The 57,265-nt window shown below is 71.5% G+C and carries 48 protein-coding genes, 3 tRNA genes and 2 pseudogenes (2 of these 53 only partly in view); 18 read left to right on the top strand and 35 right to left on the bottom strand.

Annotated features, from left to right (window positions below; genetic code table 11):
• Positions 1-542, bottom strand: partial view of a histidine phosphatase family protein gene (locus OG534_RS23410; RefSeq protein WP_326590422.1) — the 5' portion only. The gene continues 55 nt to the left of window position 1, outside the view; only the first 542 of its 597 coding nucleotides appear in the window; its start codon is at positions 540-542; the stop codon falls past the left edge of the window.
• Positions 543-700: 158 nt separating this feature from the next.
• Here OG534_RS23410 and OG534_RS23405 point away from each other — a divergent pair, with 158 nt between their 5' ends.
• Genes OG534_RS23405 through OG534_RS23395 form a run of 3 tightly spaced genes read left to right on the top strand, consistent with a single transcriptional unit; the run spans position 701 to position 4,790 of the window.
• Complete coding sequence (locus OG534_RS23405; RefSeq protein ID WP_326590421.1) at positions 701-1,882, top strand: hypothetical protein; 1,182 nt, start codon at positions 701-703, stop codon at positions 1,880-1,882.
• On the top strand, positions 1,870-3,453 hold the full coding sequence (locus tag OG534_RS23400) for a hypothetical protein (RefSeq protein ID WP_326590420.1): 1,584 nt from the start codon (positions 1,870-1,872) through the stop codon (positions 3,451-3,453). The genes OG534_RS23405 and OG534_RS23400 overlap by 13 nt, the downstream gene beginning before the upstream one ends.
• The gene (locus OG534_RS23395) at positions 3,450-4,790 is read left to right on the top strand and encodes an AAA domain-containing protein (RefSeq protein ID WP_326590419.1); all 1,341 of its coding nucleotides are present in this window, start codon (positions 3,450-3,452) and stop codon (positions 4,788-4,790) included. Before OG534_RS23400 ends, OG534_RS23395 begins: the two co-directional genes overlap by 4 nt.
• A gap of 217 nt (positions 4,791-5,007) precedes the next feature.
• Here the strand turns inward: OG534_RS23395 and OG534_RS23390 are convergent, their stop codons facing one another.
• Positions 5,008-5,484, bottom strand: a complete 477-nt coding sequence (locus tag OG534_RS23390) for a MarR family winged helix-turn-helix transcriptional regulator (protein ID WP_326590418.1) — start codon at positions 5,482-5,484, stop codon at positions 5,008-5,010.
• Positions 5,485-5,597: 113 nt separating this feature from the next.
• Between OG534_RS23390 and OG534_RS23385 the strand changes: the two genes are divergently transcribed.
• The 4 genes and pseudogenes from OG534_RS23385 to OG534_RS23370 all read left to right on the top strand — a co-directional run bounded on the left by OG534_RS23385 (position 5,598) and on the right by OG534_RS23370 (position 7,596).
• Positions 5,598-6,167: an NADPH-dependent FMN reductase gene (locus OG534_RS23385; protein WP_326590417.1), complete on the top strand. Its 570-nt coding sequence runs from the start codon at positions 5,598-5,600 to the stop codon at positions 6,165-6,167.
• A 195-nt stretch (positions 6,168-6,362) separates the two neighbouring features.
• A complete protein-coding gene (locus OG534_RS23380) occupies positions 6,363-6,704 on the top strand; it encodes a hypothetical protein (protein ID WP_326590415.1) in 342 nt (113 codons plus the stop codon).
• Between the two features lie 200 nt (positions 6,705-6,904).
• A pseudogene (locus tag OG534_RS23375) lies at positions 6,905-7,532 on the top strand (bifunctional DNA primase/polymerase).
• Positions 7,523-7,596 (top strand) — tRNA-Lys (locus OG534_RS23370). The pseudogene OG534_RS23375 and the gene OG534_RS23370 overlap by 10 nt, the downstream one beginning before the upstream one ends.
• Before the next feature lie 81 nt (positions 7,597-7,677).
• On the opposite strand, the gene OG534_RS23365 is transcribed toward OG534_RS23370, so the two are convergent.
• Positions 7,678-8,913, bottom strand: a complete 1,236-nt coding sequence (locus OG534_RS23365) for a M6 family metalloprotease domain-containing protein (RefSeq protein WP_326590414.1) — start codon at positions 8,911-8,913, stop codon at positions 7,678-7,680.
• A gap of 474 nt (positions 8,914-9,387) precedes the next feature.
• Between OG534_RS23365 and OG534_RS23360 the strand changes: the two genes are divergently transcribed.
• Positions 9,388-11,262 carry a putative bifunctional diguanylate cyclase/phosphodiesterase gene (locus tag OG534_RS23360; protein ID WP_442807240.1) on the top strand — a complete coding sequence of 625 codons (1,875 nt, stop codon included), beginning with the start codon at positions 9,388-9,390 and terminating at the stop codon, positions 11,260-11,262.
• Positions 11,263-11,330: 68 nt separating this feature from the next.
• On the opposite strand, the gene OG534_RS23355 is transcribed toward OG534_RS23360, so the two are convergent.
• From OG534_RS23355 to OG534_RS23340, 4 genes are all read right to left on the bottom strand, one after another.
• Positions 11,331-12,641 (bottom strand): hypothetical protein, encoded by a 1,311-nt coding sequence (locus tag OG534_RS23355; RefSeq protein ID WP_326590412.1) that lies wholly within the window; start codon positions 12,639-12,641, stop codon positions 11,331-11,333.
• A gap of 101 nt (positions 12,642-12,742) precedes the next feature.
• Entirely contained in the window at positions 12,743-13,948 is a 1,206-nt protein-coding gene (locus OG534_RS23350; RefSeq protein ID WP_326590411.1) for a peptidase S1 and S6, read from the bottom strand.
• A gap of 42 nt (positions 13,949-13,990) precedes the next feature.
• Positions 13,991-14,266: a hypothetical protein gene (locus OG534_RS23345; RefSeq protein ID WP_326590410.1), complete on the bottom strand. Its 276-nt coding sequence runs from the start codon at positions 14,264-14,266 to the stop codon at positions 13,991-13,993.
• Positions 14,267-14,271: 5 nt separating this feature from the next.
• Complete coding sequence (locus OG534_RS23340; RefSeq protein WP_326590409.1) at positions 14,272-14,457, bottom strand: hypothetical protein; 186 nt, start codon at positions 14,455-14,457, stop codon at positions 14,272-14,274.
• A 266-nt stretch (positions 14,458-14,723) separates the two neighbouring features.
• Here OG534_RS23340 and OG534_RS23335 point away from each other — a divergent pair, with 266 nt between their 5' ends.
• On the top strand, positions 14,724-15,710 hold the full coding sequence (locus OG534_RS23335) for a helix-turn-helix transcriptional regulator (protein ID WP_326590408.1): 987 nt from the start codon (positions 14,724-14,726) through the stop codon (positions 15,708-15,710).
• Between the two features lie 15 nt (positions 15,711-15,725).
• Here OG534_RS23335 and OG534_RS23330 read toward each other — a convergent pair whose 3' ends face one another.
• From OG534_RS23330 to OG534_RS23315, 4 genes are all read right to left on the bottom strand, one after another.
• On the bottom strand, positions 15,726-15,914 hold the full coding sequence (locus OG534_RS23330; RefSeq protein ID WP_326590406.1) for a DUF397 domain-containing protein: 189 nt from the start codon (positions 15,912-15,914) through the stop codon (positions 15,726-15,728).
• Positions 15,874-16,722, bottom strand: a complete 849-nt coding sequence (locus OG534_RS23325) for a helix-turn-helix domain-containing protein (protein ID WP_326590405.1) — start codon at positions 16,720-16,722, stop codon at positions 15,874-15,876. Before OG534_RS23325 ends, OG534_RS23330 begins: the two co-directional genes overlap by 41 nt.
• A 166-nt stretch (positions 16,723-16,888) precedes the next feature.
• Entirely contained in the window at positions 16,889-18,583 is a 1,695-nt protein-coding gene (locus OG534_RS23320) for a glycosyl hydrolase family 18 protein (protein ID WP_326590403.1), read from the bottom strand.
• 254 nt (positions 18,584-18,837) lie between these two features.
• Positions 18,838-19,950 (bottom strand): LLM class flavin-dependent oxidoreductase, encoded by a 1,113-nt coding sequence (locus tag OG534_RS23315; protein WP_326590401.1) that lies wholly within the window; start codon positions 19,948-19,950, stop codon positions 18,838-18,840.
• Between the two features lie 229 nt (positions 19,951-20,179).
• Here OG534_RS23315 and OG534_RS23310 point away from each other — a divergent pair, with 229 nt between their 5' ends.
• Positions 20,180-20,938: an IclR family transcriptional regulator gene (locus OG534_RS23310; protein ID WP_030718073.1), complete on the top strand. Its 759-nt coding sequence runs from the start codon at positions 20,180-20,182 to the stop codon at positions 20,936-20,938.
• Positions 20,939-21,041: 103 nt separating this feature from the next.
• On the opposite strand, the gene OG534_RS23305 is transcribed toward OG534_RS23310, so the two are convergent.
• The 5 genes and pseudogenes from OG534_RS23305 to OG534_RS23285 form a co-directional block, all read right to left on the bottom strand.
• Positions 21,042-21,115: transfer RNA gene (locus tag OG534_RS23305), tRNA-Lys, on the bottom strand.
• A 254-nt stretch (positions 21,116-21,369) separates the two neighbouring features.
• Complete coding sequence (locus tag OG534_RS23300; protein ID WP_326590398.1) at positions 21,370-23,043, bottom strand: AMP-binding protein; 1,674 nt, start codon at positions 23,041-23,043, stop codon at positions 21,370-21,372.
• 26 nt (positions 23,044-23,069) lie between these two features.
• The gene (locus OG534_RS23295; protein ID WP_326593777.1) at positions 23,070-23,663 is read right to left on the bottom strand and encodes a lytic polysaccharide monooxygenase auxiliary activity family 9 protein; all 594 of its coding nucleotides are present in this window, start codon (positions 23,661-23,663) and stop codon (positions 23,070-23,072) included.
• A 313-nt stretch (positions 23,664-23,976) separates the two neighbouring features.
• A pseudogene (locus OG534_RS38715) lies at positions 23,977-25,020 on the bottom strand (SPFH domain-containing protein); the annotation flags it as partial.
• Positions 25,021-27,179: 2,159 nt separating this feature from the next.
• Positions 27,180-28,610: a peptidoglycan-binding protein gene (locus tag OG534_RS23285; protein ID WP_326593776.1), complete on the bottom strand. Its 1,431-nt coding sequence runs from the start codon at positions 28,608-28,610 to the stop codon at positions 27,180-27,182.
• Between the two features lie 215 nt (positions 28,611-28,825).
• Between OG534_RS23285 and OG534_RS23280 the strand changes: the two genes are divergently transcribed.
• A tRNA-Lys gene (locus OG534_RS23280) sits at positions 28,826-28,899 on the top strand.
• Positions 28,900-29,013: 114 nt separating this feature from the next.
• On the opposite strand, the gene OG534_RS23275 is transcribed toward OG534_RS23280, so the two are convergent.
• From OG534_RS23275 to OG534_RS23215, 13 genes are all read right to left on the bottom strand, one after another.
• A complete protein-coding gene (locus OG534_RS23275; protein WP_326590395.1) occupies positions 29,014-29,673 on the bottom strand; it encodes a class F sortase in 660 nt (219 codons plus the stop codon).
• Entirely contained in the window at positions 29,666-30,268 is a 603-nt protein-coding gene (locus OG534_RS23270; RefSeq protein ID WP_326590393.1) for a hypothetical protein, read from the bottom strand. Before OG534_RS23270 ends, OG534_RS23275 begins: the two co-directional genes overlap by 8 nt.
• A 116-nt stretch (positions 30,269-30,384) precedes the next feature.
• Entirely contained in the window at positions 30,385-31,164 is a 780-nt protein-coding gene (locus OG534_RS23265; RefSeq protein WP_326590392.1) for an HAD-IIA family hydrolase, read from the bottom strand.
• Between the two features lie 193 nt (positions 31,165-31,357).
• Complete coding sequence (locus OG534_RS23260; RefSeq protein ID WP_326590390.1) at positions 31,358-32,890, bottom strand: alkaline phosphatase family protein; 1,533 nt, start codon at positions 32,888-32,890, stop codon at positions 31,358-31,360.
• A gap of 187 nt (positions 32,891-33,077) precedes the next feature.
• Positions 33,078-34,172, bottom strand: coding sequence for a 2-aminoethylphosphonate ABC transporter substrate-binding protein (locus OG534_RS23255; RefSeq protein ID WP_326590388.1), 1,095 nt, complete (start codon positions 34,170-34,172; stop codon positions 33,078-33,080).
• A 96-nt stretch (positions 34,173-34,268) separates the two neighbouring features.
• The gene (locus OG534_RS23250) at positions 34,269-35,066 is read right to left on the bottom strand and encodes an ABC transporter permease (RefSeq protein WP_326590387.1); all 798 of its coding nucleotides are present in this window, start codon (positions 35,064-35,066) and stop codon (positions 34,269-34,271) included.
• Positions 35,053-36,030, bottom strand: coding sequence for a 2-aminoethylphosphonate ABC transporter permease subunit (locus OG534_RS23245; RefSeq protein ID WP_442807135.1), 978 nt, complete (start codon positions 36,028-36,030; stop codon positions 35,053-35,055). Before OG534_RS23245 ends, OG534_RS23250 begins: the two co-directional genes overlap by 14 nt.
• On the bottom strand, positions 36,023-37,078 hold the full coding sequence (locus OG534_RS23240; RefSeq protein ID WP_326590385.1) for an ABC transporter ATP-binding protein: 1,056 nt from the start codon (positions 37,076-37,078) through the stop codon (positions 36,023-36,025). The genes OG534_RS23245 and OG534_RS23240 overlap by 8 nt, the downstream gene beginning before the upstream one ends.
• Positions 37,075-37,899 (bottom strand): phosphonatase-like hydrolase, encoded by an 825-nt coding sequence (locus OG534_RS23235; protein WP_326590383.1) that lies wholly within the window; start codon positions 37,897-37,899, stop codon positions 37,075-37,077. Before OG534_RS23235 ends, OG534_RS23240 begins: the two co-directional genes overlap by 4 nt.
• A 5-nt stretch (positions 37,900-37,904) precedes the next feature.
• Positions 37,905-39,032: a TIGR03364 family FAD-dependent oxidoreductase gene (locus OG534_RS23230; protein WP_326590381.1), complete on the bottom strand. Its 1,128-nt coding sequence runs from the start codon at positions 39,030-39,032 to the stop codon at positions 37,905-37,907.
• A 156-nt stretch (positions 39,033-39,188) separates the two neighbouring features.
• Positions 39,189-39,953 carry a GntR family transcriptional regulator gene (locus OG534_RS23225; protein ID WP_326590379.1) on the bottom strand — a complete coding sequence of 255 codons (765 nt, stop codon included), beginning with the start codon at positions 39,951-39,953 and terminating at the stop codon, positions 39,189-39,191.
• A 161-nt stretch (positions 39,954-40,114) separates the two neighbouring features.
• The gene (locus tag OG534_RS23220; RefSeq protein WP_326590377.1) at positions 40,115-40,864 is read right to left on the bottom strand and encodes a hypothetical protein; all 750 of its coding nucleotides are present in this window, start codon (positions 40,862-40,864) and stop codon (positions 40,115-40,117) included.
• Positions 40,865-41,347: 483 nt separating this feature from the next.
• Entirely contained in the window at positions 41,348-42,529 is a 1,182-nt protein-coding gene (locus OG534_RS23215; RefSeq protein WP_326590376.1) for an ROK family transcriptional regulator, read from the bottom strand.
• A 55-nt stretch (positions 42,530-42,584) separates the two neighbouring features.
• On the opposite strand from OG534_RS23215, the gene OG534_RS23210 reads away from it, so the two are divergent.
• On the top strand, positions 42,585-43,724 hold the full coding sequence (locus OG534_RS23210; RefSeq protein WP_326590375.1) for a Gfo/Idh/MocA family oxidoreductase: 1,140 nt from the start codon (positions 42,585-42,587) through the stop codon (positions 43,722-43,724).
• A gap of 183 nt (positions 43,725-43,907) precedes the next feature.
• On the opposite strand, the gene OG534_RS23205 is transcribed toward OG534_RS23210, so the two are convergent.
• The 4 genes from OG534_RS23205 to OG534_RS23190 form a co-directional block, all read right to left on the bottom strand.
• The gene (locus tag OG534_RS23205; RefSeq protein WP_326590373.1) at positions 43,908-44,765 is read right to left on the bottom strand and encodes a fumarylacetoacetate hydrolase family protein; all 858 of its coding nucleotides are present in this window, start codon (positions 44,763-44,765) and stop codon (positions 43,908-43,910) included.
• Between the two features lie 122 nt (positions 44,766-44,887).
• Positions 44,888-45,730, bottom strand: a complete 843-nt coding sequence (locus OG534_RS23200) for a hypothetical protein (RefSeq protein WP_326590372.1) — start codon at positions 45,728-45,730, stop codon at positions 44,888-44,890.
• Positions 45,731-45,855: 125 nt separating this feature from the next.
• Positions 45,856-46,179, bottom strand: coding sequence for a DUF6412 domain-containing protein (locus OG534_RS23195; protein ID WP_326590371.1), 324 nt, complete (start codon positions 46,177-46,179; stop codon positions 45,856-45,858).
• A gap of 147 nt (positions 46,180-46,326) precedes the next feature.
• Positions 46,327-47,136, bottom strand: coding sequence for a class E sortase (locus OG534_RS23190; RefSeq protein WP_326590370.1), 810 nt, complete (start codon positions 47,134-47,136; stop codon positions 46,327-46,329).
• Between the two features lie 56 nt (positions 47,137-47,192).
• Here OG534_RS23190 and OG534_RS23185 point away from each other — a divergent pair, with 56 nt between their 5' ends.
• The 6 genes from OG534_RS23185 to OG534_RS23160 all read left to right on the top strand — a co-directional run bounded on the left by OG534_RS23185 (position 47,193) and on the right by OG534_RS23160 (position 56,167).
• Positions 47,193-48,197 (top strand): tetratricopeptide repeat protein, encoded by a 1,005-nt coding sequence (locus tag OG534_RS23185; RefSeq protein WP_326590368.1) that lies wholly within the window; start codon positions 47,193-47,195, stop codon positions 48,195-48,197.
• Positions 48,198-48,297: 100 nt separating this feature from the next.
• Positions 48,298-49,830: an ATP-binding protein gene (locus OG534_RS23180; RefSeq protein WP_326590367.1), complete on the top strand. Its 1,533-nt coding sequence runs from the start codon at positions 48,298-48,300 to the stop codon at positions 49,828-49,830.
• Positions 49,823-50,803: a PD-(D/E)XK motif protein gene (locus OG534_RS23175; RefSeq protein WP_326590365.1), complete on the top strand. Its 981-nt coding sequence runs from the start codon at positions 49,823-49,825 to the stop codon at positions 50,801-50,803. The genes OG534_RS23180 and OG534_RS23175 overlap by 8 nt, the downstream gene beginning before the upstream one ends.
• Before the next feature lie 17 nt (positions 50,804-50,820).
• Complete coding sequence (locus tag OG534_RS23170; RefSeq protein ID WP_442807238.1) at positions 50,821-53,778, top strand: Z1 domain-containing protein; 2,958 nt, start codon at positions 50,821-50,823, stop codon at positions 53,776-53,778.
• A gap of 68 nt (positions 53,779-53,846) precedes the next feature.
• On the top strand, positions 53,847-54,833 hold the full coding sequence (locus tag OG534_RS23165; RefSeq protein WP_326590362.1) for a DNA cytosine methyltransferase: 987 nt from the start codon (positions 53,847-53,849) through the stop codon (positions 54,831-54,833).
• A gap of 56 nt (positions 54,834-54,889) precedes the next feature.
• Positions 54,890-56,167 carry a DNA cytosine methyltransferase gene (locus OG534_RS23160; protein WP_326590361.1) on the top strand — a complete coding sequence of 426 codons (1,278 nt, stop codon included), beginning with the start codon at positions 54,890-54,892 and terminating at the stop codon, positions 56,165-56,167.
• A 22-nt stretch (positions 56,168-56,189) separates the two neighbouring features.
• On the opposite strand, the gene OG534_RS23155 is transcribed toward OG534_RS23160, so the two are convergent.
• Positions 56,190-57,107: a DUF6339 family protein gene (locus OG534_RS23155; protein ID WP_326590360.1), complete on the bottom strand. Its 918-nt coding sequence runs from the start codon at positions 57,105-57,107 to the stop codon at positions 56,190-56,192.
• A gap of 29 nt (positions 57,108-57,136) precedes the next feature.
• Positions 57,137-57,265, bottom strand: partial view of a hypothetical protein gene (locus OG534_RS23150; RefSeq protein ID WP_326590359.1) — the 3' portion only. It continues 855 nt past the right edge of the window; 129 of the gene's 984 nt are visible here — the last part of the coding sequence; its start codon lies off the right edge, out of view; it ends in the stop codon at positions 57,137-57,139.

The following is a 57,265-nucleotide window of genomic DNA, read 5'->3' as shown; positions in this document are numbered from 1 at the left end:
GCCCAGCCGAGGACCGAGAGGGAGGTGGGTTCCAGGCGGATGCGGGCACCGAAGGAGGCCTCGAAGCCGAGCCAGCGGGCGGCCAGGGTGCGCAGGATGTGGCCGTGGGCGAAGACCAGGACGTCGCGCTCCGCCGAGCGGGCCCACGCCACCACCTCGTCCGCCCGCGCAGCGATGTCGGCGACGGACTCGCCGCCCGGAACGCCGTCGCGCCAGATCAGCCAGCCGGGCCGGACCGCCTGGATCTCGGCCGGGGTCATGCCCTCGTAGTCGCCGTAGTCCCACTCCAGCAGCGCGTCCCACGGCTCCGCCTGCGCCCCGAACCCCGCCAGGTCGCAGCTCTCGCTCGCGCGGACCAGCGGGCTGGTGCGCACCTCCACGCCGGGCAGGCCCTTCCACGGGTCGCGGGCCAGCCGCTCGCCGAGGAGCTTCGCGCCCCGCTTGCCCTCCTCCAGCATGGGCACGTCCGTGCGTCCCGTGTGCTTGCCGAGCTGGGACCACGCGGTCTGGCCGTGGCGGGCCAGGAGGATGCGGGGGGCCATGGGGATTCTCCGGTTTCGTACGAGGTTGCGCGTTTATCCGGTCATTCCGTCGTCCGTCCATCATCCAACACGTGAACATCCGGTGATCCCCTCCGGCCCTACAGCCGGTTTCCGCGCCAAGCCCACGATTGTCAGTGGCGGATGGGACACTTCCGCGGGTGAGCTCCTACCCGCCCAGCAGCCCTGCGCAGCCGACCACCCTGCGGCAGCGGCTCGCCGGCCTGCGCGGCCCCGCCGTGCCGCCCCGTCCGCTCGACGCCCGGGCGCTGGCGGCCCTCGCCGCCAATCCCGGCTGCGGCAGACGCGCCCTGCTCGACGGCGCCGGCGTGGACAAGACCGTCCTCGCCGCGGCACTCGGCTCCCCCGCTGCCTTCGGGCAGTCGCAGTTCGCGATAGTCCGCGGGAACTCCTTCGAGGCCAAGGTCAAGGGCGACGGCGGAGCCGAGCTGCTGCGGCTGGTCCACGGCCACCTCGACCCCGCCGCCGAGCCCCCGGGGGCCGGCGCCCGCGTCCCCGACCTCACCGCCGCCGGCCCCGAGGGCCGCGCCGCCCGCACCGCGCTCGCCCTGCGCGAGGCCACCGCCGCCGGGCGGGAGACCGGGGCCTGGACCCTGCTGGACCACCCGATGCTGGCCCTGGAGGTGGCGGGCTCCCCGGCCTACCTGGAGCCGGACGCCGTCGTCGTGCATCCCGACGGCCGCTGGACCGTCGTGGAGATCAAGTCGTTCCCGATGATCGACGGGGCGGCCGACGCCGCGAAGGTGGGCGCCGCCGCCCGCCAGGCCGCCGTCTACGTCCTGGCCCTGGAGAAGACCGCCGAGAAGCTGGACGGCGCCGAGGTCGGGCACACCGTGCTGCTGGTCTGCCCCAAGGACTTCTCCAACCTGCCCACCGCCGCCCGCGTAGACGTCCGCCGCGAGCGCGCCGTGACCCGGCGCCAGCTGGACCGGCTGACCCGGGTCGAGGAGCTGGCCGCCGCCCTGCCCGAGGGGCTCAGCTTCGACCCGGCGCGGACCGCCGAGGAACTGGCCGAGGCCGTGTCCGCGGTGGACGCGGCCTACGCCCCCGAGTGCCTGGCCGCCTGCGAGCTGGCCTTCCACTGCCGGGACCGGGCCCGCGCAGCCGACGAGGTGACCGCGCTGGGCCGGTCCGTACGGGGTGAGCTGGGCGCGCTGACCACCGTCGAGGACGCGCTCGCGGCGGCCACCGGGGCCGGCTGCGCCGAGGATCCGACCGCCGCCGCGCTGCACCGCGCCGCCCGGCTGCGCGCCGAGGCGCTGGAACTGGCCGCCGCACGTCCCCCGCACCACGTCCCGGAGACCACCGAATGCCCCTGCTGAGCACCCTGGCCCGGCTGGAGGCCGTCCGCGCGGGCCGCGCGCAGCCGCTCGCGACCGTGCGCCACCGCCACCTGAGCGAGAACCCGATGGTCTTCGTGCCGCTCACCACGGCCGGTGAGACGGGGGCTCCGCTGGGCGCGCTGGTCGGGACCGACCGGCACGAGCCGCGGGTCTTCGTCATACCCCAGCCGCGCGACCGGGACCGGCGCTGGGAGTTCCTCGCGGACCTGGCGGTCCACGTGCTGGCCCACATCGACTCCTACGCGGACGACGTGGAGCCGGCCGAGCGCAGCGAGACCGACCCGGAGACCGGCAAGCGGGTCAAGGTCGAGACCGAGCTGTGCGTGGACGCGCCGCAGTTGATCGTGCCGAGCCGGGCGGGCATCGAGTACGTACGGCTGCTCGGGCGGTCGATGCGGTTCCGGCGCACCGCCGAGGAGGATCCGGACAACCCGTATCCGGCGCCCTCGCAGGTGCCGATGCTCGGGCGCTGGTTCACCCACCTCGCCGAGCGCGCGCGGGTGCCCGGCTCCTCGATGCTGCTGTCGGCGACGGACCTGCTGTCCCGGCACTGGGCGACCGGCCAGAGCAACCTGGAGGACCAGCACCTGGGCGCGCTGCTGGGCTGGATCGACCCGCCCGAGGGCCGGTCGGGGGCCGAGGCGGCCCTCCGGGCGGAGCTGGGCCGCGACAAGGACGGCCAGCTGCTGTGCCCGCCGGCCGGTCCGGCCACCGACCCGGCCTTCGACAACAGGCTGCTGGCCCCGGCGATCGCCCGCTACGACGCGGCGCGCACGGCCCTGGCGGCCCGGCCCGAGGGCGACGACACCGACGTGCGGAGGGCCGAGCGGGCCGTGCGCGAGCTGGTCGTGCCCCAGATGTCGAGCACCTGGCAGATGACGTGGGAGGCGATCGACCGGCTGCGCACCCTGCCTCCGGGCGAGCGCGCGGAGGAGCGCTGGACGCGCGACCGCTGGTCGTACACCGGCCACCGGGACCGCGTCCGGGCGGGCGAGCCGCCGCAGCCGCGCCGCGACGACGCGGTGACCGCGGCCCAGAAGCTGGCCACGCGGGAGACCGAGCAGGTGCGGCTCGACGCGCAGGAGGCGCTGGACGACCCCCTGGTGATGGCGGGCCGCCGCCTCACGGGCGAGGCCTTCGCGGGCGAGGTCACCGAGGTGGTGATGGAGTGGACGGAGTCGAAGCGGCCGAGCCCGCGCCCGCTGGTGACGGTGGCCACGGAGGACACCCCGCAGCTCTCGGACGGCGGCGGCGCGAAGGTGTTCCGCTCGCTGGACGGACGCCCGCAGAGCGCCCGGTTCGTACGCTTCGAGGAGGACGGCCAGGTGGTGCTGCGGCTCCTCGACAAGATGGGCCGCGGCCGGGATCCGGAGCCGGGCTCGGTGCCGGAGAAGGGCGACCGGGTGTGCTGGACGCTCTTCGAGCACGACGCGCGCGGCGGCCCGAAGCTCCCGGAGCCCGAGCAGACCCCGTGGACCCACGGCGGCCCGCCCGGGCACCTGACCGCCGTCCCCCTGCCCGACACCGTGACCGACGAGGACCTGCTGTGACCGCGACCGCCCCCTTCGATCCGGGCGCGGCGGCCGCCCGGGCGACCGCCGCGATCCTGCACGACACCCTGCACGGGACGGAGCGGGGCGTGGTCGTCGACTCCCCGCCCGGCGCCGGCAAGTCCACGCTCGTCGTCCGGGCGGCCCGCGAGCTGGCCGCGGCCGGGCGCCGGCTGATGGTCGTGGCGCAGACGAACGCGCAGGTCGACGACCTGGTGCTGCGCCTGGCCGACAAGGATCCGGAGCTGAAGGTCGGCCGGCTGCACAGCAGCGAGGGCGACGCGTACGACCCGGCGCTGCGGGAGCTCGCCTCGGTCACCCTGTCGGCCAAGCCGGGGGACCTCGCGGAGCTGCCGATCACCATCTCGACGGCCGCGAAGTGGGCGTTCGTCAAGGACGTCGAGCCCTGGCAGCACGCCATCGTCGACGAGGCGTACCAGATGCGCTCGGACGCGCTGCTGGCCGTGGCCGGGCTGTTCGACCGGGCGCTGTTCGTGGGCGACCCGGGCCAGTTGGACCCCTTCAGCGTGGTCGGCGCCGAGCAGTGGGCGGGCCTGTCCTACGACCCTTCCGCCTCGGCGGTGAGCACCCTGCTCGCGCACAACCCGCAGCTGCCGCAGCACCGGCTGCCGGTGTCCTGGCGGCTCCCGGCGACGGCTGCGCCGCTGGTCTCCCGCGCGTTCTACCCGTACACGCGGTTCCGCAGCGGTACGGGCCCGGGCGAGCGGCGGCTCTCGTACGGGGTCCCCTCGGACGGGTCGGGCCCGGACCGGGTGCTCGACGAGGCGGCCGAGGCGGGCTGGGGCCTGCTGGAGCTGCCCGCGCGGCACACCCCGCGCACCGACCCGGAGGCGGTCCGGGCGGTGGCCCTGGTGGTCCGCCGCGCCCTGGACCGCGGGGCGGTGACCTCCGACGAGCAGTCCCCGGCGCCGGCCGCGCTGACCGCCGACCGGATCGCGGTCGGCACCGCCCACCGCGACCAGGCGGCCGCGGTCCGCGCGGCGCTGGTCTCGCTCGGCGTCACGGGGGTCACGGTCGACACCGCGAACCGGCTCCAGGGCCGCGAGTACGACCTCACGGTGGTCCTCCACCCGCTGTCGGGCCGCCCGGACGCGACGGCCTTCCACCTGGAGACGGGCCGCCTGTGCGTCCTGGCCTCCCGGCACCGGCACGCGTGCGTGGTGGTGGCCCGGGCGGGCATAGCGGAACTCCTGGACGACCACCCGTCGACGGAACCGGTCCAGCTGGGCGTGACCGTGAAGTTCCCGGACGGCTGGGAGGCCAACCACTCGGTCCTGGCCCACCTGGCGGAACACCGCATCGCCTGGCGCCCCTGAGGCCAACCCGCCTCCCCGCCGCCTGAGGCTCCCCGGCCGGATCCCCTCGCGGCGCCGGTCCGTTTCGGCCACCCGGGGGAATCCGGTGGCGCCTGTGCGGGTTCCCGGGCGTGTGCGGCCACCATGGGGCCGACCCGTCCGGGTGGGCGGCGTACGCACCCTCCGGTCCGCCGACCCGAAGGCGCTGCCGTGAGCGAGAACCCCGCAGGGCGTGGACTCACGCCTTCCGTCGTGCCCCATGCCGGGCGCCGAGTACCTCGCCCACCTCGGCCAGGGTGCGCAGCTGCGCCGGCGTCAGGAGGTCGATCAGGTGGCGGCGTACCGACTCCACGTGGAGCGGGGCCGCATCGGTGATCGTGGCCACGCCGGTCTCGGTGAGGACCACCTCCGCGCCCCGGCCGTCGGTGGCGACCTCCTCGCGGCGGACGATGCCGCGCTGTTCCATGCGGGTGAGCTGGTGGGACAGCCGGCTGCGCGACCACTGCATCAGCTCGGCCAGCGCGCTGATCCGCATGCGGTGGCCGTCGGTGGAACCGAGCACCGACAGGACGTCGTAGTCGGCCTCGGAGAGCCCGCTGTCCTGGCTGAGGTCGCGTGCGATCCCTGCGTTGACCAGCGGGAACGTCCGCCGCCACGCGTACCAGGCGTCCTGCTCGGACTCGGTGAGCCAGCGCGGCTCGGGTACGGGGGTCATGCCTGCCACTCTAGCCAGGTCGGTGATACATCATCTACCTGGTTGACACGTCATCAACATCTCGGGTTTTATAGGTGACACATCAACCACCACATCCCTCGGGAGCCCCTGCCATGACCCGTCTGCACGTCGTCTCCGCCGCCACCCGCCCCACCTCCTCCGGCCGCCCCCTCGCCCAGTGGGTCACCGAGCAGGTCCGTGAGCGCGGCGGCTTCGAGGTCACCGCCGTCGACCTCGCCGAGATCGCGCTGCCCTTCCTGGACGAACCCGAATACGCCTCCACCGGGAACTACGCACATCAGCACACCCGCGACTGGAGCGCCCTGGTCGACTCCGCCGACGCCTTCCTCTTCGTCCTGCCGATGTACAACGGCGGCTTCACCGCCCCCTTCAAGAACGCCATCGACTTCCTCTACAACGAGTGGAAGGGCAAGCCGGTCGGCATCGTCAGCTACAGCGGCGGCCCCACCGGCGGCGCCCCGGCGGCCGAGATGCTGCTGCCGGTGCTCACCCGGGTCGGCATGCTGCCCGCCGCGCGGTCCGTCGCGATCCCGGGTCTCCCGAAGCTGATCGGACCCGAGGGGTTCCAGGCTCCGGAGACGCTCGCGGGCGAGCTGGCCGGCGTACTGGACGACGTGGCGGAGCTGTCCGCGCAGCGCGCCGCGGAGTCCGTCACGGTCTGATCCGACGCCCGGCGGGGCGGTCGTGACGGCGTCGGCCGATCACCTGCGCGACTCCCCCGCCCCTGATGTCACCCGTCTGCTCGCACGCCTCATCGTCCGCACAGGCGTTCCAGCCCGCCCCTGTGGGGTCTTGCGCGGCGTTGGACAATGGACGGTGGCCCGGAAGGATTTCGCACGCGCAGCAGGAGGACACGCATGGCAGAGCCCGAGCGGACCGAGCGGCGGCTACGGCCGGCGCCGCTGCTCTTCGAGCCCTCGGAGGCCGTGGCGGATCCGGAGCACTTCTTCGATCTGGAGTCCATCGTGGACCCGCGGGAGCTGCTGGCCCGCGCCACCGAACTGACCCTCGCCTTCCGGGCGGCCCAGGACCGGGCCGTGGAGTTCCAGGCGCTGGCCGCGGCGCAGCTCGCCGATCCGCGGCGGTTCGACCGGCTGTCCGCGGCGGCGATCGCCGAGCAGGCGGAGTGGACCGAGGACTACGCCGTCAAGATGATCGAGTTCGGCGAAACCCTCCAACGCGGATCGGGTACGCCGTAGGTCCAGCCTCGCCGGCGTTTGAGGCGCGGGGGTCCGGGGGCGGAGCCCCCCGCAGCGGAGCCGCAGGCGCAGGGGTCCCGCACCGCCAAGCGCAGCGGACTGGCATATGCGGGGCGCAACATACCCCAAAGCCACCCGCCCTGTCCCGGTTTCCGGTAACTCCTGGAAACCGGGCCACTACGGCCGGTAGACCTTGGCATATGACGACCCTGACGACGGCTCCCGGCTGCCCCGCCCTCGACGCACGGTCCGAGCGCGCCGACCGCACCCCGCGCACCGCGCACGTCACCCCGCAGGGCGCCGCCTGGCTCGCCTCCGCGTCCGCGCACCCCCGGACCACCCTCGCGCTGTGGGAGGCCCGGCCCTCCGCGTCCGCCACGCTGCCCTGCGGAACCGCCTTCGACGTCGTCAACGTCCCGCTCGTCCTCGGGCGCCGCATCCTGGACCTGCTCTGGGCCGAGGGCCCCGGCTCCGGCCCGGTCGCCGTGCACCGCGGCCGGCTGCTGCTCTTCGCCGCCCCGGGCACCGCCCACCGGCTTCCCGCCCTGCTGGCGTGGGAGGAGTGGGGAGGTTCCCGCAGCGCCCCGGCGCCCCTGTGTCACGGCCGCGGCGACGCCGTCACCGTGCCCCCGCTGGCCGCCGGGCCCGGTCCCTCCCGGTGGCTCGTGGCACCGGACGCGCGCGAGCCCTGGCTTCCCGGGCCCGAGGCCCTGCTCTGGGCCTTCGTCCGGGCGGCCCGCACCCCCGCACCGACCGGACCTGGGGATATCGATTTTTCGTTCCGCGGATCCTCCTGCTAATGTCTTCCTCGTCAGCAAGCGCCGCTAGCTCAGTTGGTTAGAGCAGCTGACTCTTAATCAGCGGGTCCGGGGTTCGAGTCCCTGGCGGCGCACAGACGGAAGAAGGCCCCCACGCAAGTGGGGGCCTTCTTCGTCATGCCGTGTCGCGCCACGTCATGTCATGTCATGTCATGTCATGTCATGATCTTCACCGTGTAGGCGCCGGACCGGGTCCGGTCCGCGACCTCGATGGTGATCCGCTCCCCCGGCACGGTGTACGTCTCGCCCACCTCCAGCGGCGCGTCCGCCAGCGGCGGGTATACCGAGCGGTCCCAGCACGCCTCCGTCTCCGGATGCGCGTCCAGCACCTCGATGGGGCCACCGCCCGACGACGCCTCGTTGCGCACCCGGTAGACCAGGACCCCTTCCGTGCAGGTGTCCCCGTCGTTGCCGGCGGAGCCCCGCGCCTCGACGGCGATCGCGCTGCCGGGACCCGTACGGATCACCGCGAGCCGGGTGCCGCCCGTACCGCCGCTCGGCGGGGCCTGCGCCAGCGGCTGCAGGGTGTGCAGCGAGGAGCCCGACTGCACGCAGTCCACCTGGGAGGCGTCCAGCCAGCCCAGCTTCCACTTGTGCCAGGCGAAGAGGTCCGGGGCCATCCCGAACTGACTGCCCATGACGTCCCAGTCGCCGACGTAGGTGTCCCAGTCGCCCTTGCCGTCCGTGGGCCGGTGGTAGAGGTCGGGCAGGTCGAAGACGTGTCCGGTCTCGTGGGCCAGCACGTTCCGGTCCGGCGGGTGGCGTTCGAAGACGGTGACGATCCGCCGCAGTTCGGTGCCGTCCGCGACGATCGGGCGTTCGAAGTTCACGACCTTGGTGGCGTCGGAGTCCACGCCGGGCGCGTCCGGGTCGGCGACGAAGTAGACGACGTCGTACTGGGCGAAGTCCACCGCGGCGTCGGCGGTGGCGACCGCGTCCCGCAGGTAGGCCGCGCGGTCCGCGGGGGCCCAGTCCCGCCTTATGCCGTACGCCGTGGACGGCTTGGGCATCCGGATCCACTGCTTCTGCGGGTGCGGGACGAGGCGGAAGCGCCCGTACGAGGCCTGCTCGAAGAAGTCGCTGGTGGCGGGGAAGTAGTCGCCGGTGATCTGCTCGGGCGTGAGGGTGCTGCGGTGGTCGGGGAACGAGAGGAAGACCATCACCGCGTTGAGCGTGCGCTCGGGCTTGGGGTAGGCGCCGTTCCAGCTGTCCACCCCCAGGGAGTGGTGCGCCCCGGTGCGGGTCAGGGCGCAGGGGCCGGCTCCGGGATCGGCCACCGCGGGACCCGCGACGAGCGACATGGCGGCGAGCGCCGTGAGGGAAGTGAGCGCCGCAGCGGTACTTCGGATGCGGGAACGGTCCACTCCCCCGGGTGTCTGCTGTCGCGCCACATCGACCTCCGGTGGTGGATTCGTGCCTGTTTAGCCACCTTGAGGCGATTGTCTTACTAATGCCCTGTTCCGCTGCCCCACACGAGTGAGCAATAGGGCAAGCCGGTGACCCCCGGACTTCACGCGCCTGCCTACAGAACGTCACGACCGATCACCCGAGATCAGCAGGGGGCGCCGCTCGCTCAGAGCCGCGCAGAAACGATCACGCGATCTTGGTCCGCCGATCCGTCATCACGCCGAACTCCCGCGTCTCACCCGGCGACGCCGCTGGATAGGGCCTCCCGGCAGCCTCTATGATCGGCACACTTTCCTGCACGGACACTCACGAACACTGCGGGGCCAACGGTGAGCGGAACCTCAGAAGGAACCGGTTCGGCGGCCGACAGCATCCGATCGGCCATCACGGAGCGTCACCCGGCAGTGCCGGCGGTGCCGTCGACCTCGGTCAATCCGGTCATCCCGGCTATCCCAACCATCCCGGCCATCCCGGCCAACTCGGCCGACCCGGCGTCGCCCCGCCGCGCCGAGTCCGAGCTGCGCGACTACCGGGCCGCCTTCAACGCGGCCCACCTCGCCATGGCCGTCGTCGACCGCGACGGCTACGTGGTCGCCGCCAACCAGGCGTTCGCGGGGCTGCTGGGCAGCGAGCCGCACGCGCTCGTCCACCGATGCGCCGCCGACCTGGTGGACCTGGCCGCGGAGGCCCGCACCTGGGCCGCGTACCAGGAGGTGCTCCGCGGCCGGCAGGCCCGGCTGCGCTGCACCCGGCGCCTCAAGCACCCCGACGGGCACTCGCTGTGGACCGAGGTCACGCTCGGGCCCGTACCCGGGACCGGGGACGTCCTGCTGTCCGTCTCCGACATCAGCGACCGGCGCGACCTCCAGGCCCGGCTGCGCCACCTCCAGATGCACGACCCGGTCACGCGGCTGCCCAACCGCGCGCTGTTCTTCGAGCGGCTCTCCGCCGCCCTGGAGGCCTCCTCCTACGACCACGGCGGCGGCACCGGCCGGATCGGCCTGTGCTACCTGGACCTCGACGGGTTCAAGGCCGTCAACGACACCCTCGGCCACCGGGTCGGCGACCGGCTGCTGACCGCCGTCGCCGCCCGCCTGACCCAGTGCGCCGACCAGTCCGGATACGGGCGCACCGGCGGGCACCTGGTCGCGCGGCTCGGCGGCGACGAGTTCGCCCTGCTCGTGGAGGACTCCACCGGCACCGAACAGCTCGCGGACCTGGCACGGAGCGTCCTGGCCGCCGTACAGGAACCTTTCGACCTGGCCGGGCAGCGGCTGTCGGTCTCCGCGTCGATCGGGGTCGTGGAGCGCGCGACGGACGGCACCTCGGCGACCGGGCTGATGCAGGCCGCCGACACGACCCTGTACTGGGCCAAGGCGGACGGCAAGGCCCGCTGGACCCTCTTCGACCCGGAGCGCAACGCGCACCGCATGACCCGCCAGGCGCTCTCCTCCACGCTCCGGCCGGCCGTGGAGCGCGGCGAGTTCGAGCTGGAGTACCAGCCGCTGGTGGACCTGGAGAGCGGTGCGGTGCGCGGGGTCGAGGCCCTGGTGCGCTGGAAGCACCCGCAGTTCGGCACGCTCACGCCGAATCGGTTCATCGGAATTGCCGAAGAGGACGGCTCCATCGTCCAGTTGGGGCAGTGGGTGCTGAAGACCGCCTGCCGGCAGGCGCGGCGCTGGCAGATCGAGCAGCCCAGCGACGCGCCGGTCTTCGTCTCGGTCAACGTGGCCGTGCGGCAGGTGTGGGACTCCGACCTGGTGGGCGACGTCGCGGAGATCCTCGCCGAGACGGGCCTGGCACCGCAGCTGCTGCAGCTGGAGCTGACCGAGTCGGCGGTCATGGGCTCGGCGGGCCGCCCGCTGCAGGCCCTCCAGGCACTGAGCGACATGGGCGTGCGGATCGCGATCGACGACTTCGGCACCGGGTACTCGAACCTGGCCTACCTCAGCCGGCTGCCGGTCTCGGTGCTGAAGCTGGACGGCTCCTTCGTACGGGGCTTCCGCTACGAGGAGGGCACGCACCCCAACCCGGCCGACGAGACCATCGTCGAGGCCCTGGTCCAGCTCGCGCACCGGCTGGGCCTGACGGTGACCGCGGAGTGCGTGGAGACGCCCGGGCAGGCGGCCCGGCTGCGCCGTGTCGGCTGCGACACGGGACAGGGCTGGCTCTACTCCCGCGCGGTGGCCCCGGACGTGATCGCCCGCATGATCGTCCGCCAGGCGGCGGAAGCGGCCTCGGCCGCAACCGTGGCCACGGCTGCCGACTCGGCTCCCGCCTCCGTTGCGGCCGCCGCACAGCCCGACGAGCCCGCCCCGCACCCCCTCGTCTGAGAACCAGGGGGACGGGACGGGCCTGCCGGGGTCCGGCCGCCGGGGCCGGGACGTGGGCCGGGCGGGCTCTAGCCGTTGACGACGTTGTCGTAGCGCAGGGCGACGTAGCCCGAGGCGGCGTGGCCGGCGATGCGTCCGTCGGTGCCTCCGTTGAGGTAGTCCTGACCGCGCATCATGTCGTCGTTCGGGTTGGACTCGTGGATGTACGAGAACTTCCCGGCGCCCTTGTCGATCCACTTCTCGAAGAGCACCACGTGCCCGCTCGACGTGTTCAGCGCGTCGCCGGGCTGGAGGTCGGACTTGGAGATCGTGGTGCTGACGCTCGGAAGGCTGGCGGTCGTGTAGCTGGTGGCGGCGTGCCAGGCCATGGAGATGAAGCCCGAGCAGTCGGTGCGGTAGGTGTGGTCGCCGTCCGGGTCGGAGGCGTACGCGCTCTGGCTGTACGGGATGTCACGGCTCAGCCAGTTCGCGGCGCGGCTCATGATCTCGCTGCGGGCGATCTGCCCGCCCTTGGTGGAGGGGGTGGGGGTGGGGGGCACCGGCGGCCGGTAGGTGCAGTCGTTGGCGAAGGCGGAGAGCAGGGTCTGGGTCCAGCCGCTCGCGTCGACCGGGTCGGCGGGGTGGTAGGCGATGTCGTCGCCCTTGCCGTCGGTGGGGTCGGCGTCGTGGTACCAGTACATGCCGCCGTTCGTCCGGCCGTAGTAGAGGCCGCCGCCGGGCGAGACCAGGCTGTCGACCGCCGACCACCCGCTGCTCTTGAGCTCCGAGCTCTCCCAGTCGCCGACGCCGTTGATCTGGTAGGAGAGCAGCCTGCCGTCGGCCGTGCTGGCGATGAGGACGTCGTCTCCGGCGGCGGCAAGGGTCTTGAGGACGAAGCCGTCGTCGATCACCGCGTGCTTGGCGATGTGGGCGGGTCCGCTGGGCTTGGCCTGGGAGACGTTGTACCGGTGGAGCTGGCCGGCGACCGTGCCGTAGAGGTGGCCGGCGCCGTCGTAGGTCATCTTGTCGAAGGTCCAGCCGCTGTCCCAGATCCTGGTGACTCCGGCCAGGGCCAGGGCGTTGTCGTTGGTCTGGATGTCGACGCGGTACAGCTCGCCGGCCGTGGACGTCACGAGGACGGTGTTGAAGTTGAGGGTGGCCATCGCCTTCGGCGTGAAGCCGAGGTTCGAGCCGATCAGGGTCTTGACCCGGTCGCCGGTATTGGGGGATATCGCCGTGTAGGTGAGGCGTCCGTCGGCGAGGACGCCGTAGACGGACACGTCACCGCCGCAGATGGCGGCGGCCTGGGCCGGGGCCGAGGTGACGGTGACCAGGCCGAGGGTGGTGGCGCCGACGGCGAGGGTGGCGGCGAGGCGGCGCTTGAGGGACGACGAGAACATGGGTGTCTCCGGATTCGGGCAGCCCTGACGTACTCGCGTCGGGCTGGAGGAGGGGAACGAGGAAGCAGAAGGAGGAGGTACGGCGCGGCGGGAGCGGCGGCTCAGTACCAGTTGTTGTTCAGGAAGTGGGTCCAGGCGCCGCAGGGCGTGTTGTAGCGGCCGTCGATGTAGGACAGGCCCCACCTGATCTGGGTGACGGGGTTGGTGCGCCAGTCGTCGCCGAAGGCGTCCATCTTGGAACCGGGCAGGGCCTGGGGGATGCCGTAGGCCGTGGAGCTCGGGTTGTCGGCCCAGTAGCGCCAGCCGCTCTCCTTGTCCCAGAGCTGCTCCAGACAGTTCCACTGGGTGGAGTTGTTCCAGGCACCGCCGTCGTGCTTGTTCATCAGATCGCGGCCGGCCGCCTTCACCGCGGGTATGTCCCTGCCGTCGAGCGGGTCCGCGGTGGTGGTGCAACTGAAGGTCGCCGGCTGGGCGGAGAGGAGCTTCTGCGTCCAGCCGCCCGTGTTGACGGGGGTGTCGTTGTGGTAGGCGATGTCCGTGCCGGTGCCGTCGGCCGGGTTGGCGTCCTTGTACCAGTACATGGCGCCCGTGGTTTCGATCCGGCCGTAGTAGAGGCCTCCACCAGGCGATACGACCTGGTCGAAGCCGGACCAGCCGGCGGTCTTGAGGTCGTCGCGGTCCCAGCTGCCGTCGCCGCTGATCTTGTACGAGTAGAGCGCGCCGGCCGACGTGGTGGCGAGCAGCCGGTCGTCGCCGGCGGCCGTGAGGGTCTTCAGGACGAAGCCGCCGCCGATCTCCTTGCGCTGGCCGATGTGCGCCGAGCCGGTCGGCTTGGGCTGCGAGACCAGGTACTGGATCAGGACGCCGCCCGCGGTGCCGTAGAGGTGCCCGTGGCCGTCGTAGGTGAGCTTGTCGTGGGTCCAGCCGCTGTCGAAGAGCTTGACGGGCGGGCGCTCCAGGACGAGGGAGGTGTTGTTGGTGAGCACGTCGAGGCGGTAGAGCGCACCGGTCGTCGACGTGACGAGGATGGTGTTGAAGTTGAGGGTGGCCATCGCCTTCGGCTCGAACCCCAGGTCGGCTCCGACCAGCACCTTCTTCAGCTCGCCGGTGGCGGGCGTGATGGTGCTGAAGGTGAGGCGGCCGTCGGGAAGGATGCCGTAGATCGAGGCCGTCCCGCTGCAGCTCGTCGCGGCCTGTGCGGCCGGGGCGGTGGCGACGGACGCGGCGGTGAGCAGTCCGGCACCGATCGCGGTGGAGAGGGCGGCGACCGCGCTCTTGCGGGCAGCCTGACGGAGGGTGGTGGTCACTGCGTTCTCCTGGGGAACGTTCGTGGGGGGGCGAGGATGCCGTCAGCGATGCGGCTCGGTGGTGCTGTAGCCGTGCGCCCGCAGAGGGGCGCGGGCGCCGTCGAGGATGGCGCGGGCCTGGTGGAGGGCTGCGGCCTCGGAGGCGGCGCGCAGGAAGAGGTAGACGTCCACGCCGTCGTCGGCGGCTTTGGTCCGCAGGTGTTCGAGTCCGTGCGCCGCGGGCGTGTGGGCCCAGATCAGATCGGAGACGAGCGCGAGCGCACCGCTCCGATCAGGGCCATGACAAGGTCCGGAGAGGGAGGCCCGGATGACGCGCATGCCGGCTAGTCCCAGTTGATGCTGTCCGTGATGGACGTGGGCGCCGTGTCCCAGTTGATGCTGGCCTCGGCGGAGGCGCCGACGTGGTGGCCGCTCTCGGCGGAGGCGGTCACCGTGGTGGTGGTGAGCGCGCCGGCGCAGAGGGCGGTGAAGACGGCGGCGGCAGCGGCGAAGCGGGCGGTGCGGGACATGGTTTCCCCCGAGGTCGAAAGCCGGTGAGCGATGCGTTCGGTGCGGTGTGGTGCGCGCTGATCCGGATCGTCCTTGCGGCTCTGGCCTGAGTCGGGGACTCTCGTCCCCGCCGTCCCGGTGAGCACCATGTTGCTGCCCTGGACACCTGTGAAAAAGAGGTTCCGGCTGGCACCAACAGGTCTGGCACCTTGGTGACAGTCTTCGCCTACGATCACGGAGGCGGCGCTCGCCAGGGGCTGCCCAACTACAGTCGGGGGACTGGGAGATGCTGCAAACGCTGGGGCTCGGTGCCGACGTGGAAGCCGTGTACCGGGGCATGCTGGCCGACCCCTCGGGAGGGATCGCCGAGCTGAGCGCCCGCCTCGGACTCACCCAGGCGCAGGTCCGCGAGGGCCTGGACCGGCTCGTCGACCTCGACCTGCTCAGACCGTCACGCGATTGCCCGGGCGCGCTGCGGGCGGTGAGACCCGAACTGGGCCTGGAACTGCTGCTGCGCCGCCAGGAGGAGGAACTGGCCCGGCAGCAGCAGGAGCTGGCCCGCAGCAAGGCGGCCGCGGCGCAGGTGGTCTCCGAATTCGCCGAGCTCTCCCCCAACACCGAGGTCGACGGCGCGGAACGGCTCGTGGGGATGGACGCCATCCAGGGCCGACTCGAACAGCTCGCCCACGGCCTGGTCAGGGAATGCCTGGCGATACTGCCGGGCGGCGCGCTGTCCGAGGCGAGCCTGGAGGCCTCCCGGCCGCTGGACCAGCGTGCGCTGGCCCGCGGCATCGAGATGCGCTCGGTGTACCAGGACAGCGCCCGCAACGATCCGACGACGCTCGCCTACGCCCGATGGCTCACCGAGCAGGGCGGCCAGGTGCGCACCAGCCCGCTCCTTCCGCCGCGGCTGCTGATATTCGACCGCACGGTCGCGGTCGTGCCCATCGACCCCGGCAACTCCCGTCTGGGCGCCCTGTGCACCAGCGCGCCGGGGATCGTGGCCTCCCTCGCCACCCTGTTCGAGCAGACGTGGGCCTCGGCCGTACCGCTCGGAGCCGACCGCCCCCGCCCCAGCGACGCCCGCCCCACCGCGACCGAACTCGAACTGCTGAAGCTGCTGGCCTCGGGCATGACGGACGAGGCGGCCGGCAAGCGGCTCGGGGTGTCCCTGCGTACCGTCAGGCGCCAGATGTCCGCCCTGATGGAACGCCTCCACGCGACGAGCCGCTTCGAAGCGGGCCTCAAGGCGGCGCAGCAGGGCTGGCTCTGACGGTGGCTCCGCCGGTCAGACGCTGCGGACGAACGCGGCGAACGCCTCCGGCCCGACGGTGAAGACAGGCCCGTTGGGCCGCTTCGAGTCCCGCACGGCGACCCGGCAGGGCTGCGCGGCCACCTCGACGCAGTCGCCGCCGGTGTTCCCGCTGTAGCTGGACTTACGCCACAAGGCGCCCGTCGGGTTCTGGCTGCTCCGCATAACGCTCCTCCATGACCCGGGTGATCAACGCCGCCGAGTCCTCGACAGAGAGAGCGGCGGCCTGCAAGTGAGCGTAACGAAGCGCGGCTTCCCGGACCGTGTCGGGGTTGGCCGTCGTGTGGCCCGAGATGAGGTCTTCCGTGTAGACCAAGTCCGGGTCGTTGGCGAACCGCATCGCGTTGAACGCCCCGATCAGGCCGGCGTGTTCGCCGGCCGCATTGGGGAGTACCTGGATCTGCACCCACCGGTTCCCATGGAAGCTCAGCAGGTGAGCGAGTTGCTCACGCATCGCCTGTCGACCACCAATCGACCGGTGAAGCACTCCCTCGTCGAGCACCACCCAGACCATCGGCGGCTTCTCCCGGCGCAGGATGCGATGGCGCTCCATTCGGGCCGCGACCAGCTCATCGAGCTGTTCCGGAAGCCCGCTCGCCAGCACAGCCCGCGCGTACGCCTCCGTCTGGAGCAGTCCGTGCACCAGCTGAGGCTGATAGGCGGAGATGAACGCCGCCCGGGCCTCCATTTCCGCGTAGGCCTGGAACCACGTCGGCAACACGCTGCGCAGGACCAGCCCGACCAGCCGCGAGAAGTGCCCGCCCGTCCCGAGGGCCGCGTCGACCCGTTCGGAGAAGTCCCGAGTAGGGACCCTTCGGCCGTTCTCGACCATGCCGATCAGGGAGCCCGTACAGAAGATGATCGCGCCCAACTGGGCCTGCTTCAGGCCGGCGTCCTCTCTCAGGCGGCGCAGCTCATAGCCGTAGTAGTCCAGCGGCGAGGCGCTGGGATCGATGTCGCGGGCCTGGACCATGGGACGGTCACCCCCATGTAGACGCGGGTCGGATTCGCACATAGCCGAGCGTAACGACACCACTGCGACGCGATGTCGGGAATCCGGTAAACATGTGACACACCTCCGCCCCGCCCCCGGAGAGGGGACAGGGCGGGGGCGTCGCTCGGCGCGGGGTGGGGGGAGATCAGCAGGCGCCGAGGTCCTTCCAGACACCCCATTCACCGGTGGTGCCCGGCGTCTCGTTCTGCGTCCACCACTGGGCCTTGTACTTGCGGCCGTTGTGGGAGACCTCGTTGCCCGCCGTGTAGATCGTGCCCGCGACGTACGCCGGGAGCGATCCGCAGCCCGTGGGCGGGGTCGTCGGCGGCGTGGTCGGCGGGGTCGTGGGCGGGGTGGTCGGAGGCGTGGTGGGCGGAGTGGTCGGCGGGACCGTGGTGCCGCCGAGGGCGTCCGAGATCTGGTTCAGCAGCGTGGCGTTGTTGTCCAGGCCGAGCAGGGAGTACATCATCGCGCCGGCCAGGCCGCGCTGCTTGCCGTAGTCGACCCGGGCCTGGATGGACTTCTGGTTCAGGCCGGTGAAGAACTCGCCGTCCTTGTAGAAGTACGAGGACTTCGACTGGTCGTCCCAGAAGGTGGTCGACGCGTTGTCGACGATCCCGCCGAGCTCCTTGTAGTGGGCGATGCCCGCCTGCTGGCTGAGCGGACGCGCCGCGGAGCCGCCGGTAGCCGTCTGGGCGAGGCCGTTGGTGGTGCCCGCCGGGACGCCCTTCCAGCCGCGGTAGTAGAACTCGTAGCCCAGGGTCAGCTTGCCGGCGGGGAAGCCGCCCGCGATGCCGTAGGCCGGGTTGCCGTCGATCCAGGAGTCGATGGCGTTGTCGATGCTGTACTTCTCGGTGCCCGGGGCGATCGGGTCGGTCGGGTCGGCCGGCGAGGGGTGCAGCGGGGACTGGTGGTACGTCGGCCCGTCGCCGTCCCAGGCGCCGTGCATGTCGTACGTCATGATGTTGGCGTAGTCCAAGTACTGGCCGATCTTGTCGGTCTCGATGTACTTGATCTTGTCCTGGCCGGCCGGCAGGGCCGCGGTCAGCATGTACTTCTTGCCGCCGTTGGCCGCGCCCTCGGCGTCGAGCTGCTTGCGGAACTCCTGGAGCAGCAGGGTGAAGTTCTGCTTGTCCTCGGGGCCGTAGTGGTTGCCCAGGTGGCCGCCGGAGGAGCCGGGGTACTCCCAGTCGATGTCGATGCCGTCGAAGATGCCGGCCGCGGTGCCGGGGCCGCCGAAGCCGCCCTCCACCGGGAGGTCGCCCTTGATGTACTGCTTGATGCAGGAGGCGACGAGCTTCTTGCGGGAGGCGTCCGTCTTGGCCGCGTCATGGAAGAACTTGGAGTACGTCCAGCCGCCCAGCGAGATGTTGATCTTCAGGTGGGGGTACTTGGCCTTCAGTTCCTTGAACTGGTTGAAGACGCCCACGATCGGCTGGTTCCACGTGTCGGCGACGCCGTCCACGCTGTCCGCCGCGCCGAAGGACTTCTGGTAGTCGGCGTACGAGTCGCCCGCGCCGTCACCGGCGTTGGGGTTGTTGTCGTCGCCCGCCGCCTTGTTCGCCTCGAAACAGGTGAGGTCGGTGGGGTGGATGTTGCCGAACGAGTAGTTGATGACGTCCAGCTTGCCCGCTATGCCACGGGTGTCGAGGTGCTTGGGGTAGAAGGCGTTCCCGTACACGCTCCACTGGTCGTAGTAGGCGATGCGGACGCCGCCGGCCCCGGCGGTGACACCGGCGTCCGCGGCCTGGGCGGTGCCGAGTCCCGCGAAGGAGGCAAGCGCTCCGGCTGCCAGCGCGGCCGTGGCGGCGGCTGCGATGAGTGGTTTACGGATGTGCATGAACTGCTCCGTGGGGGTGGGAGGGGAGAGCAAGAAGTTCAGGTGAGAGCAGTGATAGCGATCACTCCAGCCCCGCGTCAATGGTTCGGACCAAAGAAGGACTAGACCACTCCCGACCCAAATCCCCTTGTCAGAGACCTGAGCGCACATCAGAAACCGCTCGCCACCCCGGGTGACGAGCGGTTTAAGGCTGCCTTCAGGCACCCCCTCGCAAGGTTTCGGCAACAAACCAGCCGAACCCCGTTCGCACGCGGTCAATCGGCCGCGGGCGCCTCCACGGGCATGCCGTACGCATCTGCGACGAGGCCGTACGAACGCAACCGGGCCGCCCCGCTGTGGGTGTTGGCCGTCAGCATCAGCTCGTCCGCGCCGGTCCGCTTGGCGAGGTCGTCGAGCCCGGTGCGGACCTCGTCGGCGGTGCCGTGGACGACGTTCGAGAGCCAGCTGTCCACGAACTCACGCTCCGGCCGGGAGAAGGGGTACGCCGCCGCCTCCTCCGGCGTCGGGATCAGCCCGGGCCGCCCGGTGCGCAGCCGCAGCATCGACAGCGCGCCGGTGAGCACCTGCGCGCGGGCCTCCCCGTCGGTGTCCGCGGCGAGCGCCGAGACCCCGATGACGGCGTACGGGGCGTCCAGGACGGCCGAGGGCCGGAAGGCCTGCCGGTAGAGGTCGAGCGCGGGCAGGGTGCCGGCGGCCGAGAAGTGGTGGGCGTAGGCGAAGGGCAGGCCGAGTTCGCCGGCCAGCCGGGCGCTGAAGCCGGAGGAGCCGAGCAGCCAGATCGGCGGCCGTCCGGCGGAGCCCTGCACCGGGCCGGGTACGGCGTGCACGCGGGCGTACGGGTGCCCGTCCGGGAAGTCGTCGTCGAGGAAGCGGGTGAGCTCCGCGAGCTGCCGGGGGAACTCGTCCGCGGCCTCGTCCAGGCGCCCGGGTCCGCGCAGCGCGGCGGCCGTGCGGCCGTCGGTGCCGGGGGCGCGGCCGAGCCCGAGGTCGATCCGCCCCGGGGCGAGCGCCTCCAGGGTGCCGAACTGCTCGGCGATGGCGAGCGGGGCGTGGTTGGGCAGCATGACCCCGCCCGATCCGAGCCGGATGCGGGAGGTGTGCGCGGCGAGGTGGGCCAGGATCACGGCCGGGGAGGAGCTGGCGACGCCGGGCATGGAGTGGTGCTCGGCGACCCAGTGGCGGTGGTACCCGCGGGATTCTGCGAGCCGGGCTATCGCCACGCTGGTGCGCAAGGAGTCGTGGGCGGTGCTGCCGGCGCCCACGGTGACCAGGTCCAGGACGGAGAGCGGCACGCCCGCCCGGCCCCGCGCGGTGCCCCGGATGCCGTTCCCGCCCTCCTGTCGAAGTGCGCCACCAGTGTCACTCATCGTCGCTCCCGTCTCGCCGTGTCATCCGTACGAAGAATTCGAACCGTGAGCGGTCGCCGGGCATTCCCGGCACAGTGGGGCAGTGGGCGTGACCATGGCATATGCCAGCGGAGTAGATCCAGGCAGAGAGACCTGATTGAGCCATCAATCTCCTCAACCGGCGCTCCACATGGGCCTCTTGGTGGCTATCGTGGTAGGGCAAGCGGTAACAACCTGCTAGGGGGAAACCGTGGCGCTGAAGCCCGAGCCGACCGCGCCGTTCCACTCGGTGCAGTACGCACTACGCGTACTCGAAACGATCGCACGGCACACCGGTGGTGTGACCGACGTGCAGATCGCGCGTGAGACCGGCCTGCCCGCAGTCCATCTCGCTCCGATGCTGCTCATGCTGCGCCGGGAGGGATATGTCCTGCAGGTGTCCGACGGCGCCTACGCCATAGGGGATTCCCTCGTGCTGCTCGGCTCCGGCATCGACCGGCAGCAGGCCCTGACGGACAAGCTCCAGGAGACGCTGGACCGGCTGCGCGACTCGGTCGGCGCGGCCGTCTACATCAGCCGGTACGTGGACGGTGAGGTCAGGATCACGCAGTTCGCGGACAGCCCCCGCACGCCGAAGGTGCACGAGTGGGTCGACTTCCGCTCCGCCGCGCACGCCAGCGCGGTCGGCAAGTGCCTGCTGACGCAGCTCGACCTGAACGGGCGGCGCGACCACCTGTCCCGGCACAAGATCGCCCGGCTCACGTCGAAGACCATCGTCAACGAGCGGATCCTGTTCTCGAAGCTGGACGCCCAGCCGGCCACCGTGCCGATGCTGGACCTGCAGGAATACGCCGTGGGCACGGTCTGCGCGGCGGTCCCGATCACGGCCGGGGCCTCGGTGGGCTGCCTGGCCCTGTCGATGCCGGTCGAGCACGCGCACCGGCTGCGGGCCGCGGCGGACACCCTGAACCGGAAGGCCGCACCTCTGCTGCTGTCGCTCACGCTCTAGCGGGTGGGGGGCGGCCAGGGAGCGCCCGCCGGGGCCGGGCAGTATCGGCCCGGAAAACACTTCGGGCGGTTCCCGGTGAACCGGAAACCGCCCGAAGGACAGGTGCGCCGCCAGGGACTCGAACCCCGGACCCGCTGATTAAGAGTCAGCTGCTCTAACCAACTGAGCTAGCGGCGCCTGCTGACAGAGAAAATACTACCTGCTCCTCCGGGGTGCTCAAAACCAGTAACCGGGGGGCGGTGCGGGGGCCGCTGCGCGGAGCCTTCTCCCCGCCCCGCCCTTTCGCCGTTTCCCGGGCTCTGCCCGGACCCGCGCCTCAAACGCCGGCGAGGCTGAAGGATCGGGGCTCCGCCCCGGACCCCGCTCCTCAAACGCCGGAGGGGCTGGAATGGCCGGGCCGATCCAGCCCCGCCGGCGATTGAGGCGGTCTTTCAAGCCCCGCCCAGGAGGTCCGTGCGGGTGTGGGACTCGTACACGGTGAGGAGGGTGGACAGGGCGGGCTCGTCCAGGGGGGCGTAGCTCCCGGCAGGGGTGCGGTGCCAGACCGGGTCCGGGCAGCGGAAGCCCTCGCGGCGGAGGGAGACCCGGTGGATCTTGTTCGTCGCCGTGACCGGCATCGCCGGGACGATCCGGACGTACCGCGGGGACATCTTCGTGCCCAGGTCCGGCTGGAGGGAGAGGAACCTCGTGAAGGACGACGGGTCGAACACCGCGCCGTCCCGGAGGGAGACCGCCGCCATGACCTGGTCCCCCGACACCTCGTCCGGGACCCCGTAGACGGCGACCGCCGCCGCGTCCGTCCAGCGGGCCAGGATGTTCTCGATCACCGCCGCGGCGAGGTTCTCGCTGTCGACCCGGAGGCGGTCGTCCGTGCGGCCCGCGAAGTAGAGGAAGCCCGCCGCGTCGCGGAAGAAGAGGTCTCCCGTCCAGTACCAGCCGCCCCGCGTGCGGTCGGCCTCCGCGTCCGGGTTGCGCCAGTACCCCTCGAACAGGCTGCGGCCCCGGTTGACCAGTTCGCCGATCGCGGCCGAGCCGTTGAGCAGGCGGCCGTCCGGGGCGAGGAGCGCGGGCGGGCACTCCTCCCCCGTCTCCGGGTCGATCACCGCCAGGTCGTCCCCCGCGCCCGCCCGGCCCAGCGCGCCCGGCGGGGTGTCCGGGGTTCGCTGGACGGAGGCGCCGCCCTCGGTGGCGCCGTAGCCCTCCACCAGCCGGACCCCGAACCGCTCGGCGAAGCGCGCCGCATCGACCGCCCCGGCCTCGGTGCCGAAGCCGAGCCGCAGGGTGTGCGCGCGGTCGTCGGGGCGGGGCTCGGTGGCCAGGAGGTACTGGATCGCCCGGCCGACGTAGGTGAAGTAGGTGGCCCGGTACGCCCGTACGTCGGCCAGGAACGCGGAGGCCGAGAAGCGCCGGCGCAGCGCCACCGCGGCGCCGCCGACGAGCGCGGGGAGCCAGTCGGCGATGACGGCGTTGCCGTGGAAGAGCGGCATGCAGATGTAGTGGACGTCGTCCGGCACGACGGAGAACTGACGGGCGAGTGCACCGCCCGCCGCCGCGAGGCGGCCCTGGGTGCAGAGGGCGGCCTTGGGGGCGCCGGTGGAGCCGGAGGTGAAGTAGAGGAGGAGGCGGGAGTCGGGGGCGGGCGGGCGCAGGGCTGCTTCGCCGGGCTTGGCGGCGGCGTACGGGGCGAGCAGGGCCTCGTACGCCTCGGTGCCGGTGACCAGGATGCGTACGCCGGGCAGGTCGAGGCCGCGCAGCAGCGGCAGGTGGGCGCGCTCGGTGATCAGGAGCCGGCAGTCGGTGTGCAGGATGTCGCGGGCCAGCTCGGGGCCGCGCCGGGTGGGGTTGATCCCGGCGACGGCGGCCCCCGCGAGGGCCGCCGCGCCGAGCCAGAAGGGGAACTCGGGGGTGTTGTCGAGCAGGACCCCGAGGTGCGGCTCGGCCCCCGGGGGCATGAGGTCGACGAGGAGCGCGGCGCGCGCGGCGGCCGCCTGGGCGGTCCGGTGGTGGGTGAGCACGCCGTCCGCGTGCATCAGTCCGGGCCGGTGGTCGCCCCATTGGCGCGCTATGAGCTCCGCGACGGTTTCGGGTGCAGTCGTCGTCCGCATGCCGCCGGAGGGTAGCTGACGTTCCGTCAGAACTGAACGTCAGAGCAGGCGTAGAAGGCCATCGGGGTGTCGTTGACGGTCCAGACGGCGAGGATCAGGTGCCGGCCCGACTTGCCGCTCGGCATGGCGCCCTGGTGGACGGTGGTCATGGCGGGGCGGGCGCCGTTGTAGGCGACGGTGAGGAAGGGCTGGGGGTCGAGGTCGGCGCGGGTGAGGGCCTTGCCGCCGGTCCAGCCGTTCTTGGTGACGTAGTACTTGAAGTCGGTGGTGGAGTGGTTGGCGGTGAACTGCCACCGGAAGCCGTAGCTCTGGCCACTGGTCACCTTGGTGGTGGGCCAGGCGCCGCCGCGCGGGTTGTCGAGCTCGGCGAACTGCGGGAGGCCTGCCGAACATATCTTGCCGTCGGCGGGGCCGGCGGCCGGGAACCCCTTGAAGCCCTCGACGCTCTGCGGCTCCCACTGGATCGCGCCGCAGTCGGCGACGGCCCGGTTGGCGCAGAGCTTCTGGCGGCTGATGGGGGTGTCGGTGTAGCCGTGACTGCTGGCGCTGGGGGCGCCGAGGAGGGTGATTCCGGCGACGAGGCCGAGGCCGAGCGCGGCGACGCCGGCCCGTCCGGGCATGCGGATGTTACGCATGATGCTCCTTGAACGTGGGGGGAGTTCGGCGAGAGCGCGCGCTGCGTGTGCGTGTACGTGCGTGAGCGTGCACGTGGGTGTGCACGTGGGTGTGCGTGTGGGTGTGCGTGTGGGTGTGCGTGTGGGGATTAGGTCTAGACCAAGTCCCAGACTATGGACGAGAGTTGGCCATGTCCATACCAAAGAGGGAACGGGTGGTCCGGTTCATTCCGGCCACCCGTTCCCGTTGTCCTCGTGGTGCTGTTCAGAGTGTCGCGCGAGGCACGCGAGGCATCAGCGCATCAGCGCATCAGGGGCATCACTCGGGGCGCCCGGTGTAGAAGGCGACCGTGAGGTCCTTCACCAGGGCCTTGCGCTCGTAGTCGTCGAGCTCGACCAGCCCGCGCGAGGTCAGCCGGTGGACGGTGTCGTCCACCGCGTCCACGACCGAGCTCAGCACGGAGTCCCGGTGCTTGGCGTCGATCGCCGCGACCCTGCGGCGGCGCATGGCCTCGGCGACCTCGGCGGCGTATTCGATCCGGGTCGGCTGGGCCGAGAACACCTCGATCCCGACGGCCTCGGTCTCGGCCGCCAGCATCCGGGTCAGCGCGTCGCCGACGGCCTCGGCGTCGCGCAGGGTCAGAGCGTCCTCGTGGAAGGCGTCGGCGGGCAGCTGGGACAGTACGCGGGCCATGGCCGATTCGACCTGCTCGGCGAGGTACTCCGTGTGGTCCTCGACGGCGAGGGTGGCCCGGGCCGTGTCCTTGACCTGCCAGACGACCTGGACGACGACCTGGAGGGCGAGGCCGCCGGAGTCCACGGCGGGCATCGGGTCGCTGCGCCAGTGGCGCAGGCGTACGTCGACCCGGCGGCGCAGGAGGAGGGGGCTGACCCAGGTCAGGCCGGTACGGCGGACCGTGCCGCGGTAGCGGCCGAAGAGGGTGAGCACCCAGGCGTGGCCGGCGCGGGCACGCCCGAGGCCGCCGAGCGCGACGAGGGCGACGATGCTGAGGAAGGCGAGCGGGGGCCAGTGGGTGGCGCGCAGGCCCTGGTAGGCGCGGGGGGCCGCGCCGAACGCGGCCAGGAAGGGGGCGGGGACGGCCCCGGCCCGCCAGAGCACGGCCGTGCAGCCGGCGAGGGCGATCCCGCCGACGGCCACGGCGACCCAGCCGGGCAGCACCGGGCCGCGGTGCTCACGGAGCCGGTCGTCGCCGCGGGGGACGCGGCGGCCGGGGGCGGGGCGGGGGGTCCTGCCGCCTGCGGCGGGCCCGGCGGTGGGGGTGGGGGCGGGCATGCGGTGCGGCTCCCCGCGGAAGGGTAGGTGCACGGGCACCTCGGTCACGGCGGCGCCGCGTGGCCGCCCGAGGCGGGGGGTGTCCTGGAGGTGGCCCCCCTCCGCCGGCTTGTCCAGACCGCGCGCCACGGCCTGAGCAACGATCTCGACCACCCCGGGCCCGGGCACCCCGGCCTGAGCTCCGCCAGCGGGCTCGGCCTGGGTTCCGGCCGCGGGCACGGTTCCGGCCTTGGGCACGCGAACGGCCTGGGTTCCCGGCTCGGGCTGGGTTCCGGTCCCCGGGAGGGGCTCGGCCATGGCTCCGGCCTTGGCCTCGGGCCGGGTTCCGGCCTCGGGTACGCGAACGGCCTGGGTTCCGGCCGCGGGCCGGGTTCCGGGCACGGGCACGGTCTGAGTTCCGGCCTCGGGCACAGGCACGGCCTGGGTTCCGCGCGTGGGCTCGGGCACGGTTCCGGCCGCGCGCACAGGTACGGCCTGGGCTCCGGACCGGGCCTTGGGCTCGGTTCCGGCCGCGGGCTCGGGTGCCGCCCGGGGGTCGGCCTCGGGGTGGGGCCCGGCGTCGAGGGCGGCCTCCGGCTCGTGCGCCGACTCCGGGCGGGAGTGCTGCGGGTGCGCTGCGGCGGCCGCGGGGGCGCCGCTCCGCAGGCGCAGGGTGGCCACTCCGGGGTGGGCCGCCTCGTCCTGCGGGTGCGGGATGTCCAGGCCCGCGATGCCCTGCGGGTCGGGGCCCTGGCCACCCGTGTTGTACGTGCCGTGCGTGCCGTGGCCGGCCGAGGCGTAGGCCGGCTCGGCCTCGCACTGGGACCGCGCCGCGGGCACCTCGGCCTGCGCCTGCCGATGCTCAGCCGCGGGCTCCGGCACCACCGCCCGAGCCGTAGCGACGCCCTCGACCTCGTGCACCGCCGGGCGGGACGAAGCCTGCGCCGAGCGAACGGCCGGTGCCGCGAGCTCCGCCGCCTGGGCCCCCGCCTGCGTCGGGCGGACGGTCGGCGCCGGGACCTCGGTCTTCTGAGCCTCCGCCCAGGGCGAAGCCACCGCAGGGCGGACGGCCGACACGGAGGGCTCGGGCGCCGGCGTCGAGTGGGCGGCCGACGTCGCGAACTCGGTCTGCTGCACCGCAGCGCGGGACGAAGCCTGCGCCGGGCGAACCGCCGACGCGGCGGGCTCCCCCTCCCGTGTCGGACGGACGGTCGGCGCCGCGACCTCGGCCTCTTGCACCGCCGCGCGGGGCGACGCATGCGCCTGGCCTACGGGCTGCTGCGCAGGCTCCGGCTCCTGCGTCGGACGACCGGTCGACGCGTCGAACTCCCGCACCGGCGTCACCGACCAGGGCGAAGACTGCGTCGGGCGGCCGGTCGAGGCCGGGTCCTCGGCCTGCTGCGCCGCCGCCCAGGGTGATGCCTGACCCGGACGGACCGTCGACGCCGCAGGCTCGGACGCCCGCGCCGCGACCTCGGTCTCCTGCGCCTGGCGTACGGGCTGCTGCCCGTGCTGCGACTCCTGTGCCGCCGACCGCGGCGGAGCCTGTGCCGGGCGAACGGCCGAGGCCGTGGGCTCCGGCTCTTGCGCCATCGGCCGGGTCTGCGTGTGCGTCGGCCGAGCGGTGGATGCCGCGGGCTCCGGGTCATGGACCGCCGAGTGGGCCGGAGTCTGCGGGCGGACGGTCGGTGCGTAGGGATCGGGCGCCGCCGCCCAGGAGGAAGCCCGCGCCGGGTGGACGGTCGCCGCCGGCCACGGAGTCCGCGCCGGGGGCGCGGGCTCCGGTGCCGCCGAGCGGGGCGCCTGCACCGGGTGGGCGGCTGATGCGGCGGGCCGGGGCGCCGCCGAACGCGGCGGGTGGGCGGGCGTCGAGGCCCAGGAGGACGTGGCCGCGGCCCAGCCGAACGAGGTCTCGGCCGTCGGGGTGCTCGGCCCGGCCGCACCGCGCGGTGCGGCGACGGCCGGGCGGGCCGCAGGTGCCGCGGCCGGGCCGAAGCCGACGCCCGCGGCCCGCGCCGGGTGTGCCGTCGGAACCGTCCCGGGGTCCGGGCGGGACGCCGGCACCGGCGCCGCCGCCCAGACACCCTGGCGGGACGCGGGCGCGGGCGCTGCCGTCCACGTGCCCGGTCGGGGTGCGGGCGTGGGGGTCGGGGGCGCCGTGGCGGTTGTCGCTGTCCGGGCGGTCAGCGGCGGTACGCGGAGGGTGCCCGTCGTCGAGGTGGTGTGCGTGGGGAACATCGTTACCTCCGTCATGCGAACAGCCGGCGCCAGGTTTCCGGGCCCGGGTAACCGTTGGCCGAGGCGCCGCGCCAGCCCTGCGCGCGCTGGAAGGCCTCGACGTTGCGGCGGTCGGCCTCACCCCAGCGGGGGCCCGGACCGGATGTGTAGTACTTGCCGAAGCCCTTCTTCACCAGCTGCCGGCCCAGGGCCGCGACGGCCGGGTGCGACTGGCCCGGGCGGAACACCGCGGCGCCCGGGTAGGCCCGGACACCGCCCGGCCCCGGCGCCGGCGGCGGCGCCGTGCCCACCGTCGGCGGGATGTTGTTGCCCTGCTTCTGGACGAGCAGGCGCCAGGTGTGCGCGCCGGGGATGCCGTCGGCGTCGGCGCCCGCCCAGCCCTGCGCGTGCTGGAAGGCCTGGGTGGCGAGCTTGTCGTGCTCGCTCCACGTCCGGTCGGCCACGCCCTTCGGGTAGAAGCGGTACGCGCCGCGCTCGATCAGCATCCGGCCCAGCTGGGCCACGTGGTCGTTCGTCGCGCCGGGAGCGAACTGGGCCGCGCCGGGGAAGACCGTCACGTCCCCCGGCTTCGGGCCCGCCGCCGGCGGCTCGGCACCCGGGACGGCCGGAACACCGGGGACCTCCGGAGCGACGGGTACGACGGGAACGACGGGAGTGGTCGGAACGATCGGAACGGTCCCGCTCGTCACCCCGTTGAACCGGTACGGGAGGTACTTCGTCGCGTTCTCCCAGTACCCGTAGGGCGTGGCCAGCTTCCGCGTGTGGGGGCGCGTCTGCTCGTAGGCGACGTAGTGCGTCCGCGTCTCGTCGACCCAGCCGCCGAAGATGACCACGTGCGAGCCGTTGTTGGGGTCCGCCGGGTTGTGGAAGAGCAGCATGTCCCCCGGCAGCAGCTCCTCCTTGGTGATCTTCGTGGCGAATGCGTCGAGGCTGCCGGTCCACTCGTTCGAGCCGAGGTTCCAGGCCATGGAGACGTAGCCCGAGCAGTCCTGCCGGTAGCCGTCCGTGAAGTACGTGGACATGCTGTAAGGGACCTTCGCGTCCAGCCACAGCTTCGCCCGGTTGATGATCGTCGTCCGGTCGATCCGCTTCACGGCGCCGGGGTTGGCGGGGGCTCCGGGCTGACCGACCGGGCCGCCCTTCGGGCCGTGCAGCGGGGTCCGGCCGCCCTGCGGGGAGCCGGGATCGTCCAGCGCCACCGGACCGGGGGTGGGCGTGGGCGCGGGGGTGGTCACGGCCACCGCCGCCCCGCCGCCACCGCCCAGGACCACGCCCGCGGCGGTCGCCAGGACCAGCGCCCGGCGGGCACCGCGCGCGGCCGGGTGCCCCCCGTCCCGAAGCGGTATGGCCCGCGCGCGGGCGAGGGCGCGGCGCCGCTGCGCGCATCCGCGGCACACGCAGTCGCCCGCGGGCTCGTATTCCTCGAAAGCGGGCATCGGCATCTGCACATGCGTCGGAGGCTGCATCGTCATGCGGGTCCGTCCACTCCCCTGCTCGTCCACTGGTCGACCGGCGCCACACCTGATAGCGCATCAGATGTGGACGGCGCAGACATATCGTGCACGATAGACCCCTCAAACATGGGTTAATCGGACAATGCGGGCGTGGCTGGTCACGAGCACCGGTGGAGGTGGGGTAGAGTTTTCCCTGTCAGCAAGCGCCGCTAGCTCAGTTGGTTAGAGCAGCTGACTCTTAATCAGCGGGTCCGGGGTTCGAGTCCCTGGCGGCGCACAGACGGAGGAAGCCCCTCGCAGCGAAAGCTGCGAGGGGCTTCTTCGTTGGTCCCGGTCCGCACGGCACCCGTTCGGCCGCGCCTCCGTGCTTCCGTGCTTCCGCGCCTCCGCGCTAGACCGGCTTGCCCGGGCGGACTCCCACGCCCGTCAGGTAGGCGGATACCACCACGTTCGCCGTGTACTCCTTGGCCGCCTTGTCGTAGGTGCCCCCGCACGTCACCAGCCGCAGCTCCGCACGGCCCCGGACCCGCGGACCGTACGCCTTGTGCGCGTCGAAGGCCGCCCGCTCGTAGACCCGTACGTCCTCGATCGTGAACTCGGCGACCGAAGCGTCCGCCCGCACCACCCGCACCTTGTCGCCCGGCTGCGCCGAGCTCAGACCGTAGAACACCGCCGGCTTGGACCGGGTGTCCACGTGCCCCACCATCAGCGCGGTCCCGGCCGTCCCCGGCTGGGCGCCCTTGTCCCACCAGCCCACCGTGCCCGGTCGGTCGTACGGGGGCGGCTCGATCGCACCGTCCTTGTCCAGGCCCCGGGGGATCACCGGGGCCTGGATGCCTATGGAGGGCACGTCGACGCGCTGTGGCAGGGCGGCGCCGAGCGGGGCGTGCGCGGCCGGCAGCCCCGGGCCCACCGCCCCGCCGGCCTGACCGTCGAGCGGGGCCGGCGCCACGGTGAGCTGGCGGCCCCACAGCCACAGCCCGAGCACCAGCACCGACCAGGCGGCGAAGGTCAGCAGCCGGCCGCCGGCAGGGGTCTTGCCCTCACTCACCACTGCGGCGGCGGCGCAGGGCCAGCGCCCGGCCCGCGACGGCCAGGGTGGCGACCGCGGCGAGGATGGCGCCGATCACCGTGTGCGGCAGGCCCGGACCGTCGTCGGCGTGCTTCTTCTCCGCGACGGTGACCGGCTTGCCCTTCTCCGCGAGTTCGGCGGCCATGCCACCGCCGCCCGCGTGGACCGGCCAGACCGGCGAGGCGTGGTGGGAGGGGTGGCGGTACGGGGAGATCTGGACGGAGCCGCTGATCTTCTCGTGGCCGTCGCACCTCACCCGGACGGAGTGCCAGCCGGGCGAGGCGTGCGAGCTGATCGTCGCCTCGCCGTAGAGCGGACTGCGGCCGCCGTCGCGGCCGTGGAGGTCGACGTTCGACACGAAGACGGAGGACTTGGCCTCCCCCCGGGTTCCCTCGCACCCCTGGACGCGCAGCTTGACCTGCGATCCGGGGTGGGCCGGGTCAGGCTCGACCGCGATGCTGCCGCGGCCCCGGTCCTCCTCGCCCGCGAGGGCGGTGGACGCGGACACTACGGAGAATGCCGCCAGGGCGACGGCCACCCCGGCGGCGCGGACAGCGATCGGAACACTGCGCATGGTGAACCTCCTCGACAAGGAGATTCACGCGCGGCGCGCCGCTCCGCATCCGGAACGACGCCGTACGTGTCAGCCGTACGCCCCAAACGCGGTACGCCCCATCGGCCGTACGCGCGTCAGACGAGGTCGATGAGATCCGCGATCGAGTCGACCGTCCTGGTCGGGCGGTACGGGAACTTCTCCGTGTCCTGGACGCTGGTCAGACCGGTGAGGACGAGGAAGGTCTGCATGCCCGCCTCCAGGCCGGCCAGCACGTCGGTGTCCATCCGGTCGCCGATCATCGCGCTGGTCTCCGAGTGCGCGCCGATGGCGTTCAGGCCGGTGCGCATCATCAGCGGGTTCGGCTTGCCGGCGAAGTACGGCTGCTTGCCGGTCGCCTTGGTGATCAGTGCGGCGACCGCGCCGGTGGCCGGGAGCGGGCCCTCGGTGGAGGGGCCGGTCTCGTCGGGGTTGGTGCAGATGAAGCGCGCGCCCCCGTTGATCAGGCGGACCGCCTTCGTCATCGCCTCGAAGCTGTACGTCCGGGTCTCGCCCAGGACCACGTAGTCGGGCTCGTGGTCGGTCAGGATGTAGCCGATGTCGTGCAGGGCGGTGGTCAGACCGGCCTCGCCGATGACGTAGGCCGTGCCGCCCGGGCGCTGGTCGTCGAGGAACTTCGCGGTGGCCAGCGCGGAGGTCCAGATGTTCTCGACGGGGACGGCCAGACCCATGCGGGACAGGCGGGCCTGGAGGTCGCGGGGGGTGTAGATGGAGTTGTTGGTCAGCACCAGGAAGGGCTTGCCGGACTCGCGCAGCCGCTTGATGAAGGCATCGGCGCCGGGGATCGGGGTGCCCTCGTGGATGAGGACCCCGTCCATGTCGGTGAGCCAGGATTCGATCGGCTTGCGCTCTGCCACTGGACTGCTCTCCGCTCTCGGTGGCCGGTGACTACCGAACCGGCCCCTGACCACCGAATTCTGATCCTCTGATCTGTGAACCGTGCACGGTGAACGTGCACTCCGAACACTCTGACCTCTGGTCTGTACCACCCTATCGGGACCGGGCCGTGGACGTCCTGGCCGTCCACAGCCCGGACCGGGAGGGCCGGGATCAGCCCAGGCGGACGTTGTCGACGGTCCAGTACCAGTTGTTGTTCCCGCTGTAGCGGAAGCGGATCTGGACGTCGGTGGCACCGGCCGGGACCTGGAGCGCGAGGGACTCGGTCTTGGCCACGGCGTCGGCGGTGTAGGACTTCACCACGGTCGGGGCGGCGCCGTTGTAGGAGACCAGGACCTGGGCGGTCTGGCCTGCCTCCTGGCGGTAGTGCGTCTGGTAGGTCAGGGTGCGCGTGCTGCCGCCCGTGACCGCCCACTTGGGGGTGATCAGGGTGGAGTCGAAGGTGCCCGTGTGGCTCTTGTCGTCCCACTCGTCGGAGTCGGCGACGGCGAAGACGTCACGGGAGCGGACGTTCAGCTCGCGCCACTGGTCGCGCTGCGCCTGGCTCCAGAACTCGTCGGTCGCGAAGGCCCAGCCGGCCCACTCGGTGACGCCGCCCGTGCCCATCCCGGAGTTGTCGACGGACCAGCCGGCGGGCGGGGTGTGCGTGAAGCCCTTCGTCCCCGCCGGGATGCCCGTCTCGTCCACGCGGGCCTGCAGGTTCGGGCGCAGGGTGTCGAAGGGGTCGGCGTCCGGGGCGTCCAGCGGGACGCCGTCGAGGCCGGAGCCGCTGACACCGACCTGGGCGAGGGCGGTGGCGGCCACGTCGACCAGCTTCACGTCGTCGCGGACGGAGCCGGCCGGGATGCCCGCGCCCTTGGCGATGACGAAGGTGCCGCGCTCCTGGATGGTCGAGCCGCCGTGGCCGCCGGAGTTGGTGTGGCCGTGGTCGGTGGTGACCAGGACCTTCCAGTTCTCCTGGGCGTACGTCGGGCGGTTCTGGACGGCGGTCAGGAGCTGGCCGATCAGCTTGTCCACGCGGCCGACGGCGTCGAGGTACTGCTGGCTGGCGGCGCCGTGGGAGTGGCCGGCCACGTCGATCTCGCCGAGGTAGACGAAGGCGGCGTCCGGGTTCTGGCCCTGCAGCTCGGCGGCGGCCGCGGCGGCGATCTTCGGGTCCTCCTTGCCGTAGCCGTCGCGGTCGCCCTTGAGGGAGAGGCGCTTGTCGACCTTGGGGGAGAAGATCGGGCCGTTCTGGTCGGTGGAGGTGATGGGCTCCCAGTCGGCGGCCGCGTACGTGTTGAGCGCCGGCTTGGCGTTCTCGATGCGGGTCAGGAAGTCCGGGTACGCGGTGTAGTTCTTGCCGTTGAAGGAGTTGTCCTTCACTCCGTGCTTGTCGGGCCAGACTCCGGTGGCGATGGTGGACCAGCCGGGGCCCGAGGAGGTGGCGGCCATCGGGTTGGCGTAGAGCGTGCTGCGGGCGGTCAGGCCCTGGGCCATCAGGCCCTGGAGATATGGCGCGTTGGCGACCTTGACGCGGTCCAGGACGGCGCCGTCGATGCCGATGACGAGGACCTTGTCGGTGGTGGCGGCCGCGTCAGCCGCGTCAGCGGCTCCGGCGGGGGTGGCCGCGACGGTCGCGGCGAGCAGGGCGGTGGCGGTGGCCGTCGCGGCGATGACGCGTCGTCCGGGCAGGGCAGGGGACACGCACTCCTCCTGGGAGCAAGTGAGCGGCGAAAGGTACGGGACGGGATCAGGGATCAGGGTTCCGGGTCCGGGGTCTGGGTGCCGGTCCCGGTCCGGGGTCCGGGTCCGGACCGAAGGTGCGGTCTTCGGTCCAGACCCGTTATTCGAGCGTCACTCTGCCGGGCGTGGGTGGCCAGGAAGTAACCGGTCAGCTTCCGGTTGCCGACTTCCACGCGTCGACGTAAGCGGTGAGGTTCTCGCCGATGTCCGACCAGTTCGGCTCGAAGATCTCGACGCCCGACATGATCTTCGTGAGTTCGACGGCGTTGGCGTCGGTCGGCTTGACGTCGGTGCGCGCCGGGAAGCCGCCGCCGACCTCGCTGACCAGCTTCTGGGCCTCCTCGCTGAGCAGGTGGTCGAGGAGCTTCTTGCCGTTCTCGGTGTGCGGGGCCTTGTCGACCAGGCCGGCCGCGTACGGCAGGGCGAAGCTGGTGGGCTTGCCGCCGTCCTTCGCCGGGAACCAGATGCCCAGGTTCGGCATGGACTTGGACTGCGCGAAGTTCATCTGGACGTCGCCGTTGGCCACGAGCAGCTCGCCCTTGTCCGTCTTCGGCGCGAGCTTGCTGGTGGAGGAGGACGGGCCGACGTTGTTGGCCTGGAGCTTCTTCAGGTACTCCATCGCCGGCTCCTTGCCGCCGAAGTCGTGCATCGACTTGATGAGGACGGCGGTGCCGTCGCCCGCGACGCCCGGGGTGGAGTACTGCAGCTTGCCCTTGAACTTGGGGTCCAGCAGCTCCTCCCAGGTCTTGGGGGCCTGGGCGAGCTCCTTCTTGTTGTAGATGAAGCCGAAGTAGTTGTTGACGACCGAGGTCCACTTGCCGTCGGTGGCCTTGTCCGCGCCGCTGACCTTGTCGGAGCCCTGCGGCCGGTAGGCCTGGAGCAGGCCCTTGCCGTCGGCCTGCTGGATGAAGGGCGGCAGGGTGATCAGTACGTCGGCCTGGGTGTTGGTCTTCTCGCGGACGGCGCGCTGCACCATCTCGCCCGAGCCGCCCTCGACGTACTTGACCTCGATGCCGGTCTTCTTGGTGAAGTCGGCGAAGACCTTGTCGTACCAGCCGTCGCCCTTCTCGCTCTTGAGGCCGTCGGCGCTGTAGACGGTGACGATCTTCTCGCCGCTCCGGGAGTCGGAGTCGGCGGAGGAGGAACCGCCGCAGGCGGTGAGGGAGGCGGTGAGGGCGAGGCCGCCGGTGACGGCGGCGGCGGTGCGGATCAGGGGCGTGCGGATCAGGGGCGTGCTGGGCATGGAACTTCCTCACGGGAAAGGGGAGTCAGCGGGGGTGTGCCGGGATCAGCAGCTACCGGCGGGGATCAGCGGTACGGGGCTTCGGCGGTACGGCCTTCAGCGGTACGAGGCCTTGGTGCGGATGCGGGAGACGGCCAGGAGGACCAGCAGGGTGGCGGCCATCAGGACCACGGCGACGGCGGAGCCGCTGAAGAGCGAGCCGCGGTCGGTGGCGGTGAAGATGCGGACCGGGAGGGGCATCCAGTCCGGCGGGTAGAGCATCATCGTGGCGCTCAGCTCGCCCATGGACAGGGCGAAGCAGAGCCCGGCCGCTGCCGTGAGCGAGGGCAGCAGCAGGGGGAGCCTGACCCGCCAGAGCACGTACGCGGGGCGGGCGCCCAGGGAGGCCGCCGCCTGCTCGTACGCCGGGTCGAGCCGCACGATCGCGGCCGAGACCGACTGGTAGGCGAACGCCGTGACGAGGATCGTGTGTGCCAGGACGACGATCGACCCGGTGCCGTTGAGCAGCACCGGCGGCCGGCTGAACGCGACGAGCACGGCGAGGCCGACGACCACCGACGGCACGGCGACGGGCAGCATGAACAGCGCGTCCAGGGACCGCTTCCCGCGCTTCTTCAGCGTGGCGGCGGCCAGCGCGGCCCAGGTGCCGACGGTGAGCGCGAGGAGGCCGGCGGCGAGGGCGGTGACCAGGCTGGTGGTCAGGGCCTGGAGGAATTCGCCCCGCACGGCGGAGGCGTAGTTCCCGGCGGTGGGGCCGGAGGGGAAGGCCCCGGACCAGTGGGTGGCAAAGGAGGCCGCGACCACGACGAGCAGCGGCAGCGCGAAGAGCGGCAGGAAGAGCAGGCCGAAGAGGCCCCAGGCGGCCCAGCGGCCGGTCTTGCTATGCACCAGCACGCTTGCTCACCACCCGGTAGAGGCCGAACAGGCCGACGGAGATCACGATGTTGACGACGGCGACCACGCAGGCGGCCGCGTAGTCCGATTCGAGGATGGCCTTGCCGTAGATGAGCATCGGGAGGGTCGTGACGTCCTTGGCGCCGGTGAACAGGACGATCCCGAACTCGTTCAGGCACATCACGAGGACGAGGCTGCCGCCCGCCGCGAGGGCGGGGAGTGCCTCGGGAAGGATCACCTGCCGCACGATCCGGGCGGGCCGGGCGCCGAGTCCCGCGGCGACCTCCAGCTGGGCGGTGTCCAGCTGGGAGAAGGCGGCGAGCAGGGGGCGCATGACGAAGGGCGTGAAGTAGGTGATCTCCGCGAGGAGGACGCCCCAGAGGGTGGAGAGGAAGTGGAAGGGGCCGTCCGCGGCGCCGGTGACGTCGGTCCAGACCCCGTTGGCCATGCCCACCGTCCCGTAGATGAAGAGGAGGGCGAGGGTGACGAGGAAGGAGGGGAAGGACAGGAACACGTCGATGAACTTCGCGACGGCGCGGGCCCCGGGGAAGGGCACGAAGGCGATGATCAGCGCGAGCACGAAGCCGAGCACGAGACAGCCGGCGGTCGCCCCGACGGCCAGCCAGACGGTCGTCCCGAGGGCCTCCCGGAAGGCGGAAGAGGCGAACACGGAGCGATAGGCGTCGAAGGCCCCGCCACCGCCCTCGGGAGTGAACGACTGCTGCACGACCAGCCCGAGCGGATACAGGAACCCCAGCACGAGCACGAGGACGGGCGGCAACGCCCACAGCCAACGGCCGGTCCGCCCCTCCGCCTGGGCCGATTCCAGCCCCGCCGGCGTTTGAGGCGCGGGGTCCGGGGCGGAGCCCCGATCTTTCAGCCCCGCCGGCGTTTGAGGCGCGGGGTCCGGGGCGGAGCCCCGATCTTGAGCCGGCGCTGCGGCCCGCCGCGTGACCTCAGCCATCCGACACCCCCGCGGCCAACAGCACCGCGTCCCGCGGCTCGAAGCACAACGTGACCCGGTCCCCCAGCGCCGGAGTCTCCCGCAGCTCGGGAACGTCCGCCTTCACCCGGTGCCCGTCGACGTCGACGTACAGCCGGTGCGTCGACCCGCGCCACTGCACCTCGGCGATGGTGCCGCTCAGCGCGTTGGGCCCGGCCCCGGTCCCGAGGCCGAGCAGGTGCGGCCGTACGCACAGCGTGGCCGTGGAGCCCGGCGCCGCCCGCCCGCGGTCGAGGATCAGCTCGCGGCCCTCGAAGACCGCCCCGCCCTCGGCCACCGTCACCGGCAGCAGGTTCGCGTTGCCGACGAACGAGGCGGTGAACTCGGTTCGCGGCGCCCGGTACAGCTCCTGCGGGGTCCCGCAGTCCTGCAGCCGGGCCTTGTCCATGACGGCGATCCGGTCGGCCAGGGTGAGCGCCTCGACCTGGTCGTGGGTGACGTACAGGATGGAGACGTCGGGCAGTTCGCGGTGCAGGCGGGCCAGTTCGGCGAGCATCCCGGAGCGCAGCTGCGCGTCGAGCGCGGACAGCGGCTCGTCCAGCAGGAGGACGCCCGGGCGGATGGCGAGGGCGCGGGCGATGGCCACGCGCTGCTGCTGGCCGCCCGACAGCTCGCGCGGGTAGCGCCGGGCGTAGGCCGCCATCCCCGTCATCTCCAGGGCCTCGGCGACCCGGCCGGGGATCTCGGCCTTCGGCGCCTTCTGGGCCCTGAGGCCGAAGGCGACGTTGTCCTCGACCCGCATGTGCGGGAAGAGCGCGTACTGCTGGACGACCATGCCGATGCCGCGCTTGTGCGGCGGGAGGGCGGTGACGTCCCGGCTGCCGATCAGCACCCGGCCCGCGACGGGCCGTACGAAACCGGCGACCGCGCGCAGGGCCGTGGTCTTGCCCGAACCGGAGGGCCCGAGCAGCGCCATCACCTCGCCGGGTTCGACGGTCAGGTCCAGACGGTCCAGGACGGTGTTGCCGTCGTAGGCGACGCTGACCCCGTCGAAGCGGATGCCGCTCACGACGACTCCGCGGGGACGGCGGGAGCGGCGGGGACAGCAGGGGTGGCGCGAACGGCGAGGACGGCGGGGAGTTCGGCGACGGAGCCGAGGACGTGGGTCGCGCCGTGGGCCGTCAGCGCCGCGCGGTCGTGGGCGCCGGTGAGGACGCCCGCCACGATCCCGGCGCCGGCGCGCCGGCCGCTGAGCATGTCGTAGGCGGTGTCGCCCGCGACCACGACGTCCCGTACGTCGGCCACGGCGCCGGTACGCAGGAACGCGGTCAGCACCATGTCCGGGAAGGGCCGGCCGCGGCCGCCCGCGTCGGCGGGGCACAGGGTCAGGTCGGCGAGGTCCTGCCAACCGAGGGCGTCGAGGATGGCGTCCTGGGTGATCCGGGCGAAGCCGGTGGTCAGGACGACGGTGCGGCCGTCGGCGCGGAGTTGCTCGATCGCGGCGCGGGCGCCGGGCAGCGGGACGACGAGGCCGCCGTCGACGAGATCCCCGTACGCCTCCTCGAAGGCGGAGTTGGCGCGCTGGGCGAGGTCCTCCGTACCGAAGAGGTGGCGGAAGACGGAGATCTTGGATTCGCCCATGGTGTCGAGGACGTACCGGAGCTTCTCGGCGTGTTCGGGGGTGCCGGGCTCGACGCCGAGGCGCACGGCGGCGCGCTCGAAGGCACGCTCGACGAGGCCGCCGTCGGCGACGGTGGTGCCGGCCATGTCGAGGACGATCAGCCTGCGACTGTCGGTCGTGCCGGTCGTATGAGTCGTGCCGGTTGCGCCGGTCGTGTCGGTTGCGCCGGTCGTGTCGGTTGCGCCGGTTGCGTCGGTCGTGTCGGTCATCTGACTTACCAGCCCAGTTCGTTCGCGGTGGTCTCGGCTATGGCGGGCGAGCAGGTCATGCCGCGTCCGCCCGGTCCGGTCACCAGCCAGACGCCGTCGGCCACCTGCTGGCGGTGGACGACGCGGGTGGTGTCGGTGCACTGCGCGTACACGCCGGCCCAGCGGTGCCGGATCTTCGGCAGCGGGCGGCCGAGGAACGACTCGACCACCTCGGTGAGGTGCTCGTAGGGCTCTTCGAGGGTGTCGAAGGCGAAGGGGTGCTCGTACTCGTGGGTGTCGCCGATCGTCAGCCCGCCGTCCTGGCGCTGGACCATCAGCAGCTGCATCTTGTGGGCAGCGGCGATCGGCGCCTGGGCCTGGGCGACGTTCAGGTCGTCGAGGGCCGCGGACTGGTAGGCGGGGTAGTAGCGGAAGCTGTCGGCGTCCGCGATGGACGTGGTGAGCTCCTCGCCGAGCGGGGCGGTCTGCATCATCTGGAGCCGGACGCGGCGCACGGGCAGGTCGGGGACCAGTTCGCGGACCAGGCCGGACAGCCAGGCTCCGGTGGCGAGGACCACCGTGTCGCCGCGGTGGACGTCGCCGTGGTCGTCGCGGACGGCGCCGGGGCCCACCACCTCGCGGACTTCGCGGCCGGGGAGGAAGGTGTAGCGGCCGTTCGCCTTGGCGCGCAGGGCCTCGCGGAGGTGGAGCTGTGCGGTGCGCGGTTCGACGGCCGCGTCCCGCTCGCACCACAGGGCGGCCTCGAAGGCGCCGCGCAGGGCCGGGTTGATCTTCCGCGCCTGGTCGGCGGTGACCAGTTCGTAGCCGCGGGCGGCGGCATCGGAGCGGGCCACGGCCGCCTCGGCGACCGCGTACTCGCGGGGATTGCGTACGGGGGTGAGGGAGCCGATGGCGCGGAAGCCCAGGCCGGGCACCTCCGCGCCGATGCGCTCCCAGAGCTCGCGGGCCCGCAGGGCGGTGTCGAGCTCCTCGCCCCCGGCCCGTCCGCTGACCCAGATCTGGCCGAAATTGCGCAGTGACGCGCCGCGGGCCTCGGCCTCTCGCTCGATCTGGACGACCTCGTGGCCGCGTTCGACTGCTTGCCAGGCGTGCATGGTGCCGACCACGCCGCCTCCTACGACTATGACTCTCACGCCGTCAACGGTCGGCGCGGTCCGTGACCCGGGGGGATCCGTCCGGCGACGTGCCGGTGAACGACCCTCGACACTTGGACTAGACCCGTTATCATTCTGTGACATCAAGGCGCCCCTTAATGGCCGATACGGTGGGATTCGCTTGCGGCGGTTCGCCTATTCGGCCCGCAGACGGGTCGTGAAGCTGAACCGGTCACCACGGTAGAGCGAACGCACCCGTTCCAGGGGCCGGCCGTCCTGATCCCGCGAGAAGCGGTGGATGAGCAGCATGGGGAGGGCCGGCGGAGTGCCGATCAGCAACGCTTCGCGGGGGGTCGCCAGGACCGTCTCCAGCTTCTCGTCGGCTTCGCCGAAGGAGATGCCGAGGCTGTCGCGGAGGTACCCGTAGAAGGAGGAGTCCGGCTGGAAATCACTGTTCAGGCGGGGGGCCCGGGCCACCCGGATGTACGTGCTCTCCAGGCCGACGCGCTCGTCGTCGGCCAGCAGGACCCGCTCCAGGTGCCAGACGGGCTCGCCGGGCTCGGCGCCGATGCCGGGGGCGAGGTCGGGCGGGCAGGGGAACTCCTCCAGGCCGATGAGGTGACGGCCCGGGCGGCGCCCCTGACGGCGTACGCCCTCGGTGTAGCTGGCGAGGGAGAGCGGCTGCTCCAGCTTCGGTCCGGCGACGACGGTCCCCCGGCCGGAACGGCGCAGCCGGCCCTCCAGCAGCAGCTCGCGCAGGGCCTGGCGGACGGTCTCGCGGGACACCTCGTACCGCTCGGCGAGATCACGCTCGGTGGGCAGCACGCCACCCTCGCCGAGCTCGTCGAGGAGACCGGAGATCCGGGCCTTGACGGCGTAGTACTTGGGGATGCGGCCGTGCTCGGGAATGCCGGAACGCACGGGTGAGCCGGGGCGGTGACGCGGGGTCTGTTCTTCCACGGTGGGACTCTATGCGGGGCGGTGGAAGGGACGGACGGGCCGTAGGGGCATGCGCGGCGCCGACTGGGACGGGCCGAGATCAGCGGGCGAGATCAGCGGGCCGAGACCAGCGGGCCGAGATCAGCGGTTGCGGTTCGTCATCAACGAACATCGATTCGCCATCAACGAACAAGGGAACGACGACGCAGGCGGCGGGCGCCCAGCAGGAATCCGCCGCCCACGGCGAGGGCGGTCACGGCGCTCGCGCCGTACACCCACTCGCGGAGGCCGGTGTGGGCGAGCGAACCCGCCTCGACCGGATCCTCCGGACGCTCGACGGAGAAGCGGTACCCGCCGGCCTCGCCGATCCACTCGCCGTCGTCGCCCTTGCGCTGGACGAGGGCGGCGTCGGCGACGACCTCGCCGGTGGGGGCGTCGTCGGAGAAGGCGAGCCCGACCCTGACCGTCAGGGAGCCGCCTGCGCCGACGGTGAAGCCGGGGAAGGCGTCGCCGCCGTCGAAGACGGCGATGATCTCGTCGCGGTCGCTGTGCTCCAGGCTGGCGGGAAAGGTGCCGCCCGGTGCGTCGAACTCCATCCGCAGGTGGGCGGGGCGCAGTGTGCGGGCCTTGTCGGTCAGGACGACGACGGGGTGGATGGCCGTGCACTTGGAGTTGGTGGTGTTGGTCAGGTCCAGGTACCAGGTCTGCGGCTCGCCGCCGGTCCGGTACACGGCGGGGCCGCCGCGGATGCGTGCCCCGATGGGGAAGGCGTGGCTCTTCCCGTCGCCGCAGGTCGCCTCCGCGCGCGACGGCAGCGCGGGGGCGGGGCGGCCGCCGCCGGCACCGATGTCCGCACCGGCCGTGGGGGCGGTGGCGGCGACCAGGGCGGCGGAGAGGACGGCGGTGAGGGCAAGGGCTTTGCGCAGTCGCATGGAAGACCTTCGCTGCTCGCCGGACGGGACGATGATCGGACCAGGTGACAATCACCCCGGCCCTGCCCGCACCCTGCCACGCACCCGCACCCTCTCACCGCACACCACGCCTGAGTTGTTCCGGTTTACGCCTGATCGGTGTAGGGGTCAAGCCCGTCACTCATGCCCGTGCACACCCACCCACCACACTCACTCCACCCGCCGGGCCCATTCCAGCCCCGCCGCACACCCTCCAGCCCCCGCCGCACACACTCCAGCCTCGCCGGCGTTTGAGGCGCGGGGTCCGGGGCGGAGCCCCGATCTTTCAGCCCCGCCGGCGTTTGAGGCGCGGGGTCCGGGGCGGAGCCCCGATCTTTCAGCCCCGCCGGCGTTTGAGGCGCGGGGTCCGGGGCGGAGCCCCGATCTTTCAGCCCCGCCGGCGTTTGAGGCGCGGGGCCCGGGGGCGGAGCTCCCGGCAACGGCGCCGCACCCTCACGCCCGGCATCATCCACCCGCACGCCCGAACAAAGACGCCAGCACCAGCTCCGCCGCCCCCTCCGCCACACCGGCCCCCGCCAGCCCGACCACAGGCCGCGCCGGGTCCAGCGCACGGGTCGCGAGAACGGCCCGAACCCCGGCCACGAAGACCTCCGGCGCCGCCGCCACCACCCGCCCGCCGAGCAGCACACGGTCCACGTCCAGCAGCGCGACCAGGTTGGCCGCACCCTCCCCCAGGATCCGCGCCGCCTCGGGAAGATCACCTCGAGCCACCGCCGCCAGGCACAGCACCTCCACACAGCCCCGCGCCCCGCACCGGCACGGCGGGCCGTCCAGCAGGAGCACCTGGTGGCCGAACTCCCCGGCCGCCGAGCGGGCACCCCGGTAGACCCCACCGGCGAGCCACAACCCCGCGCCGAGCCCGGTCCCGACGTGCAGGTACACGCAGGTGTGGGGCCCGCCGACATCCGCATCCGCATCCGGCCCGGCATCCGCGTCACGCCCGACATCCGCATCCGCATCCGCATCCGCATCCGCATCCGGCCATGCGGCCCGGAGCCACGCCCCGGCGGCCGCGGCCGCACCGGCGTTCGTGTCCTTGTCCAGCAGCACTGGCAGGCCCAGCCGCCCCTCCAGCACCCCCCGCAGCGGAAAGCCCTTCCAGCTCGGGAACCCCGTCACCCGCCCCATCACCCCGGCCCGGTGGTCGAGCGGCCCCGGTGCGACCACCCCGACGCCCAGGAGCGGCGTCCGGCCCGGGTCTCCGACCCGCGCGACCGCCCGTACGACCACCTCCACCGCCGCCTCCGGCCCGGCCCCGAAGTCCAGCGGGCCACTGCTCTCGGCGACGACGCGGCCCGCCAGGTCCACCCGTACCGCCCGGAGCCCGTCGCGGTCCAGGTGCACTCCGACCGCGTGACGGACGTCCGGCATCAGCCGGAGCAGGGTGCGCGGCTTGCCGCCCGTGGACGCCGCGCGGCCGGCCTCCGCGACCAGCCCGTCCGCGCCGAGCCGTGCCGTGATCTTGCTGACGGCCTGCGGGGTGAGCCCCGTACGCGCCGCGAGTTCGGTGCGCCCCAGGCCCACCGGTCCGGCGCCGCGCAGCAGGTCGAGCAACAGCGCCTCGTTGTACCCGCGCAACGCCGGCAGGTTCGCCCCGCCACGACTCTCCCCGCTACCCCTGTTCACCCGCCCATTGTCCACCTTCCTTGCACTTCGGCAACACTGTTGCCAAAGTGGTCCCATGAGCACCTCCGCCCCCTCCGCCTGCACCGCCCCCACCGCACCCACGGCACCCACGGCACCCCTCCGCGTCGGCCTCATCGGCTACGGACTCGCCGGTTCCATTTTCCACGCCCCCCTCGTGGCCGCCACGGACGGACTCGTCCTCGACACGGTCGTGACCTCCGCCCCGACCCGGCAGGCCCAGGCCCGCACGGAGTTCCCCGACGTCCACATCGCCGCCACCGCCGACGAGCTGTGGGACCGGGACCTCGACCTGATCGTGATCGCCTCCCCCAACAAGACGCACGTCCCGCTCGCGACCACCGCCCTCGAAGCCGGCATCCCCGTGGTCGTGGACAAGCCGATCGCCGCCACCGCCGCCGAGGCCCGCGCGCTCGCCGCCCTCGCGGACCGCAGCGGAACGTTCCTCTCCGTCTTCCAGAACCGCCGCTGGGACAACGACTTCCTCACCCTGCGCCGCCTCATCGCCGAAGACGACCTCGGCGAGATCCAGCGCTTCGAGTCCCGCTTCGAGCGCTGGCGCCCGCAGCTGAAGGGCGGCTGGCGCGAGTCGGGCGCCCCGGAGGAGGTCGGCGGTCTGCTGTACGACCTCGGCAGCCACGTCGTGGACCAGGCCCTGGTGCTGTTCGGACCGGCCGTACGGGTCTACGCGGAGACCGACGCCCGCCGCCCGGGCGCCGAGACCGACGACGACACCTTCCTCGCCATCACGCACGCGAACGGGATCCGCTCCCACCTCTACGTCAGCGCGACCACCGCCCAGCTGGGACCGCGGCTGCGCGTCCTGGGATCGCGGGCCGGCTACGTCAAGTACGGCCTCGACCCGCAGGAGGGCGCCCTCAAGGAGGGGCTGCGGCCGGACGGGGACCTGCCCTGGGGCGAGGAGCCCCCGCATCTGTGGGGGCGGGTGGGCTCGGGCGAGTCCCCGCTGACCGGCGGCGGAACGCCGGTGCCGACCGAGCAGGGCGACTACCCGGCGTACTACGCCATGGTGGCCGCCGCCCTCCGCGAGGGCGGGCCCAACCCGGTCACGGCACACGAGGCCGCGCACTGCCTCGACGTACTGGAGGCGGCCCGCAAGTCGTCCCAGGAGGGCGTGGTGGTGGAGATTCCCGCCACAGTGTCCGATTCGGCCTGAAAATCGGGGCATTCGAGGCCGGTGATCGTTCCATAAGTCCGGGAACGACAAGTCCGGCAACGAGAAACCGTCGGCTGAGGGCTGAGAGGGCTGAGGGCTGAAGGCTGAGCACACCACGCGCAGGTGGAAGGGGCGGGGCTGCCGGTGGCAGCCCCGCCCCTTCCGTATCCGCATCCGTCCCCGTTACGCGCTCTTGAACTCCTGGCGCTGACGGCCCAGGCCCTCGATCTCCAGCTCCACGACGTCACCGGCCCGCAGGTACGGCTTCGGCTCCGGCTGGCCCATGGCCACTCCGGCCGGCGTACCGGTGACGATGACGTCGCCCGGGTACAGGGTCATGAAACGGCTCAGGTACCGGACGACCTCGCCGACCGGGAAGATCTGGTCCGAGGTGTTCCCGTCCTGCTTGAGCTCGCCGTTGACCCACAGCTTCACGTCCAGGACCTGCGGGTCCGGGACCTCGTCGGCGGTGACCAGCCAGGGGCCGAGCGGGGTGAAGGTCTCGCAGTTCTTGCCCTTGTCCCAGGTGCCGCCGCGCTCGATCTGGAACTCGCGCTCCGAGACGTCGTTGACCAGTACGTAGCCGCCGACGTGCGCGAGGCCCTCCTCGGCGGAGTCCAGGTAGCGGGCGGTGGCGCCGATGACGACGCCGAGCTCGGCCTCCCAGTCGGTCTTCACGCTGCCGCGCGGGATCAGCACGATGTCGTCGGGGCCGCCCACGGTGTCCGCGGCCTTGAGGAACAGGATCGGCTCGGCCGGCGGCTCCGCGCCGATCTCCGCCGCGTGCCCGAAGTAGTTCAGCCCGATGCCCACGACCTTGCCGATGCGACCGACCGGCGCACCGATCCGCAGCCCTTCGGCGCCCAGGACCGGAAGCTCGCCGGACGCGGCCGCGTCCCGTACCCGGGACAGCACAGCGTCGTCGGCGAGCAGGCTGCCGTCCACATCCGTGATCACGCCGGACAGGTCACGCAGGGTCCCGTCCTGGTCGAGCAGCGCGGGGCGCTCCGACCCGACGGGTCCGACACGCAGCAGCTTCATGGGCATTCTCCCGTGGTCGTGGGTGGTCGGCCCATGGGCGTGCCGCGGGCCGGCCGATGGGTTGCGGCCATCGGAGGATTGGTTGATCCTCCAAGAAGTCCGCCCAATCCGCAAGACCCTGTTCACAGACTGGAACGCACGCCTCCGTCGACCTCCCGCTCCGCGCGCTCCTTCTCCTCCGCCCGTTCCTTGCGGTGCTGGAGCCAGATCCGCTCCACGACCGACCACGCGGTGGTGGTCAGCATGTAGAGCCCGGCGGCCAGCGGCAGGACGGCAGCCGTGATCAGCGTCGCGAACGACAGCAGGGGCAGTACGCCGCCCAGCTTCCGCATGACCTCCTGCTGCTCGGCGCTCAACTCGACCACGCCCCCGGCCCCGGCCCCGGCCCCGGCCTTGACACTCGACTTGGCCCCAGGCTTGGTCCCGGCCTTCGCCCCGCCCTTCGCCCCGCCCTTGGCCGCGCCCTTCGCCCCGGCGTTCGTCCCGCCCTTCGTCCCGGCCTTGGCCTTGGCGCCGGCGCGGCCGACCGGCCCGGCCTGGGCGGAGGCGGCGGCAGCAGCAGCCACGGCGGCCGCCCTGCGCCCCCGCACCGCACTCCACGTGGCCACCGCCGCGATCGCTCCGAACAGCCCGAGGAACACCAGCCCCTGCGCCCCGAACAGACCGCCGTCGCCCAGCGCGTCGCTCCACCGCGCCCCCAGCGGCGCGGCGAACAACCGGTGCCCGAGGAGCTCGCCCCCCGAGGTGAAGGCCCGGTACATCAGGAAGAACACCGGCAGCTGCAGCAGGAGCGGCAGCATCCCCGCCACCGGGGTCGCCCCGCGGAAGGCGGCCCGGCTCAGCGGGTACAGGGCGAGCCGTACGAGGACGGTGAACAGCACGATCGCGGCAGCGGTCGCGGACTCGGCCAGCACCGGTTCGAGAAGCCGGCCCAGCTCAGCAACAAGATGGGGGAAAACGGACACGTGGGCCCTCCGAAGGGTCTCGTCGAACGTCGAAAGAACTGCATTTCGGCGTGACGACCCGCGAGGGGCGACAACAGTGATCAGTCAGCAGAAGGCGACAAGTCGAGCAGTACTACTGCGCGCCCCTACGCGGCCGTCGGGACGAGACGGCCGGGCGCCCTGGGCCGCGACCGGCCCGAGGCATCGGGATCGCGCTGCGGCAGGAACGCCGTGCGCTGCTCGCGATCACGGATCGCGGTGCGTATTCGATGGGGTGGCACGGGCCGCACGAGCCGAGCGGCGGCGGCCAGGGCCTCGGTACCGACGGCGACGGTCGCGGCGAGGGCGACCACCACGGCGCCCAGCCCGGCCTCCCCGGCGAACAGCCCGAGGACTCCCCCGAGCAGCACCAGCGAAAGCAGCGTCCGCGAGAACAGCGAGGACAGCCCGCCGCGTCGTTGCCGCGCCATGCAGACCTCCCCCTCTCCACTCCCGCACACGAAATACCCGTACGCCCATACACCCGTACGCCCATACACCCGGATACGCGTACACCCGTACGAGATGTGACACCGATACTAACCGGGCACGCTGACAATCGGCCGGGTCGGGCGGGCTCAGGACGACGTGAGGGTCCCCCACACCACCAGCCGGTACTTGGAGCTGTACTCGGGCGTGCAGGTGGTGAGCGTGATGTACGCGCCGGGCTCGCTGTAGCCGGCGTCCGGTTTCACCAGGCTCCGCGGCACGGGCGCGATCACCCCGGTGTCCCGCTCGGTCGTCTCGCCCAGGATCTTCCCCACCACGTACGTGTACCGCCGCCCCCGCACGTCGACGACGAGCTCGTCCCCCGCCCGCAGCCGGTTGATGTACCGGAACGGCTCGCCGTGGGTGTTGCGGTGCCCGGCCAGCGCGAAGTTCCCCTGCGCCCCGGGCTGCGCGGTCCCGGGATACTGCCCGGCGTACCCCTTGTCCAGCACGGCCCGCTTGTCGATCCCCTGCGCGACGGGCACGACGAGACCGAGACGCGGGATGCGCAGCACGGCGTACGCCTGGTCCCGGGCCGGCGGCTTGGCCGCGGGCCGTGGCGACCGGGAGGCCGCGGGCGGCCCAGGGGTCCCCTCCGACGGAGCCCCGGACACCGCCGGATCGCCCGGCTCGACGGAGGCCCCGGAGCCGGAGGGCGCGGGCGCAACGGGCCCGGAAGTATTCCCACCGTCCCAGGCCCGCTCCAGGGCCTGGACCTGCTCCTGCGCGGCGGCCGCGGCCTGCCGATTGGTCCACCACACCTGGTGCACCACCAGCAACAACACCACCACACCCACCGTGACGGTCAGCTCGGCGGCCGCCCACAGCACCCCCACGAGACCGGCCCGGCGCGCCCGCCGGCCGCTCCCCTGCACCACCACGGGTACGCGATCTCGCACGGGCGGCACCTTAAGTCCTCCCCCTTCAACTGACCAGCCGCAGTACGGTGTGAACCATGCGCCCCGACACGCCTGCCGAGCACATCGCCGAAGCCGAGCGCCTCATCCGCACGGCGACCCGCTACCCCGAGGACCAGGAGCCCTTGCTCCTCCAGGCCGCGGCCCACCTCGAACTGGCCGACGCACGCGACCGGGCGAGCGCCCTGTACGACCAGCTCCTCTCCGCCTCGCCGTCCGACCCCCAGCTGATCAAGGCCCTGCAGGCGGCGAACCTCTGGGAGTACGGCCACGAGGCGGAGGCGCGCGCCCTCATCTCGGGCATCCGCGCCGCCTCCCCGAAGGACCCGGCGCCGTGGGAGGTCATCGCGGAAGCCCTGGAGGCCCACGACGAGTTGGAGGCCTCGCACGACTGCTTCACGGAGGCGGCGACCCTCCTCATCGCGGAGGACGACCCGCTCACCCCGGCCACCACCGCCCTCCTGACGGGCCGCCACCGCGTACGCCGCCTCCTGGGGCGCCCGCACGACGACTGGGACATGGTCGCGGACACGCGCCACATCGGCCCGATCCCCCTGGACGAGCTCCACGACCCGAAGCGCATCTGGGCCCTGGGCTCCGACGACCCGGCCGAACTGCGCGCCGAGATCGCCCGCCTGCGCGCCGAACTGGGCGACCGCCGCGCGGCCCTGTCCCGCCCCTTCCCGGTGGCGATCCTCCACTGGCCGGCGCGCGAGCTGGCGGAACTCCTGACGTCGTACCCGACCCTGGCCTCGGAGTACCCGTCGCACGAGGCCCACCTGAGGCAGATCGAAACCTCCCTGCGCGCCCTCGCCGCCTCGGGCACCACGAACCTCGGCATCGTCACGGCGAGCGTCCCGTCGTACGAGGCCTTCGCAGCCTCCGAAAAGACCTCCCCGGCCTCCCCCAGCCTCCTGGCCGAATACGCCACGACCCTGGCAGCCCGCGGCAAAGCCACCCCCTGGCCCCCCACCCCCACCACAACCTGCTGGTGCACCTCGGGCAAGCCGTACTCGGAGTGCCACGGAGCCACCGGCCCCTGATTCCGTGGTCGACGCTCCCGACCTTACTCACCCAGACCTGCCACAGGGGACACACGCGGACTAGGCTCGTCCTCGATTCAACGATCCCCCTAGGCAGGCCATGCGCGACGACTGGCAGTTCGAAGTTCCCACTACGGGCAGCAAGCACCTCCCTCCTGACGCCCGGTACATGGAGGCCCTCAGCAGCCAGGGATACGGGTTCGAGGTGGCCATCGCCGACCTCGTCGACAACTCCATCGACGCCGGGGCCCGGGACGTGGTGATCCACTTCCTGCGCGACGAGGACCGGCTCGTCAGCCTCCTCGTCATCGACGACGGGAAGGGAATGACCGAGGAGGAACTCGATGTCGCCATGACCGTCGGAGGCCGCCGCGACTACGCCTCCGAGGCTCTGGGAATGTTCGGCACCGGGTTGAAGTCCGCATCGCTGAGTCACGCGTCCTCGGTGACGGTCGTGAGCAAGACGCGCAGGACGAGGGCCGTGGGCCGCCGTTGGCTGATGGAGCGGGCGGTGAACGGATACCAGTGCGACATCGTTGCCCCCGACTACGCTCAGACACTGATCGACCGCTACGCCCAGCGTCCGATCACCTGGCAGGGCACGGTCATCCGTTGGGACGGGGTCAAGAACTTCCCCCGGAACGGCGGAGGCGGCCAAACCGATCGCTACCTGCACCGGACCCTCAACCGACTCGGCCTCCAGCTCGGCCTGTACCTGCACAGGTTTCTCGCCAGGGACGACTTCAACATCACGATCGCGGTCGAGGACGTGAACACCGGAACCGAGTACATGAACTTCGGAGTCGAGCCCCTCGACCCGTTCGGATATCCGGTCCCGGGCCACACCGACTACCCTCGGCGCTTCACCGTCGATCTCGCTTCGATCCTCCCCGTGTCCCTCGACGCCCACGTCTGGCCGGCAAAGTCGACCTTGGACGGTTACAAGGCAGTCGGCTCCGTCCTGGAACGGCAGGGCTTCTATTTCTACCGACACAATCGTCTCGTACAGGCAGGCGGGTGGAACAATTTCCGCCAGCCGGATCAGCACCTTTCCCTTTCCCGTGTCGCCATCGATCTTCCGCCGCACGGAAACGATGTATTCCGGCTGACCGTGAAGAAGGAGGGCGTAGAGGTCTCCCCCGAGTTCATCTCCGCTTTGGAGGAGGCGCGGGACGCCGAGGGGCGACGCTTCATCGACTATGTCGCCGACGCCGAGTCGGTCTACCGCGAGGCGCGCAAGCGGGCGGGAACGACTCGGAAGTCCGTCATCGGGCCGGGCAAGGGGTTCGACCCCATCGTGCGGGAGGCGATCGAGGACGAGCTGCCCCTGTTGCCGGGTGAGGAACCCATCGCCATCCGCTGGCAGTCATTGGACAACAGTCTGTTCTTCGACGCCGACAGGGAGAACCGGACCATCGTCTTGAATCACCACTATCGGTCGGCGATTCTTGGCGGAAGGCGTGGCGGACTCAATGACGCTCCTACGTTGAAATCCCTCATATACCTCCTACTCCATCAGATATTCGAGAAGGAATACAGCGGGAGTCGAGAAAAAGACAACCTCCAATTGTGGCAGGCCATCCTGGTGGCCGCCGCGCGCACCGAACTGGAACGCATGGGCGACGATGACTGACGCGGGCGGATACCCGGAACTCCCCTGGTCGACCGTCGAGCACTATCTCGGGGAGCGGCAGGCAGCGAGCTATCGGCTATCCGCACCGACCTCGGAACGCGCAGTCTGGTACGAGATCGGTGACGGCGGGCAGGAGATCTCGCTGCAGGTCGAACTCGACCGCCACCAGCAGCCACCGCGCTCGTCGCTGCCGGCGGTGACCATCGACCAGGTGCGGCGCGACGGAACGCGGATGGCACGCATCCACACCACCCACGTGGCGTTGATGCGCGATTTCCACGATCTGCTCATCGCCGTCGCGGACCGCATAGTCACCGGCGAGCGCGACCTCGGGCAGGCCTTCGAGGAGACGGTGCAAGCCTGGGGCCGGCTGCTCGACCAGCCGCGCGGCCTCGGGGTGGAGCGTCGTATAGGGCTGCACGGCGAACTCGCGGTGTTGCGCGCCGTGGCCCGCTCCCGTGGGTGGGCGCAGGCGATCGAAGCGTGGACCGGACCCAAGGCGGAGCAGCACGACTTCGGGCTGCCCGAGTCTGATCTCGAGGTGAAGACCACCGCCTCCGAAAGGCGTCGACACACCGTTCACGGGATACACCAGCTCACGGAGAGCTCCGGCCGACCCTTGTGGTTCGCCTCTCTCCAGCTGACGCGCGGCGGCCTCGGCGGCCGCTCCCTGGGTGAGTCGGTGGCCTCGGTGATCCGTGACGCCCGAGCGGCGCACCGCATCGCGTCGGTGAGCCTGGAAGGCGCCCTGGCAGCCGGTGGTTGGAGCGAGAGCGACCCGGACGACGAACGCTGGACTTTGCGCTCGGCTCCCTTGATCGTCCCAGCCGAGCAGCTGCCGAGGTTGACCGAGTCGATGATTCCCCTCTCCGTCCGAGAGCACGTCTCGTCGATCGACTACCACATGGACGTGACCCATTTGAGCTCGGCACCCGGCTCGCCGGTCGACCTCATCGACTTCCGTCTTCCGTGACCAACGAGGACCCCCAATTGACAAGCACCGAAACCCTTCGGCTCGAACTGCACAGTGCCGTGCTGTCCGATCTCGACGGCAGCAAGCCGAAGAACCTGGCCCGGGCCCTGGCGTACCAGGCCGAGGACATGGCCCCGGAGGCCGCGGCGTATGCCGACGAGGCGGACTTCCAAGCAGCGCTCAAGGGATCCCGCTCAACGCATCAGTTGGTCGAACTCTGGCGTAAGCAGCTCACGCGATGGGACTACGCCGACCGACCGGCCTGGACCGACACGCGGCCGCGCACGGACGAGCGCAGGGCCGAGATCCATCACCTGTTGAAGCTCAAGGAGGCCACGCGCGCGCTGCTCGACGGGCTGATTCCCGTATCGAAGGCAGCGGTCTCCGTGGTGATCAGCCCGGAGCACAAGCCCTGGTACACGCCTCAGTCCCAGCTCAGCCGACCGCACTACTGGCCCGCCTATCGCGGCCTGCTCGCAGCCAAGGGGTGGCCGGCCGCTGCCGTGGCCGCGTTGGACGTGGCGACCGATCAGGTGATCGAACGGCTGGCAGACCCGACCGACTCGGCGATATACCAGTCCAAGGGTCTCGTCGTGGGCTACGTACAGTCGGGGAAGACCGCGAACTTCACTGGTGTCATGGCCAAGGCCGTGGACGCGGGCTACCGACTGGTGATTGTCCTCGGGGGGACGCTCAACATGCTGCGAGCCCAGACGCAGCGGCGTCTCGACATGGAACTCGTCGGCAGGGAGAACATCCTCCGGGGGGCCGACGAGCTGGAATCGGACTACGCCGACGACCCGGCTTGGAGGGCCGGGAAGTTCGTGACCTTCGGCAGCCTTCCGTCTGCACTCGGGGCATTCGACATCGTGCGGATGACCACGCGGGACGACGACTACAAGAGTCTGCTACAGGGCATCACCGCCTTGGAGTTCGAGAAGCGGGAACCGGCCCTGCCTCTGTACGACCGGGAGAACCTGCACCGCTCGTCGGCTCGCCTGATGGTGGTCAAGAAGAACAAGACGGTGCTGGCCAAGCTCGTCAAGGATCTGGGGAAGATCAAGACCCCACTGACGGAGATCCCCGTCTTGATCATCGACGACGAGTCGGACGAGGCTTCGGTCAACACCTCGAAGCCGGATGTCCAGCGCAGCGCGATCAACGAGCAGATCTCGAAGCTGCTGAACATGCTGCCTCGTGCCCAGTACGTGGGCTATACAGCGACGCCCTTCGCGAACGTCTTCGTGGATCCGAGCGACACCGAGGACATCTTCCCCAAGGACTTCCTCATCTCGCTGCCCCGCCCCGAGGGATACATGGGCGCGCGGGACTTCCACGATCTGGACAGTGAGGTGGAGGAGCACGAGCGCACCATTGCCAACTCCAACGAGAAGGCGCACGTCCGAGACATCTTCGACGACGCGGAGGACGACAGCTGCCTGCAGCAGGCCATGGACATGTTCGTGCTGACGGCCGCCATGAAGCTGTACCGGGAGGACGTGGGCGGTCTCGGTGACGGCTACTTCGAGCACCACACCATGCTCGTCCACGAGTCGGTGCGCACAGGAATCCACCGTGATCTACACAATCGCGTCCTGAACCTGTGGCACAACGCGGGCTACACCGGTCCCCGCGGGCACGAGCGGCTGCGGAAGCTCTTCGAGACGGACGTCGCCCCGGTATCGGAGGTCCGCGCCGACGGACAGGCGGTACCCGCTTCCTACGACGAGCTGATGCGCTACGTCGGGCCAGCGAGCGTACGGATCGACGGTGACGGCCAACCGATCATCGTCGTGAACGGCGACAAGGACTTGGAGACGGGCGAGGCCGACTTCGACAAGCGTCCGATCTGGAAGATCCTCATTGGGGGCCAGAAACTGGCACGCGGGTTCACAGTCGAGGGGCTGACCGTGTCGTTCTTCCGCCGCCGGGCCGGAAACGCATCCACGCTCATGCAGATGGGGCGCTGGTTCGGGTTCCGCAAGGGATATCGCGATCTGGTGCGTCTCTACCTCGGGCGCAGGGAGACCATGGGACGGACCGAGGTGGATCTATACGACGCCTTCCAGGCGATCTGCCTCGACGAGGAGGCGTTCCGTTCGGAGCTGCACCGCTATTCCGTGATGGTCGACGGCCGGCCGCAGATCACTCCCGCCCAGATCCCTCCCTTGGTTTCCCAACACCTGCCGTGGCTGAAGCCTGCCAGTCCGAACAAGATGTACAACGCCAGGCTGGAACTCGTGCGGTCCGCCGGACGCTGGGAGGAGCCCACTGCCTATCCGCAGAAGGGCGAAGAACTCCGGCGAAATACGGAACTGTGGCTTCCGTACCTCGAATCCCTCGATTCCCAGGCAACCGTCTACGCGTACCACTTCCCGGACAAGGGTCTCGTCCACCGCTTCCGCTCGCTGAGTGGAACCTTCTCCGCCACCACGGTCCTGGACACGCTCCGCGATCTGCGGTGGGACGTTCCCGAGCAGTTCCTCCCGCACCTTCGGTACCTCTCGGAGATCACCGAAGCCGGCAAGGTGGACGACTGGGTCGTGCTGGCTCCGCAGCACGCCTCGGGGTCGGAAGCCAAGACCGTCGCCCTCGGCTCTGCGGGTCGGTCGTACTCGTGGTTCTCCCGTGACCGCCGCGCGGACCGGGGAGCCCTCTTCGGAGCGATCAGCGACAAAAAGCACCGCGGGGTGGCTCACCGGATCGCGGGCGCTCTGGGCGCCTCGGGGGACACCACCACGGAGGGTCTTGTGTCCGAACGCCGCGGCGCGATCGTCCTGTACCCGGTCATCGAGACGACTCGTCAAAGCTCCATCAACGCGGATCGACGCATCGATTCGGACAAGATCGTCATGGCCTTCACCTTCGTGGCACCGGCCTCGGCCCACAGCGCAAACGGGCAGGTCGTCCAATTCACGACGGTCTCCGCCAAAGCCAGTGCGATCATCGACGTCACGGAGATCGGCAAGAGTTGATCTCCCGGTTCGACGGCGGCGAGGCAGGCAGGTCGTCTCGCCGCCCTCACGGGGACTCCGGGGGCGGCATGCACACAGGCACGACGGGACGGCTTCGCTCCCTGGACATCTGCTCGGGCGCCGGTGGACTGGCAGTGGGCCTCGAGGAATCCGGCTTCGACCCCGTCCTCCTGCTCGACAACCGCGACGTCGCGTGTCGCACCCTGCGTACCAACCGTCCTTCCTGGAACGTCCTCGAAACGAACCTGCTGGACTTCGATCCGTCCGAGCACACCGAGACCTACGACGTGGACCTGCTGTCGGCGGGCCTCCCACGCGTGAAGGCGACGGCCACCATCGCGCGCCGCGACAGCGAGGCAGAACTCGAACTGCTCCGAGCCACGATGCTGCTGCTCCACGGCGTGCAGCCCAGAGCGCTGCTCGTCGAGAACGTGCCCGACCTGGTGACGAAGCCGGCCTACGAGGCGATTCGCTCCTATGTCGCGGAGGAACTGTCGCACCTCGGCTATCGACATGCGTGGTTCGTCGTGAATGCGGCGGATTTCGGCGTTCCGCAAACTCGTCGCCAGGGAATTCTGGTGGCGTTCAAGGGCGACGTGCTCGACGCCTTCGTCGCGCCGACTCCGACGACCGATCCACACAGGACGGTCGGTGAGGCGCTGCTGGAGTCCATGTCCGCCGGCGGCTGGCCCGAGGCGGGCACATGGGCGGCACAGGCCAACCAGCCCGCCCCCACCCTCGTCGGCGGTTCCTGGGAACGTGGTGGTGCGGACCTGGGTCCGACAGGGTCCAAACGCGCGTGGGCGCGCATCGGGGTCGACGGAGCAACCGTGGCGGACGCCGTGCCGGACGCCGCCTTCCGTTGGGATCCGACCCTCGGTCGGGTGGGCATGATGCCTCTCACCGTGGACCAGGCCGCACTGCTCCAGGGATTCCCTCCCTCGTGGCGGATCGAGGGCCGCAAGACCGCGAAGTACCGGCAGGTGGGCCATGCCTCGCCGCCTCCGGTCGGATGTGTACTGGGCAAGGCCATCGCCGCCGCGCTGCGAGCCTGACCGACCTGGGAGAAGGGCGCAATGAGCCTGTGGCTCGGTGACTACACTTGACCCTCATGACCAGAAAGCAGCCCCAGCCGTCCCAACCTGGGCAGATCCGTGTCATGGATCTGTTCGCCGGGGCTGGAGGCTTCTCCTCGGGATTCGGCCGGTACACCCCCGAGGCGGGGGCGAGTCCGTTCACCTCGGTCGCCGCGGTCGAGTTCGACCGGGCCGCAGCGGCGACCTACGCGGCCAATTTCGGCGGCGCGCACGTCTTCGCCGGTGACATCGCCGGGTTCGATCCCACCCCCTTCAAGGGCCAGGTCGACGTGATCATGGGCGGTCCCCCCTGCCAGGGCTTCTCCGGTCTCGGCAAGGAGGACCCGACGGACCCTCGCAACGAACTCTGGCAGGAATACGTACGAGTGGTGGCGAAGGTCCACCCCAAGGTGTTCGTCATCGAGAACGTCGACCGCTTCCTGAAGTCCCCGCAGTACGCGGAACTGCTTTCGGCTTCCGCGACCCCCGGACATCCACTCCACGACTACACGGTGGTGCCCGCCGTGATGAACGCGGCCGACTACGGGGTCCCGCAGGCCCGACGTCGCGTCATCGTCATCTGCACCCACAAGGACTTCGCCGAGCCGTTGCGGCACCCCGCACCGACGCACCACAAGAACGGATACGAATCGGACGAGGCGCAGGACGCCCTCTTCGACTCCGTTCCCGGAGGTCAGGCCCTACCGCGCTGGGTTTCGGTTTCACAGGTCTTCGACGTCTCCGCGAAGCTCCCGATCCTGGAACGCATGCCCGATCCCCGCGACAGGGCGGATTCCGCCGGCCCCGTCCCCGGGCACTACCTCACGACGGACCTCCATTTCGGCCGAAACCCGGAGGCCCTTTCCCGCGCTCGATACATGGCGATTCCCGAGAACGGAAACCGGAAGAACCTCCGCGGGGTCAGCTATCGCATCGACCGGACAGGCCGCATTCGCCTCTCCACCTCGAAGGACTACGGCCGACTGAAGGGGCAGGAGTTCTATCTCTCCACCGAGAGCTGGGACAACCACAATTCGGGATCCGGCGACGTCATGGGCCGCATGCGGAAGAACGCCCCCTCCGTGACGATCCGGACGGAGTTCTACAAGCCCGAAAAGGGACGCTACCTGCACCCGACGGAGCACCGCCCGATCACCCACTACGAGGCCGCGCTCATCCAGGGGTTCCCCGAGACCTTCAAGTGGTACGGAACCAAGATCGAAATAGCCCGTCAGATCGGCAATGCCGTGCCCGTCGGGCTCGGCAGGACGCTGGCGGAGGCCATCCACACATTCCTGGCCCGCCACAGCTGACCCGCCCCGTCGGACCGCCCTGTCAAAGGCGGTCCGACGGCTTGGCCAGGCTCACCCCTGCCGACACCCGGGCAGCGGGGACCTTCTTTTCCCCTGCCGAGCGATCCCGAAGCGGTGCCTCGGCCAGCAACTGCTCGAAGATCGGGAGCAGGGCATCCACCGAGGCGCGGCTCACTTCACCGTCCCGGGGGCCTTCCGGCAGCCGATCCCAGGGGGCCGCCGCCGCATCCTCCGCCTCGTCGATCCAGTCCTGGAGCGCATCGGTATCGGCCTGCCGGTCCGGTGCCAGCACGTCGTACACCAGGGTGCTGCCGGCGGCGTTCACAGCCGAGGAGAGCGCGTTGACCTGGTCCCCGAGCCGGGGCACGCCCTCCGCCAGTTGACGTTCGACCATGTGCAGAATCGCCTGTGCGGTCGGGCGGTGATCGATGACGTCCAGGCGCATTGTGGTCTGCAACACGTCCTGCACCCGGCACGCGGTCTCGATCGGGCGGTAGTCGGGCCCGTCCCGGAACAACTCCGCAGCCCACCAGAGCCTGGAGAAGGCCTGTGTGTAGTGCGGTCCGCAGAAGCGCGCGGCCGTCGCCGAGCCCGGCCCGCCGCCCGTGCTGGATCCCCGATGCCGCCATGCGACGTAGTCAGGGGCGACGACCATCGCTATGAAGTTCCACAGCCGGCCGTCGGCGGCCTCGGCCCGCGTCATGCGCAGGGTGGCGTGCAGCCGGGGTGCGAACCAGCTGTCTGCGGCCGTCCGCTGGTCCTCAAAACGACGCATCGCCTCGTCGACCAGGACCCGCACCGGTTCGGTCCGCCACCGGTGTGCACCGCCCAGCGGCTCGGCCGCCCTTCGGAGTGCGACCTGAGGCGGCCGTTCCTGCCCGCTCAGTACCGCCTGGCCGAGGTGTTTGGCCACCGAAGCATCCGCCAACAGGCCCAACATCGGAGGGAGTTCCCTGCCATCGACTCGGTTCACCGCGTACCACCGGACCCTTCGAGGTTCTGCACGGAACGCACCGCATTGGTCAGGTTCCTCGTCGCGCGGCTTCTCTTCCCGGCCGCGAACTGCACGCCGGTCTGAATCTCCGCCCATCCGTAGCC

Origin of the sequence: Streptomyces sp. NBC_01294 (assembly GCF_035917235.1) — a bacterium.
Classification (GTDB): domain Bacteria; phylum Actinomycetota; class Actinomycetes; order Streptomycetales; family Streptomycetaceae; genus Streptomyces; species Streptomyces caledonius.
Note: the sequence above shows the minus strand (reverse complement) of the source record. Positions and strands in the feature narration are given on the sequence as shown.

Excerpts from the sequence above, each read along its gene's own strand:
- OG534_RS23400 (WP_326590420.1), top strand. The coding sequence starts at position 1,870 with ATGCCCCTGCTGAGCACCCTGGCCCGGCTGGAGGCCGTCCGCGCGGGC.
- OG534_RS23390 (WP_326590418.1), bottom strand. The coding sequence starts at position 5,484 with ATGACCCCCGTACCCGAGCCGCGCTGGCTCACCGAGTCCGAGCAGGAC.
- OG534_RS23385 (WP_326590417.1), top strand. The coding sequence starts at position 5,598 with ATGACCCGTCTGCACGTCGTCTCCGCCGCCACCCGCCCCACCTCCTCC.
- OG534_RS23380 (WP_326590415.1), top strand. The coding sequence starts at position 6,363 with ATGGCAGAGCCCGAGCGGACCGAGCGGCGGCTACGGCCGGCGCCGCTG.
- OG534_RS23355 (WP_326590412.1), bottom strand. The coding sequence starts at position 12,641 with ATGTTCTCGTCGTCCCTCAAGCGCCGCCTCGCCGCCACCCTCGCCGTC.
- OG534_RS23345 (WP_326590410.1), bottom strand. The coding sequence starts at position 14,266 with ATGCGCGTCATCCGGGCCTCCCTCTCCGGACCTTGTCATGGCCCTGAT.
- OG534_RS23340 (WP_326590409.1), bottom strand. The coding sequence starts at position 14,457 with ATGTCCCGCACCGCCCGCTTCGCCGCTGCCGCCGCCGTCTTCACCGCC.
- OG534_RS23335 (WP_326590408.1), top strand. The coding sequence starts at position 14,724 with ATGCTGCAAACGCTGGGGCTCGGTGCCGACGTGGAAGCCGTGTACCGG.
- OG534_RS23330 (WP_326590406.1), bottom strand. The coding sequence starts at position 15,914 with ATGCGGAGCAGCCAGAACCCGACGGGCGCCTTGTGGCGTAAGTCCAGC.
- OG534_RS23325 (WP_326590405.1), bottom strand. The coding sequence starts at position 16,722 with ATGGTCCAGGCCCGCGACATCGATCCCAGCGCCTCGCCGCTGGACTAC.
- OG534_RS23320 (WP_326590403.1), bottom strand. The coding sequence starts at position 18,583 with ATGCACATCCGTAAACCACTCATCGCAGCCGCCGCCACGGCCGCGCTG.
- OG534_RS23315 (WP_326590401.1), bottom strand. The coding sequence starts at position 19,950 with ATGAGTGACACTGGTGGCGCACTTCGACAGGAGGGCGGGAACGGCATC.
- OG534_RS23300 (WP_326590398.1), bottom strand. The coding sequence starts at position 23,043 with ATGCGGACGACGACTGCACCCGAAACCGTCGCGGAGCTCATAGCGCGC.
- OG534_RS23295 (WP_326593777.1), bottom strand. The coding sequence starts at position 23,663 with ATGCCCGGACGGGCCGGCGTCGCCGCGCTCGGCCTCGGCCTCGTCGCC.
- OG534_RS23285 (WP_326593776.1), bottom strand. The coding sequence starts at position 28,610 with ATGCCGATGCCCGCTTTCGAGGAATACGAGCCCGCGGGCGACTGCGTG.
- OG534_RS23270 (WP_326590393.1), bottom strand. The coding sequence starts at position 30,268 with ATGCGCAGTGTTCCGATCGCTGTCCGCGCCGCCGGGGTGGCCGTCGCC.
- OG534_RS23255 (WP_326590388.1), bottom strand. The coding sequence starts at position 34,172 with ATGCCCAGCACGCCCCTGATCCGCACGCCCCTGATCCGCACCGCCGCC.
- OG534_RS23245 (WP_442807135.1), bottom strand. The coding sequence starts at position 36,030 with ATGGCTGAGGTCACGCGGCGGGCCGCAGCGCCGGCTCAAGATCGGGGC.
- OG534_RS23235 (WP_326590383.1), bottom strand. The coding sequence starts at position 37,899 with ATGACCGACACGACCGACGCAACCGGCGCAACCGACACGACCGGCGCA.
- OG534_RS23220 (WP_326590377.1), bottom strand. The coding sequence starts at position 40,864 with ATGCGACTGCGCAAAGCCCTTGCCCTCACCGCCGTCCTCTCCGCCGCC.
- OG534_RS23210 (WP_326590375.1), top strand. The coding sequence starts at position 42,585 with ATGAGCACCTCCGCCCCCTCCGCCTGCACCGCCCCCACCGCACCCACG.
- OG534_RS23205 (WP_326590373.1), bottom strand. The coding sequence starts at position 44,765 with ATGAAGCTGCTGCGTGTCGGACCCGTCGGGTCGGAGCGCCCCGCGCTG.
- OG534_RS23195 (WP_326590371.1), bottom strand. The coding sequence starts at position 46,179 with ATGGCGCGGCAACGACGCGGCGGGCTGTCCTCGCTGTTCTCGCGGACG.
- OG534_RS23185 (WP_326590368.1), top strand. The coding sequence starts at position 47,193 with ATGCGCCCCGACACGCCTGCCGAGCACATCGCCGAAGCCGAGCGCCTC.
- OG534_RS23180 (WP_326590367.1), top strand. The coding sequence starts at position 48,298 with ATGCGCGACGACTGGCAGTTCGAAGTTCCCACTACGGGCAGCAAGCAC.
- OG534_RS23175 (WP_326590365.1), top strand. The coding sequence starts at position 49,823 with ATGACTGACGCGGGCGGATACCCGGAACTCCCCTGGTCGACCGTCGAG.
- OG534_RS23165 (WP_326590362.1), top strand. The coding sequence starts at position 53,847 with ATGCACACAGGCACGACGGGACGGCTTCGCTCCCTGGACATCTGCTCG.
- OG534_RS23160 (WP_326590361.1), top strand. The coding sequence starts at position 54,890 with ATGACCAGAAAGCAGCCCCAGCCGTCCCAACCTGGGCAGATCCGTGTC.
- OG534_RS23155 (WP_326590360.1), bottom strand. The coding sequence starts at position 57,107 with ATGTTGGGCCTGTTGGCGGATGCTTCGGTGGCCAAACACCTCGGCCAG.